At 57.5% G+C, this 56444-nt stretch carries 50 protein-coding genes, 1 tRNA gene, 1 other RNA gene and 1 pseudogene; 18 read left to right on the top strand and 35 right to left on the bottom strand.

Features of this window, described 5'->3' with window-relative positions:
* Window positions 1-62: 62 nt before the first annotated feature.
* Complete coding sequence (locus AACT07_RS15780; protein ID WP_083249989.1) at window positions 63-878, top strand: DUF2971 domain-containing protein; 816 nt, start codon at window positions 63-65, stop codon at window positions 876-878.
* Between the two features lie 7 nt (window positions 879-885).
* Here AACT07_RS15780 and AACT07_RS15785 read toward each other — a convergent pair whose 3' ends face one another.
* Window positions 886-1305: a Mor transcription activator family protein gene (locus AACT07_RS15785; RefSeq protein WP_069528790.1), complete on the bottom strand. Its 420-nt coding sequence runs from the start codon at window positions 1303-1305 to the stop codon at window positions 886-888.
* A 196-nt stretch (window positions 1306-1501) separates the two neighbouring features.
* Between AACT07_RS15785 and AACT07_RS15790 the strand changes: the two genes are divergently transcribed.
* Both AACT07_RS15790 and AACT07_RS15795 read left to right on the top strand, forming a co-directional pair.
* Window positions 1502-2035, top strand: coding sequence for a hypothetical protein (locus tag AACT07_RS15790; protein ID WP_069528791.1), 534 nt, complete (start codon window positions 1502-1504; stop codon window positions 2033-2035).
* A complete protein-coding gene (locus tag AACT07_RS15795) occupies window positions 2035-3399 on the top strand; it encodes a hypothetical protein (protein WP_069528792.1) in 1365 nt (454 codons plus the stop codon). Before AACT07_RS15790 ends, AACT07_RS15795 begins: the two co-directional genes overlap by 1 nt.
* A gap of 51 nt (window positions 3400-3450) precedes the next feature.
* On the opposite strand, the gene AACT07_RS15800 is transcribed toward AACT07_RS15795, so the two are convergent.
* The 12 genes from AACT07_RS15800 to AACT07_RS15855 form a co-directional block, all read right to left on the bottom strand.
* The gene (locus tag AACT07_RS15800) at window positions 3451-3900 is read right to left on the bottom strand and encodes a gp16 family protein (protein WP_069528793.1); all 450 of its coding nucleotides are present in this window, start codon (window positions 3898-3900) and stop codon (window positions 3451-3453) included.
* Window positions 3900-4166, bottom strand: coding sequence for a hypothetical protein (locus AACT07_RS15805; RefSeq protein ID WP_069528797.1), 267 nt, complete (start codon window positions 4164-4166; stop codon window positions 3900-3902). The genes AACT07_RS15800 and AACT07_RS15805 overlap by 1 nt, the downstream gene beginning before the upstream one ends.
* Window positions 4153-4410 carry a hypothetical protein gene (locus tag AACT07_RS15810; RefSeq protein WP_069528798.1) on the bottom strand — a complete coding sequence of 86 codons (258 nt, stop codon included), beginning with the start codon at window positions 4408-4410 and terminating at the stop codon, window positions 4153-4155. Before AACT07_RS15810 ends, AACT07_RS15805 begins: the two co-directional genes overlap by 14 nt.
* Before the next feature lie 45 nt (window positions 4411-4455).
* Window positions 4456-4525, bottom strand: an RNA gene (locus tag AACT07_RS15815) — hammerhead ribozyme type II.
* A 7-nt stretch (window positions 4526-4532) separates the two neighbouring features.
* Entirely contained in the window at window positions 4533-4727 is a 195-nt protein-coding gene (locus tag AACT07_RS15820) for a hypothetical protein (RefSeq protein ID WP_069528800.1), read from the bottom strand.
* Window positions 4728-4739: 12 nt separating this feature from the next.
* Window positions 4740-5360 carry a DUF3164 family protein gene (locus AACT07_RS15825; protein ID WP_041217407.1) on the bottom strand — a complete coding sequence of 207 codons (621 nt, stop codon included), beginning with the start codon at window positions 5358-5360 and terminating at the stop codon, window positions 4740-4742.
* A 10-nt stretch (window positions 5361-5370) separates the two neighbouring features.
* Complete coding sequence (locus AACT07_RS15830; protein WP_029300298.1) at window positions 5371-5550, bottom strand: hypothetical protein; 180 nt, start codon at window positions 5548-5550, stop codon at window positions 5371-5373.
* A gap of 19 nt (window positions 5551-5569) precedes the next feature.
* A complete protein-coding gene (locus tag AACT07_RS15835; protein WP_069528802.1) occupies window positions 5570-5818 on the bottom strand; it encodes a hypothetical protein in 249 nt (82 codons plus the stop codon).
* 56 nt (window positions 5819-5874) lie between these two features.
* Window positions 5875-6426 (bottom strand): transcriptional regulator, encoded by a 552-nt coding sequence (locus tag AACT07_RS15840; RefSeq protein WP_005345956.1) that lies wholly within the window; start codon window positions 6424-6426, stop codon window positions 5875-5877.
* Window positions 6410-6988 carry a hypothetical protein gene (locus AACT07_RS15845; protein WP_049790200.1) on the bottom strand — a complete coding sequence of 193 codons (579 nt, stop codon included), beginning with the start codon at window positions 6986-6988 and terminating at the stop codon, window positions 6410-6412. Before AACT07_RS15845 ends, AACT07_RS15840 begins: the two co-directional genes overlap by 17 nt.
* A 69-nt stretch (window positions 6989-7057) precedes the next feature.
* Window positions 7058-7780 (bottom strand): AAA family ATPase, encoded by a 723-nt coding sequence (locus AACT07_RS15850; protein ID WP_029300291.1) that lies wholly within the window; start codon window positions 7778-7780, stop codon window positions 7058-7060.
* Between the two features lie 42 nt (window positions 7781-7822).
* On the bottom strand, window positions 7823-10036 hold the full coding sequence (locus AACT07_RS15855; protein ID WP_069528807.1) for a DNA-binding protein: 2214 nt from the start codon (window positions 10034-10036) through the stop codon (window positions 7823-7825).
* A gap of 408 nt (window positions 10037-10444) precedes the next feature.
* On the opposite strand from AACT07_RS15855, the gene AACT07_RS15860 reads away from it, so the two are divergent.
* Window positions 10445-11191, top strand: coding sequence for a LexA family transcriptional regulator (locus AACT07_RS15860; RefSeq protein WP_083249990.1), 747 nt, complete (start codon window positions 10445-10447; stop codon window positions 11189-11191).
* A gap of 256 nt (window positions 11192-11447) precedes the next feature.
* Here AACT07_RS15860 and AACT07_RS15865 read toward each other — a convergent pair.
* From AACT07_RS15865 to fadR, 4 genes and pseudogenes are all read right to left on the bottom strand, one after another.
* Window positions 11448-12131: pseudogene (locus AACT07_RS15865) on the bottom strand (AEC family transporter); the annotation flags it as partial.
* Window positions 12132-12143: 12 nt separating this feature from the next.
* On the bottom strand, window positions 12144-12701 hold the full coding sequence (locus AACT07_RS15870) for a YaeQ family protein (protein WP_005336887.1): 558 nt from the start codon (window positions 12699-12701) through the stop codon (window positions 12144-12146).
* A gap of 188 nt (window positions 12702-12889) precedes the next feature.
* On the bottom strand, window positions 12890-13030 hold the full coding sequence (locus tag AACT07_RS15875) for a TIGR02808 family protein (RefSeq protein WP_005345965.1): 141 nt from the start codon (window positions 13028-13030) through the stop codon (window positions 12890-12892).
* Between the two features lie 264 nt (window positions 13031-13294).
* Window positions 13295-14008: a fatty acid metabolism transcriptional regulator FadR gene (fadR, locus tag AACT07_RS15880; RefSeq protein ID WP_026034983.1), complete on the bottom strand. Its 714-nt coding sequence runs from the start codon at window positions 14006-14008 to the stop codon at window positions 13295-13297.
* Between the two features lie 333 nt (window positions 14009-14341).
* Here fadR and nhaB point away from each other — a divergent pair, with 333 nt between their 5' ends.
* Together nhaB and dsbB are read left to right on the top strand one after the other, a co-directional pair.
* Window positions 14342-15922, top strand: coding sequence for a Na(+)/H(+) antiporter NhaB (nhaB, locus tag AACT07_RS15885; protein ID WP_069528811.1), 1581 nt, complete (start codon window positions 14342-14344; stop codon window positions 15920-15922).
* A 98-nt stretch (window positions 15923-16020) separates the two neighbouring features.
* Window positions 16021-16542, top strand: coding sequence for a disulfide bond formation protein DsbB (gene dsbB, locus AACT07_RS15890; protein ID WP_069528812.1), 522 nt, complete (start codon window positions 16021-16023; stop codon window positions 16540-16542).
* Between the two features lie 77 nt (window positions 16543-16619).
* Here the strand turns inward: dsbB and AACT07_RS15895 are convergent, their stop codons facing one another.
* The 3 genes from AACT07_RS15895 to uvrB form a co-directional block, all read right to left on the bottom strand.
* Window positions 16620-17267: a DedA family protein gene (locus AACT07_RS15895; RefSeq protein ID WP_041202713.1), complete on the bottom strand. Its 648-nt coding sequence runs from the start codon at window positions 17265-17267 to the stop codon at window positions 16620-16622.
* A 179-nt stretch (window positions 17268-17446) separates the two neighbouring features.
* A complete protein-coding gene (locus AACT07_RS15900) occupies window positions 17447-17704 on the bottom strand; it encodes a YkvA family protein (RefSeq protein WP_069528814.1) in 258 nt (85 codons plus the stop codon).
* Window positions 17701-19713 (bottom strand): excinuclease ABC subunit UvrB, encoded by a 2013-nt coding sequence (gene uvrB, locus AACT07_RS15905; RefSeq protein ID WP_005336898.1) that lies wholly within the window; start codon window positions 19711-19713, stop codon window positions 17701-17703. The genes AACT07_RS15900 and uvrB overlap by 4 nt, the downstream gene beginning before the upstream one ends.
* Window positions 19714-19846: 133 nt before the next feature.
* Here uvrB and AACT07_RS15910 point away from each other — a divergent pair.
* Window positions 19847-19922 (top strand) — tRNA-Asn (locus AACT07_RS15910).
* Window positions 19923-20393: 471 nt separating this feature from the next.
* Here the strand turns inward: AACT07_RS15910 and AACT07_RS15915 are convergent.
* Window positions 20394-20558: a hypothetical protein gene (locus AACT07_RS15915; protein ID WP_171902775.1), complete on the bottom strand. Its 165-nt coding sequence runs from the start codon at window positions 20556-20558 to the stop codon at window positions 20394-20396.
* A 137-nt stretch (window positions 20559-20695) separates the two neighbouring features.
* On the opposite strand from AACT07_RS15915, the gene AACT07_RS15920 reads away from it, so the two are divergent.
* Entirely contained in the window at window positions 20696-22381 is a 1686-nt protein-coding gene (locus AACT07_RS15920; RefSeq protein WP_005336899.1) for an aspartate:alanine antiporter, read from the top strand.
* A 265-nt stretch (window positions 22382-22646) separates the two neighbouring features.
* Here the strand turns inward: AACT07_RS15920 and fabB are convergent, their stop codons facing one another.
* Complete coding sequence (fabB, locus tag AACT07_RS15925; protein ID WP_069528818.1) at window positions 22647-23858, bottom strand: beta-ketoacyl-ACP synthase I; 1212 nt, start codon at window positions 23856-23858, stop codon at window positions 22647-22649.
* Window positions 23859-23948: 90 nt separating this feature from the next.
* On the opposite strand from fabB, the gene mnmC reads away from it, so the two are divergent.
* A complete protein-coding gene (gene mnmC / locus AACT07_RS15930; protein WP_171902776.1) occupies window positions 23949-25967 on the top strand; it encodes a bifunctional tRNA (5-methylaminomethyl-2-thiouridine)(34)-methyltransferase MnmD/FAD-dependent 5-carboxymethylaminomethyl-2-thiouridine(34) oxidoreductase MnmC in 2019 nt (672 codons plus the stop codon).
* Between the two features lie 95 nt (window positions 25968-26062).
* Here mnmC and AACT07_RS15935 read toward each other — a convergent pair whose 3' ends face one another.
* Together AACT07_RS15935 and AACT07_RS15940 are read right to left on the bottom strand one after the other, a co-directional pair.
* On the bottom strand, window positions 26063-26659 hold the full coding sequence (locus AACT07_RS15935) for a DUF922 domain-containing protein (protein ID WP_064338058.1): 597 nt from the start codon (window positions 26657-26659) through the stop codon (window positions 26063-26065).
* Window positions 26660-26842: 183 nt separating this feature from the next.
* Window positions 26843-27307 carry a hypothetical protein gene (locus tag AACT07_RS15940; RefSeq protein WP_064338059.1) on the bottom strand — a complete coding sequence of 155 codons (465 nt, stop codon included), beginning with the start codon at window positions 27305-27307 and terminating at the stop codon, window positions 26843-26845.
* A gap of 195 nt (window positions 27308-27502) precedes the next feature.
* On the opposite strand from AACT07_RS15940, the gene dcuC reads away from it, so the two are divergent.
* From dcuC to AACT07_RS15965, 5 genes are all read left to right on the top strand, one after another.
* Window positions 27503-28855, top strand: coding sequence for an anaerobic C4-dicarboxylate transporter DcuC (gene dcuC / locus AACT07_RS15945; protein WP_005336914.1), 1353 nt, complete (start codon window positions 27503-27505; stop codon window positions 28853-28855).
* 91 nt (window positions 28856-28946) lie between these two features.
* A complete protein-coding gene (locus AACT07_RS15950; protein ID WP_069528821.1) occupies window positions 28947-30593 on the top strand; it encodes a bifunctional metallophosphatase/5'-nucleotidase in 1647 nt (548 codons plus the stop codon).
* A 187-nt stretch (window positions 30594-30780) separates the two neighbouring features.
* Complete coding sequence (locus tag AACT07_RS15955; protein WP_069528822.1) at window positions 30781-32424, top strand: hypothetical protein; 1644 nt, start codon at window positions 30781-30783, stop codon at window positions 32422-32424.
* 144 nt (window positions 32425-32568) lie between these two features.
* Window positions 32569-33072 carry a M48 family metallopeptidase gene (locus AACT07_RS15960; RefSeq protein WP_005333421.1) on the top strand — a complete coding sequence of 168 codons (504 nt, stop codon included), beginning with the start codon at window positions 32569-32571 and terminating at the stop codon, window positions 33070-33072.
* A 26-nt stretch (window positions 33073-33098) separates the two neighbouring features.
* Window positions 33099-33962 carry a DUF2927 domain-containing protein gene (locus AACT07_RS15965; RefSeq protein ID WP_069528823.1) on the top strand — a complete coding sequence of 288 codons (864 nt, stop codon included), beginning with the start codon at window positions 33099-33101 and terminating at the stop codon, window positions 33960-33962.
* Between the two features lie 172 nt (window positions 33963-34134).
* Here the strand turns inward: AACT07_RS15965 and AACT07_RS15970 are convergent, their stop codons facing one another.
* Together AACT07_RS15970 and AACT07_RS15975 are read right to left on the bottom strand one after the other, a co-directional pair.
* Entirely contained in the window at window positions 34135-34386 is a 252-nt protein-coding gene (locus tag AACT07_RS15970; RefSeq protein ID WP_005352362.1) for a DinI family protein, read from the bottom strand.
* Between the two features lie 74 nt (window positions 34387-34460).
* Window positions 34461-36887 (bottom strand): DNA polymerase II, encoded by a 2427-nt coding sequence (locus AACT07_RS15975; RefSeq protein ID WP_069528824.1) that lies wholly within the window; start codon window positions 36885-36887, stop codon window positions 34461-34463.
* Window positions 36888-37053: 166 nt separating this feature from the next.
* On the opposite strand from AACT07_RS15975, the gene AACT07_RS15980 reads away from it, so the two are divergent.
* Window positions 37054-37548 carry a prolyl-tRNA synthetase associated domain-containing protein gene (locus AACT07_RS15980; protein ID WP_069528826.1) on the top strand — a complete coding sequence of 165 codons (495 nt, stop codon included), beginning with the start codon at window positions 37054-37056 and terminating at the stop codon, window positions 37546-37548.
* Between the two features lie 109 nt (window positions 37549-37657).
* Here AACT07_RS15980 and AACT07_RS15985 read toward each other — a convergent pair whose 3' ends face one another.
* The gene (locus AACT07_RS15985; RefSeq protein ID WP_258224281.1) at window positions 37658-37786 is read right to left on the bottom strand and encodes a hypothetical protein; all 129 of its coding nucleotides are present in this window, start codon (window positions 37784-37786) and stop codon (window positions 37658-37660) included.
* 25 nt (window positions 37787-37811) lie between these two features.
* On the opposite strand from AACT07_RS15985, the gene AACT07_RS15990 reads away from it, so the two are divergent.
* Complete coding sequence (locus AACT07_RS15990) at window positions 37812-39050, top strand: GGDEF domain-containing protein (RefSeq protein WP_069528828.1); 1239 nt, start codon at window positions 37812-37814, stop codon at window positions 39048-39050.
* Window positions 39047-39571, top strand: coding sequence for a GNAT family N-acetyltransferase (locus tag AACT07_RS15995; protein ID WP_069528830.1), 525 nt, complete (start codon window positions 39047-39049; stop codon window positions 39569-39571). The genes AACT07_RS15990 and AACT07_RS15995 overlap by 4 nt, the downstream gene beginning before the upstream one ends.
* Before the next feature lie 60 nt (window positions 39572-39631).
* Here the strand turns inward: AACT07_RS15995 and AACT07_RS16000 are convergent, their stop codons facing one another.
* The 4 genes from AACT07_RS16000 to AACT07_RS16015 form a co-directional block, all read right to left on the bottom strand.
* Window positions 39632-40492: a PA4780 family RIO1-like protein kinase gene (locus AACT07_RS16000; protein ID WP_005352386.1), complete on the bottom strand. Its 861-nt coding sequence runs from the start codon at window positions 40490-40492 to the stop codon at window positions 39632-39634.
* Window positions 40493-40686: 194 nt separating this feature from the next.
* Window positions 40687-41682, bottom strand: coding sequence for an LpxL/LpxP family acyltransferase (locus tag AACT07_RS16005; protein WP_005360998.1), 996 nt, complete (start codon window positions 41680-41682; stop codon window positions 40687-40689).
* Between the two features lie 150 nt (window positions 41683-41832).
* A complete protein-coding gene (lpxM, locus tag AACT07_RS16010; RefSeq protein WP_069528870.1) occupies window positions 41833-42822 on the bottom strand; it encodes a lauroyl-Kdo(2)-lipid IV(A) myristoyltransferase in 990 nt (329 codons plus the stop codon).
* A 258-nt stretch (window positions 42823-43080) separates the two neighbouring features.
* Window positions 43081-44073: a TDT family transporter gene (locus AACT07_RS16015; protein ID WP_069528832.1), complete on the bottom strand. Its 993-nt coding sequence runs from the start codon at window positions 44071-44073 to the stop codon at window positions 43081-43083.
* Between the two features lie 102 nt (window positions 44074-44175).
* Between AACT07_RS16015 and AACT07_RS16020 the strand changes: the two genes are divergently transcribed.
* Complete coding sequence (locus AACT07_RS16020; protein ID WP_040068074.1) at window positions 44176-45081, top strand: LysR substrate-binding domain-containing protein; 906 nt, start codon at window positions 44176-44178, stop codon at window positions 45079-45081.
* 93 nt (window positions 45082-45174) lie between these two features.
* Here AACT07_RS16020 and nfo read toward each other — a convergent pair whose 3' ends face one another.
* The 4 genes from nfo to AACT07_RS16040 all read right to left on the bottom strand — a co-directional run bounded on the left by nfo (window position 45175) and on the right by AACT07_RS16040 (window position 56240).
* Window positions 45175-46017 (bottom strand): deoxyribonuclease IV, encoded by an 843-nt coding sequence (gene nfo / locus AACT07_RS16025; RefSeq protein ID WP_064338070.1) that lies wholly within the window; start codon window positions 46015-46017, stop codon window positions 45175-45177.
* An 830-nt stretch (window positions 46018-46847) separates the two neighbouring features.
* Window positions 46848-47054 (bottom strand): hypothetical protein, encoded by a 207-nt coding sequence (locus tag AACT07_RS16030; RefSeq protein ID WP_069528836.1) that lies wholly within the window; start codon window positions 47052-47054, stop codon window positions 46848-46850.
* Window positions 47055-47115: 61 nt separating this feature from the next.
* On the bottom strand, window positions 47116-55554 hold the full coding sequence (locus AACT07_RS16035; RefSeq protein WP_069528838.1) for an LPD38 domain-containing protein: 8439 nt from the start codon (window positions 55552-55554) through the stop codon (window positions 47116-47118).
* A 215-nt stretch (window positions 55555-55769) separates the two neighbouring features.
* Complete coding sequence (locus AACT07_RS16040; RefSeq protein ID WP_069528848.1) at window positions 55770-56240, bottom strand: hypothetical protein; 471 nt, start codon at window positions 56238-56240, stop codon at window positions 55770-55772.
* Window positions 56241-56444 lie beyond the last annotated feature (204 nt).

A 56444-nucleotide genomic window follows, 5' to 3' on the forward strand; every position in this document is an offset into this window, starting at 1 on the left:
GTATGTTACTGTAAAAGACTGCTTTATAGCTTTTTCTGAGATAATCGCGGGATATGAAATAAATGAGTAAAGATATTGTTTATCACTACACTAGCGCAGATGGTCTAAGAGGTATTCTGAACAGCAAAAGTGTTTGTTTAAGAATGACAGACTCTAGATTTTTAAACGATAAAGAAGAGATAACTCACGGTAGTCAGTTAGTAAAAAAACTTATCAATGAATACGATAACAACCCAGAGGCAACCTTACCAGGGATCCCATCTCATACGGAATTCATGAGTATGCTTCTCGGTTCTATTGCCGATAGAAGCTTCTACAGCACATCATTTTCATCCGAAACTGAACAGCTATCCCAGTGGCTATCATATTGCCCACAACAAGGTGGGTACGCTATAGGCTTTGATAAACAGCAACTTATAAATTACCTTCGAGGTGAAGGAAATGATATTCATTTCTCATCGGTGAATTATGTAAATGATCTAGATGACCTAATCAAACAAATAAATCAAATAAAGTACAGCTACACAATAAACATACATAATCGAATAACAAGAGATCTGTCGATGTACAATTTAGTACCTCAAATACAGCATGTTTTAGCCACATCGAAGCAATCATATTTTAAATCGGAGAATGAAGTCAGAGCATACCTTGTAAAATCCCCTGGGGATAAAAATGATAACTTAGAATTTTTCACTAAGGGCAGTGTATTAGTCCCATACAACCCACTAAATATCCCGAAAGAAATTGTCACACAAATCATTGTTGGCCCCATGCAACATCAAGAATTGGCAATGATCGCATTAAATGAATTTAAACGCGTTAATAATTATGATTTTTCAATTCTGAAATCAAATATTCCATTTAGATGTTTTTAGCTCTTTTTTAAAACAAGTTTCGCTGTAAACGGTTGACTAGCAATTTTCGTTGCTCTGCCACCACTGCATAGGTCTGCGGCACAGACAGTCCATGCTTACGGGCCAGTTGATCGATATTTCGCCCATTGAACTCATCCCAGATGGCCCTATCCCGCAGCGCGGCCTTGAGATGATCCCCTGTGGGGATGTAGTAGGCACGGCCACCCATATAGTGGGCCTGTACCAGCACCAACTTGCGGGCCTGAGCCTTGGCCTGTTCTTGTGCCATCCCCCCTCTGATCAACTCGCAGGCCAGCACATCGACCAACTCGCTCAGGGCTTTGGGCCATTTGGCCGTCAGCTCGGATGCAGGGATCTGATCGAGGCGATCGACCAGTTGCCCCAGCGAGACGTGATCATCGGCAAAGAGATCCTGATTCTGTTCCATGACTCCCCCGGCAAAACAGAAAAAGCGGTGTGCCGATTAGAACACAGGCCATTTTATGCGCACATTTATCGCTTTAAAGCCTCTCTCGGGTCTGACACTGTGACGGAATGAGCAATGTTTTCAATTTGTCATTGCACAAGGATGAGTTGGGTATACATTACGCTCCCATGTAATTTTGTGTCATATGGAAACCCCGATGAGTAAAGAAGCTATCTACAAAAACTTGGAATCTTTGGCACCTGTTGAAAAAGTATTAGGTGAGGTGGACAAAGCTTTAAACGACAAAGATCGAACTGATACTGACAGTGATGATATTAAAGAAGTTCTGGCTGCCGCTGGCGGTGTCGGCGCAGGGGCTGGCATTGGATTTGCGGGTCTTTACTTCGGTGGAGTAACTGGTCTCTCTGCTGCTGGCATTACCTCTGGTCTGGCTGCAGCAGGCGGGCTCGTGGGTGGCGGTATGGCTGCAGGTGTAGCTGTTCTGGCTGCACCTGCAGTGCTGCTGGGTGTTGGCGCTTACGCTTTCGTTTCACAACGTAACAAACGCAAACTGAAAGAAAAGAAAGAGATGTTGCTGCAAGAAGCGATGAAAAAGCAGAATGCCATCATCTCTGAACTGCGCAAATCCTCAGACGACAACAAAGCAAGAGCAGACTATCTGACCAAACTCAACACACTCCTGCAATCAATCATCATTGACCTTGAGGGTGATTTGAAGGTGGCAGCCTGATGAGCAATGACAAGGGTGATTACCTCACTGATGGATTGAGGGTTGCAGTTCATCACAAGCAAATGCTCGATCAACTGGGTTCCGAACATGATGAACAGCGTCATAGCCTTGATGCTGCGATCAACTCCAGTGAGGCCTTGCTCCGACGCTTGGGTAAGGCATTACCGGTAAAGGACTCCAGCACGTCAAACACTTTGCAGGTAATTACCCCTGTCAGGACAAAATCATGGGAAGAAATTCTTGCAGAGGCTAAACAAGCAATTCCTGGTGAGGTCGATTTTAATGATGTACTGACGCCAGCAGAAATTGATGCTGTATTGGCAAAACATCAGAAACTCGGTGAGCATCTAGGTTGGCTCGGCAGCCTTGATCGATACGATGTTGCACTGGCTGTTTCTGCGGGCATCCTCTCCGGGCTTATCGATATCTTTCTTGTCCAGGTACCCGCACATAAGGGATTTTTGGGTAGCCCTCCGTCGGAAGGGGGATGGTTATCCAACAAGGTCAAGGAGCTTTTTGGCGAAGTTCTGCCACCAGAAAAGATCAAAGAGCTTGAGGGGTTGTACAAAGTCTCTTTCGATCCCTCAACTAGCAAAGGTCTGGAAGAAGCGGTTGCTGGATTGGGCCCTCGCACCCATCGTTACCAATCATTGGGACATGACCCCATCCTAGGTTTCATTTTTGGGGTCAAAGATGTGTTGTGCGGTGAATTTACTGCCATTGATAAGTTTGGCAACGTGATTGTCCAACAAACTGCTGCGCCATTACTGGAGGGTGAGCATTTTATTATCAGGCTCCTGGAGGCCATCAGAAAAGTTGGCGGTCATCTGGCATCAGATGTAGCAACATCAGCAGGCCTGCCCGCCCCCCTGATGCCCCTTCTCTCTTTCTTTCAATTCGGAACGATAGGAAAGCAAGGCTACACCATCGCAGAAGTTGCAAGACAGATGTATCGCAGTGGATATGACCTGCGTCATTTCATTGCGGCATCAGTGCCATTGGCGATCAGTGAATTGATTGTTCGGCTTGGCTTTATGGTGAGAAAGCTCAATGCGGGAGCGACACTGGCCGAGGCATTTCCCAATGCAGCGCATCCACAACTTCGTCGCCAGCTGCTGATTGCACATGGGGTGGCCGGTGTGATCAATGCAGGCAAAGTGACAGTGACCAGCAACCCCTTATCTATTAGCTGGCCACTCGTTTTAACGCTGCTGCGCTATGGTATGCCAGAAATGATGTATTTGATTTATGGCCAAGAAAAAGAGAGAGCAAAGCTGGTTGAGACCGAGATAATGGCTGACTACAGAGCCATTCATCAGGAGCTGGATACACAGCTTAAGATGCTCCCTCACATCGTGATATAGGCTTGGTAAAATGCAGCCCCGCATCGCGGGGCTTTCTTCAAGGTAAATATATTATCTTGCAGACCACTTTTTCAGTGCCTCTAGCACTTTGACGGCCAGAGGCGCATCCAGCCAGCCCACCTCGGCCACCCCTACCCCACCGTTTAAACGGGCCGTCATCCGTTGAACCCAGCGGTTTAATGCGGTTTCCGAACCATCCCTGACGATGCCAAGGCGGGCCATCTCGCACCAGATGGCCCTGATCTTGGCAATTTCATTGACCCTGATGTGGCTACCGGCCGCAGGACTCAACCGTTTGTTGGCTGCATGGCGAGCAGGTTTGGGAATAAAGCCCGCCGCCTTGAAGGCAGTCAGCACCTGTTCCAGCTCCTGCTCGCTTAACAGGGCAGCGCTGCGCTTGCCGGTGTGGCTGGCCAACAGGTCGCGGTAACACTCGTCATCGAGCGCCAACGCACGGCGCCCCACCTGTACCAGCCGGATCAATCTGCTGCGCTTGTCCATCACCTATCCACTCCCGGTTCCGCCTTACTGTCATGATGCTGCCCGGCCACCCTCAGCTGTTGGTAGTGTTCATTGAGGCACCCCCGACACCAGCTGGAGAGCCGGGTGGCATCGCTCGCCACACCGAAAAACTCGGTATCCCATGGCCAGAACTCGCCACAACGGGGGCAGCGCTGCTCCAGCCCCAGTTCGGTGATGCAGGCCCGACCGCTTTGCAGGCGACGGGCCAGAATATGGGGGGCCAGCAGAGGGCTATAGATGGCCATGGCGATCCCCGGTTTCGTGTACCCCACCACAATCTCTGGCCGATTTGGCCTGCTGCAGTTCGGCCACCAGTTGCCAGCGCATCTGGCAGGCTTCTCCGGCCAGTGCGTGAAAGCCACGGGCGCGCGCCTCTTTATCAAACTGCTTGAGCTGTTTGCACACAGCCCGTTTGTCAGCCGCTACCAGTGCAATGGCTGCGCTGCTGAATATCTTGGTAAGTCGAATATCCATCTCTGTTTTGGTCATCGCCGTGCTCCTTGTATTAAGACGGTCAAGACCTGGGCCCAGATCATTTGGTTGCTCATCAGTACCCGGCCACCACACCGGGCAGACAGAGCGGCATCGCCGCCCTGTTTCGCATCGGGCCATTACTCGAACTGCAGTGGCATCACCCCTTGATACTCCTCTGCATTGAGGGGCGCGGGCCCCAGCCCCAACGCCCAGAGCAGGACGGCCTTGATGCCATCCTCATAGGTGTCGTCGGGGTAGCAGGTACCCTCGGTTTCGGTGATCTGCTCACAGAGCAGCAGTTGCTCTTCGGCTTTTTCCACGTTGATTTCCATCACGCCTCCTCCCTATACCTTGGCCAGATCCAGGCTCATCTGGATGTAACGCCCGTGAGCGTCACGCTCGTAGAGCCGCAGATATTGGCTGGTGCCAGTCACCTGGATGGCATCGACAGCGGCTTGCATGGCCAGCAGCCAATCCGGGTCATCGATATTGAGCTGACGAAGGGAGAGCACCTGGTTCACGTCGATATGACCGCTCTTGGATACCCGAAAGGCATGGTCTACCAGGGCACGGATCTCGCTGCTGGCGCCATCGCTCCAGCGTTCGATACACTGGTCGATCAACGCTTTGGCAGCCTGGATCCGTTCATCAAATTTGCGGTGCTCCCCCACTGCCCGAATGAGCTTGTAACGGCCATCAAAACTGAGCAGGGTCACGTTGCCCTTGGTGCCGCCCCACGCCACGCCGTACTGCTCGGCGGAGAGATCCACAAAGTCGGCGATCTGCTGCATGGCGCCAATCTTGAAGGCAGCCAGCTGTGCGCGTTGCTCGCGAGCTGCCGCGATAATGGCCAGCACCACTTCGTCGCGCAGCTTGTCTGCCGGGGCGATCAGGTTTTCCGGTACCCAGTGTCCCTGGGCGTTCTGGCGCATCGGGGTGGTACTGCTGGTTTGTGCTTCTTGCATGGGCTTCTCCTTAATGGATCTTGTTGCTGCCGGGCACCGGAGGGCACATCACGGCGCTGTACTGCTCTGCTGTCGCGCTCGCCAGCTCCTCCTGGTGGGTCGCGCTGCAGAATTCGAGAAACTTAGGTAACTGGCGCAGCACCACCCGCGCCAGCGCCTCGTCTTCTATCTCAAGCTGGATCTTGCTCATCTCATCCCCCTTGCCGGTTTCAGGATTCTTGACGCCAGTGGAGCAGGCACCCGCCAAAGCGCACCAAAGCGACTTCACGCACCACGCCCGCCAGACATTCACGGCTTAACACGGCGCGGGCCTGCATCTCTTTGGGCAATGGCCCGGTAACCGCCAGCAGCGGGGTATGGCAAACCCGACTGGTGCGAACGTCATATCCCTTGGCCGTCAGCCAGTAGCTGAGTTGCTCGGCGGTCTTTTGCAAATTGTTGTGCAGATACTTTTTCATCCCGTTCTCCTTGTGATCTCGTCACCGGGCCCACCGCGAAAGAGCCCCGCCAACCCTTATTTGCCTTCTTGCTTGTCGAGCAGCCGGTTGTATTTGATGGCCATGATTTTCAGCTCTTCGGCCAGCAATTCACTTAGAATGCGCAGGCTGCTGCTGGCATTGTCGCCATCGCTTTTGGCCTGTCGGCGCAATCTGGAGAGGGTTGCCTCGGCGTCATAGCGAGCCATTTTCTGCGACCCTTTGCCCTGCTCTACCGATAACCGCATCGGCCGACGCAGTTGCTGCGCCTCGGTCAGCTGGCTATGGGGGCAACCGCTACGGCATGCCTTCCAGAGCTTGATATCCATCGGACTGCTGCCCACTTCGCTGGGGCCACGGCGTTGGTGAGCGAGACACTGATGCGCCGGGATATCCCCCAGGATGGGGCACCTCACTTTGTTGCCCATCAAGGCCCCTTCCACCAGGGTCTGTACCCTTGCCATATCGCCGGGATACTTTTCGTTGCAGACCTGGCTGATGGTGGTGCGAGAGAGCCCGAGCTTCTCGGCCACCTGGGCCAGCGAACTGGCCGCCACTTCGGCCTGCAACACCTCAAGCCACGTTTCCATGTGTCTCCTCCTCCCGTTGGAACGGGTATAACTGCTGCTGGTTTTGATCCCAGCAACCATGGTCACGACACAGCGGGGCATAACGGCCTGTATCCCTGACCAGCTGATAGCGTCCTGTCAGGCCGTGTCTGGCGGGTACAGGTAGCAAACTGTCAACTTTGAACAGCACTTTGACGTAACCAGCTTTCACCAACCTATCGGTGTAAAACCAGGCTTGTTTCTGACCCGTCTCTGCCGTCAGCATCAGGTCTGTCAGGGTGAAGAAGCGGCTGATCTTCATGGTGTTCCACATTTTCTGTTGATTGGTTTTGCGCTTGTTCCGGCATTTTGGCCGCTTCTGGCCACTGCTTTTGCCAATCGGTGGCACGTATTGGGCGCTAACCACTTTGAAATAGGCCGGGCGGGATACCACGCCGTCCGGGTGTTTAATGAGGTGGCCAGCGGCCAACCAGTCACGCACGACCTTGTAGATATGTGCCTCCGACATTCCCGTCACGGCGATCACGTCCTTGATCAGAAAAGTCTCTTGCTGGCACATCCATTCCCAGGCTTGCAACGTCATTAGCGTTGCTTTTGTATCAACCACTGGAATCCCTCCCGTGCTTTGTTTTTATTGGCTGTAGCCTGACGGCTAGCGGCTGCGACGCACGTCATGGAGCAGCTCGCTGGCGTCAACGTCCTCCAGCCGGATAATCCGGGCATCGGAGGCCATAGCCATTTTTTCAATCTTGTCGAGGGCCGAGACGATGGTGCGCACCACGCCGTTGGAACGCTTGCGGATCAAATCCAGCAGTGCATCGTCGATCTCCACGTCCACCTCCAGCATTTCACTGGCAATCAGGGACACATCATCGAGATCGGCCGGTTTGAATTCGATCCACTGGGAGATGCGGTTAAACAGCTGCTTGCGCTGGCTGATCCGGCGGGCAATCTCTTCCATCCCGACCAGGATCAGGGGTTGTTCGGTGGCATCGTAGATATCGCGCAGGGTCTCCATGATGCGGGCATTGCCGACCACGTAATCGGCCTCGTCCACAAAGATGGCCAGCTCTTCGGCGCGCACGGATTCGATGATGCTATCGACCTGAGCACGCAGGTTGTGGCGCTGGGGAATGCCGATCTCTTTGGCAATCTGCTCCAGCAGGCTGGTCACTGTGTCGGCCTTGTAGCAGCGGACATAGATGCCGTTCACTTCGTCCTGGTTGAACAGCCACTCCACGGCGGTGGTCTTGCCAAAGCCGGAGGGGCCATGGATCAGGCCAATGCCCGGCACGATGCTGGAGCGGTTGAGCAAGTTGTCGAGCAGTTGCTCGGTCTTGATCATGTTTTTGACTTCAACGATCTTGTGTTTCATAGTGGGTTTGTCCTTTGTTTTTGGGCCTTTTCGGGCTACTCGCTAACCTTTTGCCTGGGTGCGGCGGGTAGCCCGAACTTCATCCAGATGGCGGTTAATGCGTTTTGCCATCAGCTTGTGGCTGTAGAGGTATCGGGTCAGCCACTCCTTCTCCCGCTCTGTCAGCGGGGTATCCAGCTCCCGCTCTGCCAGATAGATGGCTTGCTCATACTCGGTCTTGAGTGCTCTCGATTCCTGCCCTGCGGTGGCTTGCGCCCGCTGTGCTTTCGCTTCTCGTCTGGCTTCTATGGCGGCCAGTTCTGCCGCATTGAAACGGGCGGGTTCAGCGGGCGTTGAGACCCCGGTGAGCGCGGCCAATGCCGGGTTATCGAGGGTGAGATCGCGCCGACTGAACGCTTCAATACCCTTGGCCTGATCGACGAAGTGGCGCACCACATCCTGATGGAGCTGGTCGATGCCAAAGGTCTTGGCAAGGTTGCGCATCTCGCGGCGAAAGCTGGCCAACGCCTTGGCATCGGCTTTTTTGGCCGCCCGGAAGGCATCGGGGCTGATGCCATTGCCCAGCAGGTCGATGTTGATGGCCTCGATCCGCTCGTTCCAATCGCCGGTGCGGTACAAAATGGCGCGCCCCACATCGCACGGATCGAGAAAGACGCTGACCCGCTGGCTCTTCCAGTTGTGCTCCAGCAGTTCGGGGGCGCTGTATTTGAGGCCACCAGCCTTGATAAAGCCTTTGGAGACGGTCGCCTCACCGATATGGTTAAGCAGCAGATCCAGCGCAGCTTCATCGGGAATGGCGCGGCGCTGATAACGGGCCAGCTGGTACTTTTCATTGGGGCTGACCCCGAGGGCACTGTGCTTGCGGTTGTGGTAACGGGCATCGAGCCAGTTATCGAGCAGGGTTTGCAGCTCTGCGGCCGTCATGGCCAGCTCGTAGATCTCTTTTTGCGCATCCGGTTTGCGCTTCTCCTCCAGCCGCTGGGCAAAGCTCTTGCGCGCCTCGATCACCTGACGGTCTGCCACGCAGTGGCCGATATAGGAGGGCAACAGCTCGATCAGGCCATGGCTCAAGGTGCGGAAAAAGCGCTCGATATGGGGTTTTTCCCACCCCGAGTAGGCGTTGGAGCGGCTGACGTTCATACCAAGCAGAGTGCAGATGGACATGACCCGCTGGCTCACGTAATCAGAGCCGTTATCAGTGCGCATCACGCCGTTATCGTTGAGGGTGCCCCAGGCCAGCAGGGTCTTGCGCAGCAGCAGGCAGATCCCCTCGCTCGATGAGCTCTTGGCCACCAGCAGACGAACGCGACGGGTATACACGTCGATCACCGCGATGATGCTGTGACGGCCATCCACCAGCATCGCATCGACCGGGGTGCTATCGAACTCCCAGACGTCGTTGGGCTGGGCCATCCAGGGGTACATCTCCTCGATCGCGCTGCGGTATTTATTGTTGTAGGCATCCGGGTTGGTGGTGTAGGTAAACGCCACCTTGTTCTCTGCCAACCATTTCACCATCCAGCGACGCAAGGAGGATTGGCTGGGGATCTGCCATCCCAGCTGATTCATTTCGCTGTATTGGCTGGCCAGTTCGTGCAGCGCCCCCCACTTGTTGGCCAGATGGGGCTTGGTGGTGACCAGGGCGGTGAGAAACTGGGCCAGATCCGGGCTCTGCTCGACGGTTGATGGCCGCTCCCGCTGATAGTTGCCAGCCAGGGCTGCGGGGCCTTCATCTGCCAGCGCACTCTGCCAACGACGCAGGGTGATCAGACTGAATGGTTTTTGCCTTTCATAAACGCTGACAGGCAGGGCGAGAGTGCGACCACGGTATGCCTCGATAAAGGCACGGCGACCCACCTCCCCTTGCTGGCAGGCGTGATAGGGGGCCAGGAAGATATCGGCAGCCTGCAGGATGAGCAGTCTGGCATCGACCTTCTGGCGAGGCCCCTCCCCCAATGTCAGCAATTTGCGGCCTGCCTCCGGTTTGACCGGCACCTCACGCGCCAGCAACTTGGCCATGGCCTTGCCACCCGCTGCATGGTCGGTCACTGCATGGCCTTGTGCGGCCACCGCTTGTTCAGCCAGGTAACGACGGGTTTCAATCGGCAGTGAGCCAATGTGGTATTCGGCCCCTTTGCCTTTCTCGCGCTTGCGGCTTTGCCACTCTTCACGTTCGGCCTTTTTGCGCACACCATCGGGGTAAGCGGGCATGCCAACCAATCCGGCCAGTGCCTGGGCGGTGTACCAGGTGCTCATTGGTCACCTCCCAGCAGATCGATCCCCAACGATTCGGACAGCAGGGCCATGATGGCGCGGCTTTCCCGACGCTTGGGGCTAATCCCTCTGGCCGGAGCATAGTGTTTGATGCAACGCTGTACGGCTCGGGGGTGCAACCCTTTAGCACGGGCCCAAGCAGCTTGGGAATATCCGCATTTTATGAGCTCAGCCCTGATCCACTCTGGTGTTTTCCCTGACATACTCACCCCGTTTCGGTATCATCAAGTGTCGCAGTGCGTATCTTTGTCATTCATAAAAGAATGATTTTATGTCGCAACGCGTCACATATGAATGATTGATCACCCCAAAAAGATTGACAAGTCTTTTTGTGCGGAATTTTTTGTCTATCGACTCACCAGCATTAGCTACTAGCCGAGAATTCCTTGTATGTCAGAGCGTTATGAAGAAAAACCACAAGCAGCACAAAAAGACGGTGAGGTATCTTTTCTGACGGCGGGAATGGATACTTTGAGTGACCGTCTGGATGAGCTGCGCGGGAGCTTGAGCTACAAGGCATTTGCCGAACTGGTGGGGATGAGTGAGTCGGGGATGCGCAAATACTTCCCCCCGTTTAATTCACTGCCCACCATCGACAAGGCGCTGCGCATCGCGCGGACGTTCAATGTGAATCTCGAGTGGCTGGCCACCGGTCAGGGCCCAAAACACCCGGATGGAACGGCCGAGCAGATGGTGCAACGTGAGGTGTTTGATGAGGAGTACGCGCTGATCGATGGCTACCATGTCACCGTCAGTACCGGCCATGGTGCGTTTAATGATGATCATGAGGTTAAACGCAAGCTGGCCTTTCGCCGTAAGTGGCTCACGTTTCGCAAGTTAAACCCGGATAACCTGGTGGTGGTCTTCGCCAAAGGCGACAGCATGGAGCCCACCATCCACTCTGGTGACTCTATCCTGGTCGATATCAGCAAGAATCAGATCGAAGATGGATCCATCTTCGTGTTGCGCCTGGGGGAAGAGCTCTACGCCAAGCGCCTGCAGAAAAACTTCGATGGCGGGATCACCATCATCAGCGACAACCGCGATGATTACCCCCTGCAGGTCGTTCCAGCCAACCAGCTGGAGAACCTGGCCGTGATCGGCAAGGTAGTCTGGGCCGGGCACGATTTTTTTTAACTGGTGGTGCTACAGACAGTCGCTTAAACCCGGATTTAAACCACTCGCTGTCACACAAAAGAAAAAACAGGCGGCCAGCCTGTTTTTCATTTTCAGCGCATCCCAATCGGCTGAGCGAACCAACTTTTCATTTTGCGGTTAAACGGCTTGGTTTAACCGCATCACGCCACAAGCCCCGCCATTCCTGAGTTTGTCCCGCCATCTCCCACTTGTTTCCACCAGCTCCCGCTTTTTCATTCTTGGTGGTGGGTTACAAGATCGCCAGCAGCAGCGACAACCCCCCCGCCAGCAGATAGAGCAGGTTGCACTTGAGCGCGAGGCCAAGGTGATCAAGTTCTCCCTCCATCAGGCGAATACCCAGCGCAAAGAGCATCAGGGGCACCGAGATCTGGCCGAGCAGCGAGGCCGTGGTCACCACATATTCCGGCAACGTGATATGCAGGTTGGCCACCAGCAAACCGGCCAGCGCGGCCCACAGCACAGGGCTTCGCAGCCACAGCCAGCGGGAGGTATTGGCCGAGAGGATAAACATACCGACCGAGAAGTGCAGCAGATTGGAGAGCACAAAGAGGATCACGATGGCCCCCAGTTGCTGCTCGCCAAACGCCAGCACCATCAAGGGGATACCGAGATTGCCGGTATTTCGGAACATGGCGGGCAAGATCAGGGCTGCCCGCTCAATCTCTTTGAGTTTGAGCAGTGCGAGCAGCAGACCGGGCAACAGAATAACCAGCGCCCCCGCCGCAATCAGCGGCATATGCTCCGCCAGCGCCAGCGGGTACTTGACCAGCGCGGAGAAGACCAGCGCCGGGGTAAACAGCTCGATATTGGCCCGATTGACGTAACCGAGCGCGGCCCCCGGTCGCAATCGCCCGTAGAGGGCGCCGAGCCCGACCACACCGAACACCGGGATGACGATATTGAGCAAGGCGCTGAACATGGGCGGCGTCCGTTACAGTTCGCGGGCCGGTTTGCCCATCAGCACCACCGGATCCAGCGTCACTTCCAGCGCGCCGTTACTGACCCAGAGCTGACCATCGGAGATAGTGCAGGTGAGCTGCATGGTGCGCTCGACCATGGCGGTGAGCGGCAGAGTCTGGCTGTCGGAGAGTTCGATGATGCTGAGGTTGTCATGCTGGCTCAGCTTGCCCTGGTTCTGCTTCCACCAGACGCTGGTGCCACGACCGCCGTAGAGGTAGAGCACCACCTGACGGGCGCGGTTACAGGCCTTTTTCAGCCGTTTTTCATCGGGTTGGCCCAGCTCGATCCAGAGCTCTATTTCGTCCGAGTAGTTCTTGCACCAGAGCTCGGGTTCATCATCGGCGCTCAATCCCTTGGTGAATTCCAGTCGCTCGGCCGCGTGCCAGGCAAAGGCCGCCAGCCGGATCATCATCCGCTCATCGGTTTCGGAGGGGTGGCGCGCCAGCGTGAGGGAGAAGTCCTGATACAGATTGCGATCCATATCAGACAAACTGATCTGGGCCTTGAATACGGTTGCCTTGAGAGCCATAGAAAACCTTGAACCCCTGATAAGAGAAGGGTGAGTGGGAAATACGGGCGCCAGTGTAATCAAAATCGGCGGCAGGTTCGACCATCCTGACCAAAGATTTCCCCTTCCCTGCCGGGATAAGTGCTTTAAAAGACACAAAAAACAAATGCCAGTCCGAAGACTGGCATTTGGCGGCATGGAGAAGCGACTCACTTCTCGGCGGACTGTACCCCGAACGCATTCAGCAGCATGCAACAGGTCACTGCCACCGCCACGAATCCGCTCAGAAAGATAAAGGGCATGGCCCCGTATCCCAGTACTGTCCAGATGGTGTGTTCAAGAAGACTCATTGTTGTGTCCTTCATCCGGTGAAAGGTGTGTTCCTTCTGGCGGATATTGTCTCCGCTCTTGATGCCTCCATTTGACCTCAATCAGCGGTTGGGTCCTATGCCACCAAAGTGATAAATGCAGGGTTCATTTGCGCTGGATCAAGCTTTTGGCCAAATATCCATGCAGTTCAAGCAATTATCATCACCAATCTAGGATAGACACAAACACGGCAGAATAAAAAAACGCGCCGGATGGCGCGTTTCTTGGAAAGCACAGGCAAGGGATCAGTTGTCGCACAGATCGCTTGGCATGTCCTGACGCAGGCGGGTCCACAGCTTGCCGGACTCGATACCGTACTGACGCACCGTCATGAATACGGCTTCGTGGTTCTTGGTCTCCGCCAGATTGAGCAGGGTCTTGTAGTAGGCATCTGCGGTCTCGCGGGCCTGCTTGTCGGAGAAGTAGTAGCTGCCAACCCGGCTGTACAACCCTTTGAAACCGTTCAGAATCAAAGCGTAGATCGGATTGCCGGAAGCAAACGCCAGCTGGTGGTGCAGGCGATAATCGAACTCGGCATAAGCCTGTGCGTTGTTCTCGACCCCATCGGCGCCACGCAGGATCTCGGCGGCCTGTTCCGGATTGTGACGGATCGCCCCGCGGATAAAGATGGTGCAGATATGGGTACGGGCGGAGAGCAGCTGAGCTATCAGATCAGGTACCTTGTCCTGATCCAGACGGGCCAACGTCTCCAGAATATTGAGGCCGGAGGTTTCCCAGAAATTGTTCACCTTGGTCGGCTTGCCATGCTGTATGGTCAACCAGCCATCACGGGCCAGTCGCTGCAGCACTTCGCGCAAGGTAGTCCGCGTCACCCCGATCAACTCGGATAATTCACGCTCGGCGGGCAGAATAGATCCGGGAGGAAAGCGATTGTTCCAGATGGACTCGATGATGTATTCCTCGGCAAACCCAGCTGGGCTCTGCGCTTTTATAACCATGAATTGACTCTGTTGTAATGCGTAAAAAGGCTGACGAATGATATCAAAGCGATGATGGCTGGCAAGCATAAGGTCAGTCCTCTGCTCACATATGGCAAATATAGTGTTGGGAATATGTATCTAATCGCCACGAGGGAGCCAGCCAACCCCGACAAGGTGGTTATAAAACAGACAGATGGGCAGAGATCCATCGGCTATCATTTATAATCGTCACGCTTTTTGATTAAAATCACGAGGAATCAGACAGATAAAGGCCAACATCCGGAGGCACAGGTCGAATCATCCTTGACTGCATAGAAGCAGATCCTAACAACAAAGTTGAGACCCATTATCATGCCAATAAGCCTAGGGCAGGCATTCGCCAAGAACTTCTTGGGCAATGCACCACAGTGGTATAAAAGCGCCATCTTGCTATTTCTGGTGATCAATCCGATTGCCTTCCACCTTGATCCTTTCATTGCGGGCTGGTTACTGGTCGTTGAGTTTATCTTCACCCTGGCCATGGCCCTCAAGTGCTACCCCCTGCAACCGGGTGGTCTGCTCGCGATCGAAGCCGTGTTGATCGGCATGACCTCCGCCGATCAGGTCAAACACGAGCTGGTCGCCAATATCGAGGTGCTGCTGTTGCTGGTGTTCATGGTGGCAGGCATCTATTTCATGAAGCAGCTGCTGCTCTATGTCTTCACCAAGCTGCTGATCGGTGTACGCTCCAAGATCCTGCTCTCCCTCTCCTTCTGTCTGGTGTCCGCCTTCCTGTCAGCTTTTCTCGATGCCCTGACCGTGATTGCCGTTGTGATCAGCGTCGCCACCGGCTTTTACGCCATCTACCACAAGGTCTCGTCCGGCAAGGAGTTTGGTCACAGCCATGACCATACCAATGATAAGGAAGTCGCCGAGCTCAATCGCCAGGATCTCGACGATTTTCGCGCCTTCCTCCGCAGCCTGATGATGCATGCCGCCATCGGTACCGCGCTGGGTGGTGTCTGCACCCTGGTGGGCGAGCCGCAAAACCTCATCATCGGCGAGCAAGCCAGCTGGAACTTCGCCGAATTTGCCATTCGCATGTCACCCGTCACCGTCCCCGTCTTTATCTGCGGTCTGCTTACCTGTGTGCTGGTCGAGAAGATGGGATGGTTCGGTTATGGTGCCAAATTGCCGGAGTCGGTGCGCGCCATCATGGAGGAGTACAACCTGCATGAGAATGCCAAACGCACCCAGCAGGACAAGGCCAAGCTGATGGTACAGGCTCTGATCGCCATCTGGTTGATCGTCGGCCTGGCTCTGCATCTTGCAGCGGTAGGATTGATTGGCCTCTCGGTCATCGTGCTGGCAACCTCATTTACCGGTATTACCGAAGAGCATGCTCTGGGCAAGGCCTTTGAAGAGGCGCTGCCCTTTACCGCCCTGCTGGCTGTGTTTTTCAGCGTGGTCGCCGTCATCATCGATCAGCAGTTGTTCAAGCCGGTGATCCAGTGGGTTCTTTCGGCGGAACAAGAGCAACAATTAGCTCTTTTCTATGTAGCCAACGGTCTACTCTCCATGGTCAGTGACAACGTCTTTGTCGGGACCGTCTACATCAACGAAGTCAAGACTGCCCTGCTCAATGGCGCCATTGACCGCGCCCAGTTCGATCTGCTGGCGGTAGCCATCAACACAGGCACCAACCTGCCATCGGTCGCCACCCCCAATGGTCAGGCCGCCTTCCTGTTTATGCTCACCTCGGCATTGGCGCCGTTGCTGCGCCTCTCCTATGGCCGCATGGTCTGGATGGCGCTGCCCTACACGCTGGTGCTGGGGCTGATCGGCTTTTTCTCTGTCGAATTGCTGCTTGGTCCTGCCACCGAGTGGTTCTATCAGCACGGATGGCTGGTGATGGAGAGTGCGCTGCCAGCGGTACAGCCGGCGCTGCATTAATCCATTGAGATGGTTTCCGAGGGCCCTTTCAGGGCCCTTTTCTTTTCGGTTCCGCTCTGCTCTAATTCAGCCACTGTTTTTTCTGAGAGATCAATGAGATGATCGAGTTTCTCCGCAGTATTGCCGCCCATCGGCTGGCTTGGGGCTTGTTGGCAGCATCAGCCCTGTTCCTCGAGTTGTGTGCCCTCTTCTTCCAGCATGTGCTGGGCCTCTCCCCGTGCGTGATGTGTGTTTACGAACGGTTAGCGACCCTGGGGGTGCTGGCCGCTGGTCTGCTCGGCATGGTGGCGCCGGATAAGTGGTATGTTCGCTGGAGTGCCATGTTGCTGTGGGGCTACAGTGCCTTCCGTGGCTTCCAGCTGGCCCTCAAGCATGTGGACTATCAGGTTAACCCCTCCCCGTTCAACGTATGCAGCCCGTTTGCCGACTTCCCGAGCTGGGCTCCGCTCGATCAGTGGCTCCCCTGGCTCTTTATGCCGGAAGGGGATTGTGCCCAGATCACCTGGCAGTTCTTCGGTTACTCCATGCCCCAGTGGCTGGTTGTCATCTTCGCCGCTTACCTGTTGGTCTTCACCGTAGTGGCCATCGGCAATCTGGTGAAAGGGCGTTGCTGCAACTGAGTGTCATGCCCGCGTGGAGATAAAAAGGGGGAGCCATTGTGGCTCCCTCTTTCTCGTTCTGGCTGACCGTATTCTGGTTACGCCTTGGCTGTACTCATCTTGGCCTTGACCGCGCCAATTACCATGGGCAACAGGGAGATACCGATGATGCCGAAGATCAGCAGGGTAAAGTTATGACGCACCACCGGCAGATTGCCAAAGAAGTGGCCGGCATAGACGAAGGAGAGTACCCACAGCAGGCCGCCAACCAGGTTGAACGCCAGGAAGCGCGGATAGGTCATGGCCCCCATCCCTGCCACGAACGGCGCAAAGGTACGCACGATAGGCAGGAAGCGGGTGATGATGATGGTCTTGCCACCATGCTTGGCATAGAAGGCGTGGGTCTTCTCCAGATAATCCCGGCGGAAGATTTTGGAGTCCGGGTTGCGGAACAGCTGCTCGCCGAAGAAGTGACCAATGGTGTAGTTGACCACGTTGCCCAGCACGGCAGCGATGATCAGCACGGCCGCCAGGGTATGGACGTCCAGCACGCTGCCCACGGTGAGCGCACCGGCGGCAAACAGCAGGGAGTCACCCGGCAGGAACGGCGTCACTACCAACCCTGTTTCACAGAAGATGATCAGAAACAGGATGGCGTAAACCCAGACGCCATAGTTCTCAAACAGCTCTTTCAAATGCACGTCAACGTGCAGGATAAAGTCGATTGCAAAGAGGATCAGATCCATTTTTCCATACCCATAAAGTGAACGGCGTGGAGTCTACGCCAATGCCATCCGGGCGACAATCACCGGGCCTGCCTCTTTTTTCATCCCGCAGCGCCCACCTTCAAATGAAACCGTTTTTCCGATTCCTTCGAGGGTGGGAGCACAAAGAGTGATGTCGAGCGTGGTGTTGAAAAGGTGAACTAGGAGGCCTGTTCCAGATCGCTGCGCACTGCGGGGGGAAGACAAGGCTCCCAGCCCCATAGCAACACCAGCAGCAGGGTCACATCATCGAACCAACCCAGCAAGGGCACCACGTCAGGGATAAGATCCACCGGACTGATGCCATAGAGCAGGATAAGGATCACCAGTCCCCTCGCCCACCAGGGGGTACCGGGATGGCGAAAGCCCTGATAGAGACGACGAAGTCGTTGCCAAATCAGCCAGCGTTTACGGCTCATGATTCGATCAACTCGCTGCGCAACTGCTGGATCTGATCCCGTAGTGCCGCCGCCTGTTCGAACTCCAGATCCCGGGCATGTTGGAACATCTGCTCCTCCATCCGCTTGATCTCTTTGGCAATCTCGCTGGCAGAGCGGACATGGTATTCCCCTTGCGGCTCGGCCGCCTTGCGCATCCCCTTGCCAGGTTTGCCTGCCGTGCGGCTGCCTCCCATGTCCATCACATCGCCAATGGACTTGTTGAGCCCTTTGGGGGTGATGCCATGCTTGAGGTTATGGGCATGCTGCAAGGCGCGGCGCCGCTCGGTCTCCTCAATGGCGACCTTCATCGAGTTGGTGATGGTATCGCCGTAGAGAATGACCTTGCCGTTGAGGTTACGCGCCGCCCGGCCGATGGTCTGGATCAGCGAGCGAGTGGAGCGCAGGAAGCCCTCTTTATCTGCATCGAGAATTGCCACCAGCGACACTTCCGGCATGTCGAGACCTTCCCGCAGCAGGTTGATGCCCACCAGCACATCGAACTTGCCAAGGCGCAGATCGCGGATGATCTCCACCCGTTCGACCGTATCAATATCGGAGTGGAGGTAGCGCACCTTGACGTCGTGCTCCGCCAGATACTCGGTCAAGTCTTCCGCCATCCGCTTGGTCAGGGTCGTGACCAGCACCCGCTCCTCGACGGCGACCCGCTTGCGGATCTCGGAGAGGAGATCGTCCACCTGCGTGGTCACCGGACGTACCTCGATCTCCGGATCGAGCAGGCCGGTTGGGCGCACCACCTGCTGCACCACATCGCCGCCGGACTTCTCCAGCTCGTAGGGGCCGGGAGTCGCCGAAACAAACACCGTCTGCGGCATCAGCGCTTCAAATTCGTCGAACTTGAGCGGCCGGTTGTCCAGCGCCGAGGGGAGCCGGAAGCCGTACTCCACCAGGGTCTCCTTGCGGGAGCGGTCCCCTTTGAACATGGCGCCGATCTGCGGCACCGTAACGTGGGACTCATCGATGATGAGCAGGCCATCCCCCGGCAGGTAGTCAAACAGGGTGGGCGGCGGCTCCCCCGGCGCACGGCCGGAGAGGTAGCGGCTGTAGTTCTCGATTCCGGAGCAGTAACCCAGCTCCTGCATCATCTCCATGTCGAACTGGGTGCGCTGGCTGATGCGCTGCTCCTCCACCAACTTGTTGAGAGACAACAGCTGCTCGCGGCGACTGCGCAGCTCCTCCTTGATATGCTCGATAGCCCCCAGAATGGTCTCGCGCGGGGTGGCGTAGTGGGTCTTGGGGTAGATGGTGTAACGCACCACCGTCTGCTCGATGGCGCCGGTCAGCGGGTCGAACTGGGAGAGGCGCTCCACCTCCTCGTCAAACAGCTCCACCCGCAGGGCCAGCTTGTCCGATTCGGCAGGATAAATATCGATCACTTCACCGCGCACCCGGAAGGTGCCGCGTTGAAACGCCATGTCGTTACGGGTGTACTGCAGCTCGGCGAGGCGACGCAGGATATCCCGCTGGTTGATCACATCCCCCACTTTGAGATGCAGCATCATGCTCAGATAAGCTTGGGGATCCCCCAAACCATAGATGGCTGACACCGAAGCAACGATCACCACGTCGCGCCGCTCCAGCAGCGCCTTGGTGGCCGACAATCGCATCTGCTCAATGTGATCGTTGATCGAGGCATCCTTCTCTATAAAGGTGTCGGTGGTCGGCACATAGGCTTCGGGCTGGTAGTAGTCGTAGTAGGAGACGAAATACTCCACCGCGTTGTCGGGGAAGAACTCCTTCATCTCGCCATAGAGCTGGGCGGCCAGGGTCTTGTTGGGAGCCAGGATCATGGTCGGGCGGTTCAGGGTGGCGATAACGTTGGCCATGGTGAAGGTCTTGCCCGAACCGGTCACCCCGAGTAGGGTCTGATGGGCCAGCCCTGACTCGATGCCATCCAGCAGTTGGGCAATCGCCGTGGGCTGATCCCCGGCGGGTTGAAACTGGCTGGCTAACTTGAACAATTTGCTCATGAACACTCCCGACACAAAACAGCAGAGGAGCAGTGTAACCGAGGGTTTGGCAGCGGTACACCCGTGCCATCATACCGCGAATGGCTTGACCACCCAGGACACCTTCTGTATGATGCTCCTCCTTGCCTGATGTTCCCCCGTAGTTCAGTCGGTAGAACGGCGGACTGTTAATCCGTATGTCACTGGTTCAAGTCCAGTCGGGGGAGCCAATTCCTCACCATCTCGGTGCAAGTTATCCACTTTAGTGCCCTCTCCTGCCAATTTTAATGCACAAGACCCTTCTTGCTGCTGACGCTCCCTTTTGTTACCCGTTACGGCTCGACAGAGTTTTCTTCTGTCGCATCTAACTATTTGATTTTTATACAAACATTTTTCTTCCGGTATTTTTTGAACAGCCCTTGCATCCCAGTACTGGCGCGGCTTTCAGGGCGATGAACAAGTTTCATAAACAGGGTTATCCACAGATTCTGTGGGTAAGTGCAGCAAGCCCTGTCAGGACGCGGGATTGCCCTTGATGGCCCCCGGCAAAGAGTCATTTTGCTGGCCAACCTGATTTTATGCTGTTTTTTTGCTCCCTCCGGAACAGCGGGGTGACAGGCTCTATTGGCACTTTTCAGAGGCAGCTTTTTGCCAACCCATGCCCCGTGGGCAAATGGGCAAATATCAAGCTGATTTGCCCCTCAGCCAAGCATGGCGGCCATCGGTTGAATCTGCTGAAACTGATCCCTGCCAAGCAGCCGGACAGCAGAATCTAAAATATCGGCCTGCGCCAGAGCACTTCGGTCGCGGGCAGCAGATTTCACTAATTGACAACGACGGTTGCAGCAAAAATTGCCAGATTTCATCCGCTTGTCTCCCTATCACGCCGCCGGTTCCACAAATAGCGTCCGATAACGTCCGATTAATCGATCCCTTGCGCTTCTTTATTGGGGATAGATCCGGCACAATATCGACCCCACTTTTTTCCTCGGTTTTTCCGGGCATGACCATAGATTTCGTGACACTGCTACATCAAAGCGACTCCCTGCTGCTGTTCGTGGTATTGGCCTTCGGCCTGCTGCTTGGCAAGGTTCGAATTGGCAACTTTCAGATTGGCAACACCATAGGTGTGCTGTTTACCGCCCTGCTGTTCGGCCAGATGGGCTTCGAATTTGCAGCCACTACTGAAAACGTCGGCTTTATGCTGTTCATCTTCTGTGTGGGGATCGAGGCGGGCCCTCACTTCTTCAGCGTCTTCCTGCGCGACGGCATCCACTACATCACTCTCACCCTGGTGATCTTGCTGACCGCCCTGCTGCTGACGGTGGGGCTGGCAAAGTTCTTCAATCTGGGGCCGGGTATGGCGGCGGGGATCCTGGCGGGTTCCCTCACCTCGACCCCGGCGCTGGTAGGTGCCCAGGATGCCTTGCGCAGCGGTCTGCTCAACCTGCCCCATCAGACCGATATGCAGGCGGTGCTCGACAACATGGGCATCGGCTACGCCCTGACCTATCTGGTGGGTCTGGTGGGCCTGATGCTGGTGGTGCGCTATCTCCCCTCGCTGGCACGCCTCGACCTCAATACCGAGGCGCAAAAAATCGCCCGTGAGCGGGGTCTCTCCGACAGCGAGAGTCGCAAGACCTATCTGCCCATCATCCGCGCCTATCGGGTGGGCCCCGAACTGGCAGCCTGGATCGGTGGCCGTACCCTGCGGGAGACCGGCATCTATCCCCATACCGGCTGCTATGTAGAGCGGATCCGCCGCAACGGCATTCTGGCCAGTCCCGATGGCGATGCCGTTATTCAGGAAGGGGATGAGATCGCTCTGGTGGGCTATCCCGAGAGCCACGAGAAGCTGGACGTCAACTACCGCAACGGTAAAGAGGTGTTCGACCGCAACCTGCTCGACCTGCAGATCGTCACCGAAGAGATAGTGGTAAAGAATGACTCGGTGGTCGGCCGCCATCTGGTGGAGCTCAACCTCACCGAGAAAGGGTGCTTCCTCAACCGGGTGGTACGCTCCCAAATCGAGATGCCGTTCGATCGCAACATCATGTTGCAAAAGGGCGACGTGCTGCAGATCAGTGGCGAGAAACAGCGGGTCAAACTGCTGGCCAACAAGATCGGCTTTATCAGCATCCACAGCCAGACCACGGATCTGGTGGCCTTCACCACCTTCTTCGTACTCGGCCTGCTGATCGGCTCCGTTTCGCTGGTGTTCGGTCAGATCGAATTCGGTCTCGGCAACGCCGTCGGCCTGCTGCTGGCAGGCATTCTGATGGGTTACCTGCGGGCCAACCACCCGACGGTCGGCTATGTGCCGCCCGGCGCGCTCAGATTGGCCAAGGATCTCGGTCTGGCGGTCTTTATGGTGAGTACGGGTCTGAAAGCCGGTGGCGGCATCCTCGACCACCTCAGCGAGGTGGGTACGGTAGTGCTCTTCTCCGGCATGCTGGTGACCACCTTGCCGGTGCTGGTAGGCTATCTGTTCGGGGTCTGGGTGCTCAAGATGAACCCGGCGCTGCTGCTCGGTGCCATCACAGGTGCCCGTACCTGTGCCCCGGCGATGGATGTGGTCAACGAGGCAGCCAACAGCTCCATTCCGGCACTCGGCTATGCCGGTACCTATGCGGTGGCCAACGTGATGCTGACCCTTGCGGGCTCCTTTATCATCGGCTTCTGGTTCTAGCCAGCAGCTATCACATTACCGCTAACAAAGAAGGGAGCCTCAGGCTCCCTTCTTGCTATCTGCCTTTCTCCCAAGTGCGGAGCAGGCTCATTGGTGTGGCCCCCCCATCTGCGCTGAAATCTGCCACCAACCCACTCCCCCTATTCCACAGTGGTCGATGCTCTGCTCTGCTCTGCTCTGCTCTGCTCTGCTCTGCAATGAGTGATGGCAGATCCCGAAGACAAAAAAAGCGCCCTGAGGCGCTTTTTTCATATCAACCGGATGATCAAGCTTTGAACTTGCTGAACACCAGAGAGGCGTTGGTACCGCCAAAGCCGAAGCTGTTGGACATGACAGTGTTGAGTTCGGCCGCTTCGTACTCACGCACGATAGGCAGACCTTCGGCCTTCTCGTCCAGGGTCGCGATGTTGATGCTGGGGGCGATAAAGCCGTGTTCCATCATCAGCAGGGAGTAGACAGCCTCGTGCACGCCCGCAGCGCCCAGCGCATGACCGGTCATCGCCTTGGTGGCAGAGATCTTGGGACCGTTGGCGCCAAACAGCGTCTGGATAGCTTCCAGCTCTTTGGTATCACCGACCGGAGTGGAGGTGCCGTGGGTGTTGATGTAGTCAACCTTGCCTACACCCTGCATCGCCATCTTCATGCAACGCACCGCGCCTTCACCGCTCGGGGCGACCATGTCGTAGCCATCGGAGGTAGCACCGTAACCGGTCAGCTCGGCATAGATGTGAGCACCACGGGCCAGCGCATGTTCCAGCTCTTCGATCACCAGAATGCCGCCGCCACCGGAGATAACGAAACCGTCGCGGTTCGCATCATAGGTACGGGACGCTTTTTCCGGCGTGTCGTTGTACTTGGTGGAGAGGGCGCCCATGGCATCAAACTGGATGGTAGAGGACCAGTCCAGCTCTTCACCGCCACCGGCGAAGACCACATCCTGTTTGCCAAGCTGGATCAGCTCAAGCGCGTGACCGATGCAATGAGCAGAGGTGGCACAAGCTGAGCTGATGGAGTAGTTGACACCCTTGATCTGGAACGGGGTCGCGAGGCAAGCGGAAGTGGTGGAGGACATGGTGCGCGGCACCATGTAAGGGCCCACACGCTTGACCCCTTTCTCACGGGCGATGTCCACAGATTCCGAGGTGTTCTTGCCGGAGGCACCACCTGAACCGACCACCAGGCCGGTACGCTCGTTGGAGACCTGATCTTCCGCCAGACCGGCATCTTCAATGGCCTGCTGCATGGAGAGGTAGGCGTAGGCCGCAGCGTCGCCCATGAAACGCATGACTTTACGGTCGATCAGTTCAGACGGATCGAGTTTGATGTTACCCCAGACACGGCTGCGCAGGTTGTGCTGCTCGAACTGCTCGGAATAGGTGATGCCGGATTTACCTGCTTTCAGGGAGGCCAGCACTTCTTCCTTGTTGTTGCCGATACTGGAGATGACGCCGATACCGGTGATCACTGCTCTTCTCATTAATTCATCTCGTCTGGAAAAACTGGCGCCAAGTCTACCCGCTTTCGGCTGCCAAACTGGTCTGCTTTCACGTAGAATGCCCGCGATTTTGTGACGCGAGCCGAGGAAAACGTGAGTCAAACATCCTTACATCATGCCCGATTGGACTGGAATGAAGCGGGAACTCCTGTCTCCAGTGACTTCGGGGATGTGTACTTTTCCAATGATAACGGTCTAAGTGAAACCCGCTACGTCTTTTTGCAGCAAAACCGGCTACCTGCGCGATTTTCGCACCACGATAGTGACAGTTTCGTGATAGGTGAAACAGGTTTCGGCACAGGCCTTAACTTTCTGGCGACAATGCAAGCCTTCCTGGAACAGGCGCCCCAATCCGGTAACGGCTCCCGTCTGCACTTCATCAGTTTCGAGAAATACCCCCTGACCCAAGACGATCTGCGCAAGGCGCTGGCCGCCTGGCCTGAACTTGGCCACTTGAGTCAGGATCTTGTCGCCCAATGGCCGCTGCCGGTTTCCGGTTGCCACCGCCTGCATTTTGCGGGTGGCCGCATTCACCTCGATCTCTGGTTTGGCGACATCAAGGATATGCTGCCGCAGGTGCCTCACCGGGCAGAAGGTCTGGTGGACGCCTGGTATCTGGATGGTTTCTCCCCGGCCAAGAACCCGGAGATGTGGACACAGGATCTGTTTGATGGTCTCGCTCGCCTCGCCCGTCCCGATTGCTCCATTGCCACCTTTACCTGTGCCGGTTTTGTCCGTCGCGGCCTGATTGCCGCCGGTTTTGCCATGAAGAAGGTGAAGGGCCACGGTAGCAAGCGGGAGATGCTGGTGGGGGATCGCACCGACAAGCAACCGCAGCAGACCATCGCCCCCTGGTATGCCCGTCCTGCCGGACGCGCTGGCGAGGTAGTGATCATCGGCGGCGGCATCGCCTCGGCCATGACGGCGCTTTCTCTGGTGGAGCGGGGTCGCAAGGTGACGTTGCTGTGTGCAGATGGCGAACCGGCCACCGGTGCCTCCGGCAACCGCCAGGGCGCGCTCTATCCCCTGCTCAACGGCGAGCACGATGCCCTGTCACGCTTCTATTCGCTCGCCTTTGGCTATGCCCGCCAACGGCTGCTGGCGTTGGCCGAACGCCATCCTATCGCTTTCGAATTATGTGGAGTGACCCAGCTCGGCTATGACGACAAATCGGCAGCCAAGCTGGCGAAAATGAGCCAGGGCCCCTTCCCACCCGAGCTGATGCATCCCCTCTCTACAGCAGAGGTAGAGCAGGTGGTTGGCCTGCCCTGCGGCCACAGCGGCGTCAGTTACACGCTGGGGGGCTGGCTCTGCCCTGCGGATCTCACCCGAACCGCCCTGAAAGAGGCGCAAGCCAGCGGCCTGCTTGAGGTGGTGTTCAACACCGAGGTGGTTGCCATTGCCGAGCAGACAGATGCTTGGCACATAGAGAGCCAGGACGGCCGCCACTGGCAGGCCCCCAATCTGGTGGTCGCTGCCGGTCACCAGTTGCCAGCACTGCTCCCCTTCGCCGAGCTGCCGCTCTATCCGGTGCGCGGTCAGGTGAGCCATGTGCAGACCACGGCCAGCTTGAGTCAGCTCAACACAGTGCTCTGCTACGATGGCTACCTCACGCCCATGCACAACGATCAACATTGTATTGGTGCCAGTTATGGCCGCAACCAGAGCAGCCTTGAGTTTCGTGCCGAGGAGCAAACCCAGAATCAGGTGAGGTTGCAAGCCTGCCTGCCGGAACAAACCTGGCCCGCCGAGGTGGATGTGAGCGGCAACGAGGCGCGCGTGGGGGTGCGTTGCGCCAGTCGGGATCACCTGCCGGTGGTAGGGCCAGTGGCCAGATTGCAAGGTCTGGCGGATCACTATGCGCAGCTGCAGCATGATCAACACAACGCCCAGCCGCTCCCCCTTCACCCCGGCCTCTATATGCTGGGGGCGCTCGGTTCGCGGGGCCTCTGCTCGGCGCCGCTCTGTGGCGAGCTGCTCGCCAGCGAGATCTGCGGCGATCCCCTACCGCTGGCCGCCGATCTGCTGGAAGCGCTCCACCCAGCCCGTTACTGGGTGCGCAAACTGCTCAAAGGCAAGGCGCTGGTCTGAACCGGACTCTGCAAGCAAATAGAATGGCCGCCCATCGGGCGGCCATTCTATTTATCAAATCGTGCGATGCTGGATATTGCGTCTTGAGATAGCGCTCACTTGGGCCAGTGCACCCCGAGCTGTTCGCCGTAACCTGTCTGACGCTGGAATCCGTCGAGCCGTCCCTTGACCTTGCTCAGCTCGCCACTACCTGCTGCCCACGCGGCATAGCGCAGTGCCTGACAATCTGCATGACCGGGTAATCCCGCAATCGCACCGCCCACCTGATTGGCCCCTTGCAGCACCATCTCCTTGAAGCGGGATTCGTAGTCAAACATGCTGGATAGCAGCCGCCCCCAGCGCTGGCGGGCAGGCTCGTTACTGTTCGCACTCTGACGCCAGCGGGGCAGCAACACGGTGGCGTTGGTGGTTACCGTCACCCGGTTGAGCTGGCAGCGCCCCGGCAACTGCTCGGTATCCAGCTGCCAGTCCACCTGATAACTCGCCTTGCCGAGTACGGGCTTGCCATTCACCTTGGGGGCACTTTGGGCAATCGCCCGGGCAAGCTGCTCCGGACTGGTTGCATTGACCTCATAAAAACGGACATTGATGCGGGACTCTGGCACCACTTGCGGCCGGCTCGGCTGAGCCTGACTCATCAGGGGCAACAGCAACAACCCGACCCCCACTACTCCATAAACCTTGCTGACCATGCCAGACTACCTTCCTTGATTGCACGGGCGGAGTACCAACCTTGGTGAACCCCACCGCCACACAGATGACGGGTATAGCCTATGTGTGACGACGAGGCGGCGCAACACAATGATGCGCCCAGAAATCAGAGCACGCTCACAGGTTGCGTGAGCAGAGTATGGCACAAGGCCAAAACTGTATTTTTATTGAGCATGACGGCTGATGCGCTGCCAGTCGAGGTGATAGTTTTTCACATTGATGTCATGACCATCTATCTGAATAAAATGATCATTTTTAAGGCGGTTGGCAAAAAAGTCCTGATCTGCCCCCTCATTGAGCCACAGCTCGCAAAGTCCCCGTTTTCCCTCTTTGGCATAGAATCTCGGGGTGACCAGCAGCGCGACCCCATCTACCCGGATGGCATGACGGGCCAGGCAGTTTGCTTCGGTGGTTTTGGATGCCAGCGCGGCAAAACGGGGTCTGTTCCCCTCGGCAACCACCAGTACCCCATAAGAGTGAGGAGCCATGAGACGCCGCATGGCGACCGCCTGATGAGGACCGGTTTGATGAAAACCGTCATTGGTTACCGCAAACACGCAAGTAGGTGAAAATAGCATCGCAAGCAGGAAAATAGAGCGTTTAATGCCTGAAAAATCACCAATCGCCATATAAAAGCCTCAAAAGACAACCAAGGCTGGCAAGGGTAGGTAGCCAAACCCGCTGGGTAAAGTACCTTTACCTTTCTTTAATTCTGTTCATGGGGTTAAACGTTGATTTAGCTCACACAACATCCTGTTTCCAGTCGCCACTCTACCCCTATCGGAATAGACTCCCTCCACTCTCATCCAATCAGAAGGCAACATATGCTGGAACTCATCGTTGGCACCCTGGTCACCCTGGTGGTGGGCCGTGCCATTTTCAAAGGATACTCCGCGACCGGGGTGCTGCTGAGCGGCGGCTTGCTGCTGCTGGTCATCACCGCCATGATGGGCAAACCGGTACTACCGAGCAAGGTGGTCAGCACCGGTTATATCGCAACCGATATCTTCGAATACGTCCGCTTCCTGCTCAATGACCGTGGCGGTGGACTGGGGATGCTGATCATGGTGCTGTGCGGCTTCGCCGGCTATATGAGCCATATCGGTGCCAACACCATTCTGGTCAAGCTGGCCAGCAAACCGCTCGGCATCATCAAGTCCCCCTATATCCTGCTGGTGGCTGCCTATCTGGTGGCCTGCGCCATGTCGCTGGCGGTCAGCTCCGCTACCGGCCTCGGCGTGTTGTTGATGGCCACCCTGTTCCCACTGATGGTCAACATGGGGATCTCCCGTGGCGCGGCTGCGGCCGTGTGCGCCTCGCCAGCCGCTATCATTCTGGCACCGACCTCCGGTGACGTGGTGATGGCCGCTCAGGCCGCCAACATGCCGCTGCTGGATTTTGCCTTCAAGCTGACCCTGCCCATCTCGCTGGTGGCGATCGCCTGCATGGCGGTGACCCACTTCTTCTGGCAGCGCTACCTTGACCAGAAATCCGGTGAACACAACGAGCCGGTCGCACCGGGTGATCTGGTGACTACCGCCCCCGCTTTCTACGCCATCCTGCCCTTTACCCCCATCATCGGGGTGCTGGTGTTTGACGGTAAATGGGGTCCGCAGCTGGATATCGTCACCATCATCGTCATGTGCATGGTGTTGGCCAGCCTGCTGGAGCTCGTGCGGATCCGCAATGGCAAGGAGCTGCTGGATGGTCTGCAGGTCTGCTGGCGCAACATGGCTGACGCCTTTGCCGGTGTGGTCATGCTGCTGGTCGGTGCCGGTGTCTTCGCCCAGGGTCTGATGACCATCGGCTTTATCGACACCCTGCTGGCTCACGCGCAGGATCTCGGTTCCGGCGGCCTGATCATGATGCTGTCACTGGTGGTGATCACCACCCTGGCCGCCTTCACCACCGGTTCGGGTAATGCCCCCTTCTACGCCTTCGTGGAGCTGATCCCCAACCTGGCCAGCAGCCTTGGCATCAATCCGGCCTATCTGGTGATCCCGATGCTGCAAGCCTCCAACCTGGGTCGCACCATTTCTCCGGTATCCGGGGTGGTGGTCGCCTGTGCCGGGATGGGCAAACTCTCGCCGTTCGAGGTGGTCAAGCGCACCAGTATGCCGGTCGCCGTCGGCCTGCTGGTGGTGATTGTCGCCACCCAGATCATGGTACCCGCCTGATCGTTGACCAGCCCGGCACCCTGCCGGGCTGGTATCCTCCCCCCCCTTTGCAGTAGACTCGGTGCTCATTTTCCCCCTAAGGAGGACCGAGATGAGTATTACGGTTCAACTTGCCCATTTCAGTGATTGCCACTCCCACTTCGATGGCGCGCCCATGAGCTTCTCCCCTGTCGGTGAAGGCCAGTGGCGCACCCAGTGCGGCGGTTATGCCCGGATCCTGACCCGATTGACCCAACTGCGTGCCAAAGCCGCAGCAGCCGGCCAGCGTTTTCTGTTTCTGCACGGTGGCGACTCCTTTCAGGGCTCTCTCTATTTCAACCGTTTCAAAGGGCGTGCCAACGCCGACCTGCTCGCCATGCTGGCCCCCGATGCCATGGTGCTCGGCAACCACGAGTTCGATCTGGGCAACGGCCCGCTGGTGGAGTTCTTGCGCCAGCTCGATTTTCCGGTGCTGGCCGCCAATCTGGACAACAGTCAGGAGCCTGCCGACACGCCACTCGGGCTATGGGATATTCCCCACCTCTACGACGCCCATCAGCCCTGGCATCGTCGGGTGATCGACGGGGTTCCCTTTGCGCTGCTCGGCATCACCCTCGCCCAAATGGCTGCCATCGCCAACCCGGATCCCCACACCCGTTTCCACGCGGTCGCCGAGACCCTCACTAAAGTGCTGCGGGAGATCAAGCGCGAAGGGATCCACCATATCGTGCTGCTGAGCCACCTCGGGCTGGATCAGGACAAGCTGCTGGCCGAGCGCTTCCCCGAGCTCAGCCTCATCATCGGCGGCCATACCCACAGCCTGCTCGGCGATCTCGCGCCGCTGGGTCTGCCAAGCGAAGGTACCTACCCGCTGATGAACAACGGGGTGGCTATCCTGCACGCTGGCCACAGCGCCCTCTGCCTCGGTGTCTGCGAACTCACCTTCGATAAGGCGGGCCGCGTCGTGCAGAGTCAGGGTCAGCTGGAGTGGCTCCCCTGGCAACCCTGGCCGTACGCCTCCACGCCACCTGCCGGGCTCACCTTCTGCGAGCCGGATGCACAGCTTGAACAACATCTGGCCAAACGCTACCGGCCGGAGATTGAAACCATGAGCCAGCGCATCGTCACCCGGCTGGCAGCACCACTGCCCCATCAGCGGCTGCCGGATGCCACCCAGCCCCACGGCAGCCAGCTCGCCCCGCTGGTGGCCCGCGCCATGCTGACCGCCGCCCGTGAACAGGTAGGCGAGGTGGACTTTGCCCTGCACAATGCTGGCGGCGTGCGCTGCTCGCTGGAGCCGGGCCCCCTGAGCGAAGCGGATATCGCCGGTCGCCTGCTGCCGTTTGCCATTCCTCTCACCCTCTATCGGGTGCACGGCCACGAGCTGGCGGAAGCGCTGGAGAATGCCATCGACAACGCCACCAACAACGGCGTGGTCGGCAATGGCAACGGCAGCTTCCCCTACACCGCAGGGGTGCGATTCACCTATCAGGCCGATCGGCCCAAGGGTCAGCGCATCACCCGACTGGAGTGGGAAGCCGCCCCCGGCCAGTGGCAAGCGGTCAATGCCGAACAGGTCTATCGCGGGGTGTCGAGCGCCTATACCGCCTCCGGCAAGGAGGGTTACACCGCACTGGCGAGGACCCTGACCCAGCACAATCAGGAGCTCGGCATCACCCTGGCCGACGCCTTTATCCGCTGGGCCCGTCACCTGCCGACACTGGAAGCGCAGCCGCCCCTGCTTGAGTACTTCAGTTGATATCGGGGGGATGCCTTTGCCACATCCCCCTGACGGCCAATATTGCCGCAGCCAGCGCCCGGTTCCCTGCAAGAACCGGGCTTTTTCGAGAATATTTGCCCCACACGGGCCTGCCCCATTGCATCGCACTCACTAGCTCGGCAAGATAGGCCCGCTTTCAAGACCAGCTGCAGGAACAGGCGACTTCATGAATCACTCCATCCGTTTCACTCCCCCTCGCGTCAACCCGGGTATCAAGCCAGCCATTGTGCTGCTGACCGCCTTGCTGGCGCTGCTCTTCTGTCTGCGCAACCCGCTCTTCCACGCCATGGCGCCGGGCTTTGATGCCTCGCTGTTCGCGGTGATGGGCAAGATGTGGAGCGAAGGGGGCGTGCTCTATCGCGACATGATCGACATCAAGGGGCCGATGATCTTCGCCCTCGACGCGCTGGGCTATCGAATGGGGGGTTTTGTCGGGATCTGGGCGCTGGAGTGGGTGCTCTGCTGGCTCGGACTGCTGGCCAGCTGGCAGGCCTTTGCCCAGCTCGGACTCTCGTTCAAGGCGCGGCTCGGCGCCATGCTGGCGGTGCAGGCTCTCTATGGCACCCGTTACTACTACGGCAACATGACTGAGGACTGGACCTTCCACCTCGCCCTCATCGCCCAGTGGGCCTTCATCACCCTGCTGCTGGACAAGGGATTTCGCTGGTGGCCCGCGCTGGTAGCGGCCCTCACCTTCGCCATCGTCGCCTGGATGCGCACCAACAACGGCGCCTTCTGGGGGGCCTGGTATCTGGTGCTGTTCTGCCACTGGTGTCTGCATGAGAAGTGGCGTGACGCCATTCTGCTGCTCATCTCCAGCCTGCTGGGGCTGGCGCTGATTGGCGGCCCGCTTTACGCCTACTTCCAGCAGCATGATCTGCTGGCGGCCTTCAAATACTACGCCTTCGACATCTTCTTCGAAGGGAGCTACGGCAATGGCTTCTCTCCCATGGTGGGCGCCGTTGGCCTGCTGCGCACCGGCCTTGTGATGCTGCTGCCCGCCTTCATCATTCTGATGCTGAGCCGCCGTCAGGAGTGGTATCTGCCCGCCTTGCTGGCGACCCTGTTTGGGGTGCTGTTCACCCTGATCGCCAACTCGGTCTCCGGCCATGTGTTCGATCACTACGACGTGCTCTATCTGCAACTGGCGGTGCTGCCGCTGGCAGTATTGCTGGATCGCAGCGAACAGCAGGCAGATGCCATCGGCCTGCTCTGCATCTCGCTGGTGGTGCTCACCGCCAGCTGGCTGCTGGCCCAGCAACTCGCCTTTGGCTGGAGCACCAAGGAGTGGTCCCTCGAGCGGGTCAACGAGGTGCTCGGCACCAGCCTGCTGTGGGCGCTGCCGGTGCTGATCCTCATCCCCCTCTGGCGCGCCTGGGATGTGCGCAGTGCCACCCCCTGGCTGGCGACGCTGGCCATGCTGCTGCTGATGATCAACAACGCCTGGGAAGGCACCCTCAAGGGTCGCCCCTTCAATCCGGCGGCGCAGGTAAGGGTCGATCGCATCAAGGCCGAGACCAGCCCGAGCGACAAGATCTGGGTCGATGGCATCCAGCCACAATATTATCTCTGGACCGATCGCCAACCGGCATCCGCCTATCTCTTCTTTGCCAACGTCAATCCACCCTATGACGTGCGCGAGCGGGTGCTGGCCGATATCCAGCGCCAGAATCCGAAGTTCATCATCGCCAAGCCGGATCGGGTGAGCGAGGAGCTGAAAAAACCGAGCTCGCCTTCCCATCTCGCCTTCTATCAATACCTGACTAGCCACTACGAAGAGGTGGATCCGGGTCTCTATCGCCGACGCTGATCGTCAATACGCCCCGCAGGGCGGCCATTGTTGCAATGGCCGCCCTTTTTCTTGCGCCAAAGCCCCTTGCAGCGACGGCCAGCAGTAGGCAAGCCCGCCCGAGATAACTACAATGACGCTCTTTTTGATGTAACGAGTGACACCATGGCGGAACTGACTTATCTGGGCGGCTATCCCGACCCCCTCAAGGCACAGGTACAGCAGCTGATTGCGGCGGGCAAGCTGGGGGAGATGCTGGCCAAACGCTATCCGGAGAGCCACCAGATCCAGAGCGACAAGGCGTTGCTCGCCTACACCATGGAGCTGAAGAACCGCTACCTCAAGAGCTCGGCGCCCCTGTCAAAGGTGGTGTTCGATGGCAAGATCAACGTGATCAAGGATGCCCTCGGCCTGCACACCTACGTCAGCCGGGTGCAGGGCAGCAAGCTCAAGGCCAAGAACGAGATCCGCATCGCCGCCCTGTTCAAGGAGGCACCGCCCCCGTTTCTGAAAATGATCGTGGTGCACGAGCTGGCCCATATCAAAGAGAAGGATCACAACAAGAGCTTCTACCAGCTCTGCCAGCACATGGAGCCCGACTATCATCAACTGGAGTTTGATCTCAGGCTCTGGCTCACCTGGCGCGATATCGACAAGGCCAACCGCTAGGCTGACAACCGTTTCAGGGAGGAAACATGTCATTTGCCGCCACCCCCTTTAGTGCCACGCGCTTTATTGCCACTTTGGTATTGGCTAACGTGAACCGTACTGCTCGTCCCCGCTTCACGTCACGCAGGTTGCTGGCCCTGCTGCTTCTGCTCGCAGGCCACAGCGCCCGGGCCGATGAGCGCTGGCAGAGCGATAGCTATCTGGTCGAGAGCTTTATGGCCATCGCCATGGAGCGGGAGTATGGCGAAGCCAGGCAGACCCGTTTCGCCCGCTGGCAGCAGCCGATCCGGCTGCAGCTTATCAACGAGTCGGGTGACAAGCCGCTACAGGCCGACGTGGTGAAGGTTCAGGCGGCCCATCTGGCCCGCATCACCGGCCACTCCATCAGCATGGTGGCCGCAAAGCCCAACCTCACCCTGATCATGACCGACTACAGCAAGATGAAGAGCTGGGCCAACCGCACCATGGGGGGGGACCCATCGGTCAAGATGGCGCTCAAGGAGGGGCTCTGCCTTGCCAACTTCGCAACCAATGCGAAACACGAGATCAGCCGTGCCACCATCATCATTCCGGTAGACTACAGCCGGGCCAAGGGGCGTTTTCTCGACTGCGTGGTGGAGGAGTTCACCCAGGTGATGGGGCTGCCCAACGACTCGGACAAGGTGTTTCCCTCCATCTTCAATGACAACAGCATCGACAGCTTTTTGACTGGGCTGGACTATGTGCTGCTCAAGATGGCCTATCACCCTGCCCTCAAAGCCGGAATGAGCAGTGACGAGATCCGCACCGCACTGCCCATTGCGCTGGCCGACCTGCGCGCCAAAGGGGAGATCCGCGAAGCCAACCGCCGGGTGCAACAGCAGAGCCTGAAAAGCTGGGCAGGGTTGTAACGGGCATGGCTCAACCCAGAGCCAGACAAGCCACCGCGAACTCATCACCAACAAAAACGCAGCCACTTGGCTGCGTTTTTGTTGTCCGGGGATCAGCGGATCATTCGCGGGCATGCCCGTTTATCAGCTACCCATTTATCCAACGCCCGAGTTATCCACTGACAGTGCGGGATCAGGAGGCGACGTTCTCTTCCGGCATCCAGCTGTCGGCGTTCTCCCACACCTCCTGCACCATGGCTTCGGCCAGCTCTTTGTCTTCCTTGCTGGCACGGCTAACGGTCAGGGCCATGGCACTGCCCGGCGCGACCCGCACATGGATGTCGGGGAATTTTTCGCCAAGCTGCTTGAGCAGCTCCTGACGCAGCGCCTCCATGGTCGAGGTCGGGATCTGATGTTTTCTGTCGATGATGATTTCAAGACGCATAGGAAACTTCTCCATGATTTATAACTGTATTTTTATCCAGTATTCATGGGAAGTAAAGTGCCAACTTGCACCAATCAGAAAAGATCCAGCTGCTGACCACAAATCCGGTCGAACGACTCGCCGATAAAGGGCAGGATGGCATCGGCAATGGGCCGCAACTGCTTGTCGATATAGTGTTCGTAATCGATGGCACTGCGCCGGTACTCCAGCGGCTCGGGGCCATTGAGGGTCATCAGATAGGCGATGGCGCCCCGATGCTGATAGCGCTGGGGCAGCCCGCGGCGCAGGTTCTCCTCATCGGCCAGCCGCGCCGCTCGCACATGGGGCGGTACATTCTTCTGATACTCCTCGAGCTTCTGGCGCAGCCGTTTGCGGTAGATAAGTAGATCGTCGTGACGACCGGCACGAGTCTCATCCACCATAGTGCGCACATAGCCGCTGGGATCTTCATCGTGAAACACCAGCTCATAGAGGCGGGTCTGGAACTGCTTGGCCAGCATGGTCCAGTCGGTGCGCACCGATTCGAGCCCCTTGAACACCAGCTGTTCACTCCCCTCACTGGCCTTGCCAACCAGCCCCGCATAGCGCTTCTTGCTGCCCTTCTCCAGCCCGCGGATGGTGGGCATCAGAAAGCGGCGATAGTGGGTCTCGTACTGGATCTCCAGATAACTCGGCAGATCGAACTCGCGCCTGATCAGTGCAGCCCAGTTATCGTTGATCATTTGAGCCAGTCGCTGGCCAATCTCGTCCGCCTCATCGGGGCTGGTCTCACGCCCCAGATGGACAAAGGTGGAGTCGGTGTCGCCATAGATCACCTCGAACCCCTTCGCCTCAATCCACTCGCGGGTCTGCTGCATGATGCTGTGACCACGCAAGGTAATGGACGAGGCAAGTCGCGGATCATAGAAACGGCAGCCCCCCGAGCCCAGCACGCCGTAGAAGGAGTTCATGATGATCTTGATGGCCTGGGAGAGTGCCTTGTTGCTGGCCGCCTTGGCTCTATCCCGCGCAGCCCAGAGAGTGGCGATGAGATCCGGCAAGAAGTGCCGCTCGCGGGAGAACATGGCGCCGCGAAAGCCGGGAATGGCGTGCTCGGGATGCTGCAGCCCCTCGATGAGCCCCATGGGATCGATGCAGAAGGTGCGGATGATGCTGGGATAGAGGCTCTTGAAATCGAGCACCAGCACATGGCGATAGAGACCGGGTTTGGAGTCCATCACATAGCCACCGGGACTCGCCAGCCCACCGTCGGCCGGCAGATTGGGGGCCACGTAGCCGCCACGATGGAGCCGCGGCAGGTAGAGGTTGGTAAAGGCCGCCACCGAGCCCCCTACCCGGTCCAGCTCAAGGCCGGTGAGGGAGGCACGCTCGATGGCAAAAGGGATAAGGTGGCAGTAGTCAAAGATCTCCCACACCAGCTTGCAATCTTCCAGGTTGTAGCGGGCGAGCGCCTCCTTGTCGGAGTGGAACAACTCGGTGATCTTCTCCCCCCGATTGGCCACATCCTCAATATCCTTGCCACGGCCAAGCAGTTCGCTCGCCACCGCATCCAAGCTGTAGCTGGCAAACTGCCAGGTGGCGCTTTTCAGGGTGTCGATACCATCGAGCACCATGCGCCCGGGGATGATGACGTTGCCGGTCTGGGGATCGCCCCGTGACGAGCGCCAAAAGCAGAGCTCACGACCCCGCCCGAGCCGCAGCCGCCGCTTGTTAAGTTCGGCGCGGCGCAGCAGCAGACGAAAGTCAAAATTAACCACGTTCCAGCCAATCACCAAGTCGGGGTCATGCAGACTGAACCAGCTCTCCAGCGCACTCAGCAGGGCGCTCTCGTCCTCTACCCACTGGACCTGGGTGCCCCAGCTCTCGGCATCCGCTTCCGGGGTGCCGATCATGATGACCCGCGCGTCCTGCTCGCTGTAAAGACCGACCGAGAACAGCGCCCCGTCCATGGCGCACTCCACATCCAGTGACACCCAGGAGAGGGTCGGTGTCACCACCTGCGGCGCGCAGCGTGCCTCGTTCACCTCCCAGTAGCCCTGCTTGCCCCCCTTTTTTACCGCCCGGCCATCGAAGCGTACGCCAGCGGTGATGAAACGCTCCATCAGGAAGCGCTCCGGCAGCCGGATATCCGCCTCGAAGTGCTCCAGGCCGCGAATAAGCAGCAGCTCGATGGCGCGGTGAAAGGCGCTCAGGGTAGCGAAATAGCAGCCCACCACAGGGCGACCGTCGAAGGTGTGCATCGGCAGGCGGCGAAACCGCCCGCTCACCCCGGCCCCCTTGAACAGCTCGGCGGCTTCTGCCATGTGGCTCTGTGGCAAAAAGAACACCGGCTCCTGCCCCGGCACCACCACCCGCACCGGCCCCTGCGCGCTCCAGAGCCACATCACGATTTCGGTGGTTGCAGGCAGCCCGTTGCGGCCGCGCACGTCCCGACCGTGGCGGGTCAGGATAAAACCATCGAGGGGCGGGGTGGCGGGTACGGTGGGCTGGGTTGCAGTCATGAAGCGTAAAGGGGCTGTCCGAGAATGGGACTATTGTACGTTCATACAGTACCTGCTCGCAATCGTCACGCTGGCTGCGAGGCGGGAGTCAAACTGGTAAGCTCGATCCGGTCGTTATTCCCGCCCATCCCGTTCTGACCACTCTTCGCCGACGAAAGGAGTCTTTGTGGCAATCTATTCCCTGCTGGATCAGCTGGCTATCCCCTACCAGCGCTTTGACCATCCCCCGGTGTTTACCTGTGAGGAGGCGAGCAAGCTGCTGCCCGACCTGCCCGCCGCCAAGACCAAGAACCTCTTTTTGCGCGATCCGAAAAGCGAGCAGCTGTTTCTGGTGGTAAGTCCGGAGGAGCACCGGGTCGATCTCAAGGCGCTGGCGGTCATGCTCGGAGTCAAACGGCTGAGCTTTGGCTCCCCGGAGCGGCTCGATGCGGTGCTCGGCCTCACCCCGGGATCGGTGACCCTGCTCGCCATGGTGCGCGACAGGGAAAAAGCGGTAGAGCTGGTGGTGGACGAGGCCATCTGGCAGGCCGAACAGGTGCAGTGCCATCCGCTGGTCAACACCGCTACTCTGATCATCCGCCTCGACGACGTGCGCCGCCTGCTAACCCATCTGGACAGGGAGGCCATAGTAATGCGCTTGCCTGCTGCAACCTGCGATTAGCACAACGTCTGGCGGTTGGGTTCATCCTGCCGCCAACACAACCACCTTTCACGCAGCGAAATTGACTGACAAGACAATAAAATACCCCCTTGTGCGCTGATAAATCGAGTCAGCAATTGCCATCGTGCAAGAAGTCGGAGGTGAGCATATTCAGCCATTTAACCAATTGATAATAGGTTGGATTCATGTTGTGATCGGCCACTGCCAGCGGGCGATACCCCATCGCCTGTTCGTTCACAGGTGACTTCCCAGAGAGCCCCTTGATGCCAAGTCTGTTTTCCTCAGCCCAGTTGTTGAGTCTGGTACTGTTCGTCACGCTGTCACATGTGGGGGTCGCCACCATTTTCGCCGCCATGTGGCACACCCATCGCCAGATCAGGGCATTGATCTACTGGTCAGCGGGGGAACTGGTTATCGCGGGGGCTTTTTGCTGCCTGCTGCTGCGCCCCCTTGAGGGAAATGCATCCCTTGCCAATATTCTCTGCACCAACCTGCTGTTGATGTCGACCACCCTGCTCTATGAACGGGGTATGCGCCACTTCTTTCGCCGTGAAGCCGACCAACTGGGCTGGCTGCTGCCCGCCGTTACCCTCGGCGGTTTCGTCCTGTTTGCCCTGACCGCCCTGCAGCAACCCCTCTTTGATGTGCATAGCCGGATCATCGTGCTCTCCGGCGTGCTCTCGCTGCAGATTGCGCTGCTTATCTGGCAGCTCTGGCGCTACCAGCGGCTGGCCCCCGTCTATCGGGTGCTGCGCTTTGCCATTCTGCTGCTCGGCCTGCAACTACTGTTGCAACTGCTGCGGATCGCCAAACACCTCTGGCAACCGGAGCTGGCGGCCAACTCCTTCACCGACCCGCTGCTCGGTCCTGTGATCCTGCTCAGCCTGCTCTTTACCATCGCCCGCAGTTATCTGCTGTTGAGCCTGGTCCACACCCGCCAGCAGCAAGCCCTGCTGGCCACCCAGCGCAAGCTGGAGCGGCGCGCCAATCAGGATGAGCTGACCGGCCTGTTCAGCCGCCACTATTTCGAACGCCAAGTGACCCTGCGAGCCCGCGAGGTGAGGAGCCCCAGCCAGCTGCTGCTGATCGATCTGGACAACTTCAAACAGATCAACGACCGCCACGGCCACCCCGCCGGTGATGCCATGCTGCGGGCCGTGGGTCGGGTGATCACCAATACCCTGCCTGCCGAGGGCATGGCCGGTCGGCTTGGCGGCGATGAGCTGGCCCTGCTGCTGATGGCGGACCCGCAGACCCTGCCCGACTACTGCCACAGCCTGCAACAGCAGATCGCCGAGGCGACCCGGGAGCTGGCCGGTGGCCCCATCAGCCTCAGCATCGGCCTCACCTCGCTGCACCCTGACGAGGGGTTTGAAGCGGCCTACCTGCGCGCGGATCGGGCCCTCTACGCCGCCAAACAGGCTGGAAGGCAACGGGCCTGCGTACAGGAGCTCCACCACAACGAGCCGCAACCGCTGCCGCCCTGCGCGCTCCTGTCATGAGCGCAGTGCTCGCTCTGCAGTGCCGACCGGCCAGGCTGGCAGATGCCCCGGCTTACCGGCGCTATGTCACCGAATGCGCCGAGGACGGACAGCCGCTCTATCAGGTGGCGCAATTTGACCCGGACGGCTGGCTACAGAGCCTGCTGGATCACGCCAAAGGGCGCAACTTGCCCAGTGGATACCTGCCGACCACCACCTATTTTGCCCTCGATGGCGAGGAGATCATCGCCACCCTGCGTCTTCGTCACGGTGACAATGAGGCAACCCGCCAGTGGCTGGGTCATATCGGTTACGAAACCCGCCCCTCTCGCCGTGGCGAAGGGGCCGCGACCGTGCTGCTGCGCTGGGTACAACAACAGGTGCTGGCAGCGCCGGTGCTGATCAGCTGCGGCGAAGACAATCTGGCTTCCCGCAAGGTGATTACAGCCGCCGGTGGCGTGTTGCTGGGACGGCGCTTCCATCCGGGGGATCGCAACTGGCTGGAGATGTATCAGCTAGCCCCCAGCCCCAGCCGACCATAGCCGCAGCAGTAATAAAAAGAGCGCCCCGAAGGCGCTCTTTTTGCGAACGTGGCAAGACCGTTAGTAGCTGTCTTCCTGCTCCGCCTTCATCCGGGCCTGACGGGCATAGGCCTCCTCCTCGGCGCTCTCAATCTCCTGCAGCACCGAATCGAGATCGATGGCGGCGCGGCTCTCTTCAAAGTGACCGGTCAGCTCGCTCTCGGGGGTGAGTTTGCCATCTTCAAACAGCGCCCACATCTCCTGGGCATAACGGGTCTTGAGCAGCTCGGGGGCATACATACCGTAGTAGTTGCGCATGTTGTTGACGTCCCGCTCCAGCATCGCCTTGGCCTGGTTGTTGGCGGCGGCATCCACCACCTGGGGCAGGTCGATAATGACGGGGCCCTGCTCATCCACCAGCACATTGAACTCGGAGAGATCGCCGTGGATAAGACCGGCACAGAGCATCCGCACCACATAGCGGATCACCTTGTGGTGATCGATGACCGCCTGCTCGGGGGTGAGTGCCACATCGTTGAGGCGCGGCGCGACATTGCCATCCTCATCGGTGATAAGTTCCATCAAGAGGACACCATCGAGGCAGACATAGGGCTGCGGCACCCGCACACCGGCCGCCGCCAGCTTGAACAGGGCGTCGACCTCGGTGTTCTGCCACACCTCTTCATGCTGCTTGCGGCCGTACTTGGAGCCCTTCTCCATGGCGCGAGCGCTGCGGCTGTTACGCACCTTGCGCCCCTCCTGATAGACCACGGCCTGCTTGAAGCTGCGCTTGGACGCCTCTTTGTAGACTTTGGCGCAGCGGATCTCGTCGCCGCAGCGCACCACATAGACGTCGGCCTCTTTGCCGCTCATCAACCGGCTGACGACCTCATCGACCAGGCCGTCATCAACCAAAGGTTGGATTCGATTTGGAATTTTCATGGCCGCCCTTTTACCCTATTTCCGCTCTCGAAGATAGCTCCGCGCACGCTCACCTGCCTCTCCCTTTCATAAGACACCCTGTTATCCCCTGTTTGCGCTGTTTTTGTCCACCCGTTCGCCTTAAATCCACCAGCAGCAGACCAAATACGAAAGGCGCCTGTGCCAACAAAAATGGCCCGCAAGCGGGCCAATTTTCAAGGTTCGGGCGGCAAGCCCTGACGAATACGCTGGATCCCCGCTTCATAGAGGCCGTCATCCCCCTCCTGATGCTCCAGGGTTTCGAAGATCTTGAGAAACCACATGTACTGCTCGGGATGGCGCGCCACCTGCATCTCTACCACCCGGTTCATGGCATTGACGTCTGCCAGCAGATCGGCGGTGGGATAAGGGTCAAACGGCGGCTCGATCTCCAGCAGATAGCGTCCCTCATCCTCGTCATAGCTGGCGAAGATGGGCACGGCTCTGGCACCAGTCAGCTTCACCAGCTTGGGCAGCGCGGGCAGGGTTGCCTTGGGGCGGCCAAAGAAGGGAACAAACACGCTCGCCTCGCGGCCGTGATCCTGATCTGGCAGGTAGAAGAAACTGGCACCAGCGCGGATCGACTTGATCGCAGGCTTGATCCCGGCGCTGCGCTCATAGACCTTGCCCCCTTTGGCCCGCTCGCGGTTGATGTACCAGTCGAACACCTGATCTTTCGGGCTCTTCATCATGGTGCACATCTCGATGCCCATCATGGAGAAGTAGCGGCCAATCATGTCGACCGCCCAGGTATGAGGCACCACCAGGATCACCGGGCGGCCCGCAGCCTGCTCCGCTTGCACATGCTCCCAGCCGGTGACCTTGATGCGGCGGGTCAGCCGCGCCTTGCTGCGCCAGCTGAGCTCGCCAAAGCCCATAAAGGTCTTGAGCCCGACCCGGATCGATTTGAGCAGCAGCGCCTGACGTGCGGCGGCATCCAGCTCGGGAAAGCAGATCTTGAGGTTGGTATCGGCGATATAGGCCTGCTTTTTCGAAAAACGCAGCAGGGTCGGTGAGACCAGATCGGCAAAGCGATCCCTCAATCTCGCAGGAGTAAATGCCAGCAGGGAGAGCAGGCCCAGCGCGCACCAGCTGCCCCACCATTTGGGATGCAGCAGGCGGCTATGAAATGAGGTATCAAATACCGGATCTAACGCAGACATGGCGACCATCAAGTCATCAAAAACAAACGGTTATTGTAGTTATCCTGACATTTTTTTCTACCCTGGGGAGGCTGGCCATCGACCTGCAAGGCACTGATCAGACTAGTTATCATAAAAAATGGCCCACCTGGGGCCATTTCAATCAATCCAAATTCTGGGTCAGCCGTGGGGCGACAATCCCTTGCGGATCCGCTGGATCCCCGCCTCGTAAAGGCCATCCAGCCCCTCCTGATCTTCACGGGTATCGAAGATCTTGAGGAACCACATGTATTGACCCGGATGGCGCATCAGCTGCTGTTGCACCATGTCGTTCATCCGACAGGTATCGGCCATCACATCCTCGGTGGGATAGTTGTCGAACGGTGCCTCAATCTCCAGCCGGTAGCAGTGGTTCGCTTCGTCATAGCAGGCGAGCAGCGGCACCGCCTTGGCGCCACTGACCTGCACCAGACGGGGCAAGGCAGGCAGGGTCGCTTTGGGATAGCCAAAGAAGGGGGCGAAGATGCTCTTCTCGCGGCCATGATCCTGATCCGGCAGATAGAAGAAGCTGCGACCGCTCTTGATGGTCCTGATCACCGCCTTGATCCCGGCGCTGCGCTCATAGACGCGGCAACCGTTCTTGGCTCGTGCACGGTTGAGGTGCCAGTCAAACACCGGATTGCGCGCCCGTTTCATCATGGTGCACATCGGCACCCCGCGCTGGGTGAAGCAGTAACCGGCGGCATCCACCGGCCAGGTATGGGGCACCACCAGGATCACCGGACGGCCGGCAGCCCGCTCCGCCTCGATATGCTCCCAACCGATCACCTGCATCCGGCTCATCAGATAACGCTGACTGCGCATGGTGAACTCGCCAAATCCCAACAGACTCTTGAGGCCGACCCGGATCGAGGTCAGTGCAATGGCATCCCGCTCTTCCGGGCTCTTGTCCGGGAAGCAGATCTCCAGATTGGTTCTGGCGATATAGATCTGTTTTTTCGAGATACGAAACACCAGCGGTGCCAAGGCTTCGGCCAAACGGTCGCGCAATCGCACCGGCACAAAGGCGAGCAGCATCAGCACACCGAGCGCCAGCCAGCTGAACCAGTAGCGGGGATGCAGAAAACGGGCTTCAAAGGAGGAGTCAAATACGGGATCTTGGGACGACATGTATTGGGGTCGAGCGAAAAAGTGGTGCTGCATTGTAGTCGTCCTGACAGGTAATACCAGTTAAATCCATGGCAAATAGCCCGCCATGGGCGCCACATCAAAAAACCATAAAAAAATGCCCCGCACTGCGGGGCATTTTGCTCGTTACACAACCAGGGTGGAGGATCTTTGTCCATCCATCGTATGACTGGTCGTTTATCCCGTCGCTCTCGGAGCGCACTGCTTATCCATTTCCCGATGTCACATCTTCTTCAAGATTTAACGGTGAGCACCCTGGCGGGCCATGCCGTTATTCATTTCGGTATTACGCTGCGGCAGAAAAAACATCAGGTAACGCAGTGCCACATACCCGACGATGACGGTAGCCACCCCCAACTCGAAGTGGGCCAGCAGTCTGATCTGCTCGACGTAGTGACTCCCTTGCGCCAACCCTTCAACCAAATGAGCCACTTTGAACAGGGCGGTGGCACCGATCACCAGCGGGAAGGTGAAGGCGGCATAACCCGGCGAAAAGGGCAGACGCAGCAGTTTGATGAAGGCCAGATAGATGATGCCGGTCATCAGGATGGCAATCCCCAACAGCACGGCCACCAGCAGCAGTGACGGCTCCTGGCTGACGGTCAGGTAACCGGCCAGAGAGAGGCTGGCAGGGGCCGCTAGAATGGCGATGGTCGGTTTGGCGGCATCCGGCACTTCATGGCTGAAGATCAGGCGATAGAGCATCAGCGGCAGCATCAGGCCATAGCAGATGATCCCGAACCAGAGCAGACCGTTGGCCAGCGGGGCAAACTGACCACCCGGGAAGGCGACGTCAGCCACGATGATCCCCACTGGCGGCACGAACCAGCTCGGCACCATGTGGTGGATTTCAAACTCTTTGGCGCGATGCCAGATAAAAGTGGCCAGGAACAGCAGGTGAACTGCAACAGCAAACAGCCAGAGGGCCTCGCCCGCTTGCGGCGCAATCATACCGAGCGCTTTGGAGACCACCATGGTGCCCATGGCATAGGTCGGTACCACACTGCCCACCACGGGGTGAGCGAGATCCTGCAACAGCAGGCGGGGATGAAGCAGAAACTTGAAGGTCAGGATCACCAGCAGCACAGCCGCAATGGCAGCACCCAGCAGTTGCATCCGGCCATCGAAGTGACCGGCATTTTCCCAACACCAACCAAGGCTGGCGATGCCCAGCGCCAGACCCGCCATGGGGGTTGGGGCGGCAGCCAGTGATTTACGGGTTCTTGCGATCATGATGACACCTTTCTATTGATGACTATGGCGATAGGATAATAGCCCCTTATCGTTTACGATATCTAAATGAATTAAATCAATCATTCAGGAAAACCAAACACGATGAAACTGACCCTGCAGCAGCTGAAAGTGTTCGCCACCATTGCCCGCTATGGAAACCTTGGCCTTGCCGCCAACGAGCTCTGTCTGAGCAAGGGGGCCGTCTCCCAGTCGCTGCAGGAGCTGGAGCGCCAGCTCTCCACCCCGTTGTTTGACCGCATTCACCCCAGATTGCAGCTCAACAACGAGGGGCGCCTGCTGCAACCGGCCGCCGAAGAGCTGCTGACCCGGATGCAGGATATCGAGAACCTGTTCAGCCCCGATGCCGAGCCGAGCGGCCAGCTGCGCCTTGGTGCCAGCCAGACCATCGGCAACTACCTGCTCCCCACCCTGCTCGCCAGCAGCAAACAGGAGCTGGGACTCCCCCCCAAGGTGACCATCAACAACACTCACCTGCTCTGCCATGCGCTGGCCAACTTCGAGCTGGATATGGCACTGATCGAGGGGGAGAACCACCACCCCGACCTGCTCGCCGAACCCTGGCTGCAGGACGAGATGCTGGTGGTGGCGCCACCCGGTCACCCGCTTGCCAACAAGAAGGAGCTCTCCCTCTCCCGACTGGGGGGCGAGACCTGGGTGCTGCGTGAAGCGCAATCGGGCAGCCGCGAGCAATTTATCCAGCAGATCCAGCCCGAGCTGCCCCGCTGGCAACCAGGGCTTGAACTCAACACCCTAGAGGCGGTGATGCTGGCGGTGGAGAAGGGGCTTGGCATCTCCTTTATCTCCCGGCTGGCAGCCTCGGATCGCCTGGCAGATGGGCGGCTGATCGCCCTGCCCCTCTCCCGGCGCTTCCCGCGCCAGCTCTCCCTTATCTGGCACAAGCAGAAGTACCACTCCACCTCCCTGCGCCACTTTATCCACTTCTGCCGGGCTCAGGTGAAGGATGCCGAGGTGAGCCGCGCAGAGTAACGCCCGCTCGGAGCGCCGCTCGCAGACCTGCACACCAATGGGAAAAAGCAGAGAGGGAGCCACGGCTCCCTCTCTTTGATTCGCTTCTGAGTATCACTTCGCCAGACTGCGCAACCAGCTGATCTCCTCGCCCCAAATAGACTCGTCTATGGTCTCGAGGATCAGCGGAATGCGATCGAAGCGATCATCATTCATGATGTGGTGGAATACTGCCTCTCCCAGATTGCCCTCCCGCAAGCTGTGGTGGCGATCGACCCGGCTACCGAAGGTGCACTTGGCGCCGTTGATATGCATCCCCTTGAGATAGTGAAAACCCACCGTACGGTCGAACTCGGCAAAGACGGCAGCGCAGCTCTCTGCGGTACGCAGATCGTAGCCAGCGGCAAAGGCGTGGCAAGTATCGAAACAGATCCCGACCCGGCTCTTGTCCTCCACCCCCTCGATGATGGTGGCGAGGTGCTCGAACGACCAGCCGAGGTTGGTCCCCTGCCCGGCGGTATTCTCGATCACCGCCGTCACCCCTTCACTGCGCTCCAACGCCCAGTTGATGGACTCGCTCACCAGCTTGAGGCTGGCCGCCTCTGGGATCTGCTTGAGATGGCTACCGGGGTGGAAGTTCAGATAACAAAGCCCCAGCAGCTCGCAGCGCTTCATCTCGTCGAGAAACGCATCGCGGGATTTGGCCAGACCATCGGGATCCGGGTGGCCCAGATTGATGAGATAGCTGTCGTGGGGCAGGATCTGCTCCGGCAGAAAACCGGCCTTGTCACAAGCCGCCTTGAAGGCACGGATGGTGGCATCCGACAAGGGGGCCGCCTGCCACTGACGTTGATTCTTGGTAAAGAGGGCAAACGCGTTGGCCCCGATGGCCTGGGCGCGGGCGATGGTATTCTCCACCCCACCGGCCGCACTGACGTGGGCTCCAATATATTTCATACAATCTCCTCAATACGGCAAGCCGCCATTATGCCGATCCCGCCCAGCCACGCCAAACCGGGATATCCGATAGCGGGTATCGACAAATAGCGCTGCCTTGGCAAAGCGGCTGCGTTTCATGGCGCAATCGGCCTGCTCTGTAGCAACCTCTCCCCAGAAGGGATAGTTAGAGCCCGTCCACGCCAGCATGGCGCCCATAAAAAACGCAGCGTATCGCCTGAGCAATAACGCTGCGTCTTTGGGTCTCTCGGCCGTCCCCCTTGCCGTGACCCGAATGGCCAGCGACAAGGGAGCAAGAATGCGCGGGGAGAGTCGCCTTAGAAGGGCATCTTGAAGCCAAACCCTTGAACGTAAAAACAGATCAAACAAGTAAGAATAAAATCTCTATTTATCAATAAGTAACAAAAACCGGCTGCAACACATCGAAACAGTTTGACCCATTTTATGACCCATATATGACCCACGGATGACCCACCGTTTTCTGGCCTCAATTAGCCCTCGATACAAAAACCCGCCGATGGCGGGTTGAGTTAAGGGTTATCACACTTCCTGTCTCATAGCCTCTTCACGAAGCCTTACCAGAAAAAGCGAGATTGTATGAGCTTCCTGAGGTGCCAGATCCAAACTCTCAAGATACCTCTCGAGCTCCTCCAGTATTGATTCCATGCAGTAGTCTCCCGCTTTTGCCCTCCGTCCTTACGGCCGTAGGAAACCGAACAAAGGCATAGCAAGAGGAAAATCTAACATCTTGAGGAAACACTGAGGACAGCACTCGAAGCTATCGAAAGGACAATGGAAATTGTTGCTTAACGCAGGTATGAGCCCACAGCCTAACGGAATATTGAAATCAACAAGGTGAGCCCAAACCCCAACAAACAGAGAAAGAACATCCACGCCATGAAGGTTTCCAGGCTTTCTCTGTTGGATTTGCTGAAGCACCAGCACCCGAGAGCGGCCGGTATCAGAGCAATCGTGAAACTGAAACTTGCCGCTTTCAGTGCGACAGCCATACAAATGATGGCCAGTAACAACCACATGGCGAACCCTCCTTTGGAATAGGTCAGCCTAATCCCGGCGTTTCCAATCTGAACAGAGCCGCTATTCCCATAAAGGCCGATTCTTATTGACAGCGTGGTATGCCAAGTCATTGCGACGAGCCAAGAGCTCATCAATCCGCCGGCGCTTCTGCTCAGCATCTAAGGTCTTGTCCCTCTGGATGAGCTCAATCTTGTTCCGGAGAACCCGGATCTTCTGCTGCGTCCGCCCCAGGCTCTGCCGTGATTTCAGCAATTCCCCACTCGATGCCAAGAGCGTGTTTGCTGCTTCAATCCGCCCTTCTCTACGGTATTGGTCAATTGTTCGCTTGAGCTGATTGACCTCGTTCAGCATCTGGTAGAACTCTTCTAAATGCTGCGTGGATTTTGCCGGCCCAGTCCCTCGATAGATTGCTTTCAGTAAAGGGATTTCGTCTGCCCGCCAAGCAGCTGACTCACCAGGCTGGGTTGTTCGGATTAAACCATCTGCTGCAGCCATGACGTAGCTGCCCATCGTGCCGGTGTAACCAATAACCAGATGCTCAAGCTGCTTGGGCGATAAGCCAGACAGCTCGCCAAGCTCGCGCATCAGCAAACTGGTTTGCTCGTTGTAGCGTGCCTCTGCAATCAGGTTTAGATCTTGTGGCCCGTCGATAGACCCACCCCGGAAGGTGTCATAGTTGAATGCGGCCTCTACAAGAGGCTTCACAATTTGAGGGGTTGGGTTGAGCGCGAAGGTATCCCCGATGGCCCGGGCAACCGCTTTGCCAAATTGGGCTCCGGTGTCCTTGTCGCCCATGGCACGCACCATGCGCTCCGGGATGGTCCCGAACAACACGCCGATCTCAAAGGGCTTGGGAATACGCCAATGCTGATCACCGATAAAGAAGTGCCAGTTCGCATCTTTGTCCCAGTCAGGTACCTCCTCATAACGTTCGTCATCCCAGTTGATGGCCAGTAAACCCAGCGACATGGCCGTGATCATGCCTGCTCGTTTAACCAGATCACGAGGGTTGCCATGCATCTCCCGGGTCAACTTTCCCAGCCCCTGCAGGCGTGCGTTAAAGAACGGCAAGACCATTGAGGCCGCCTGGATAAACCGAGCGCTCCCCATCATGGAGAAGTCCATCAGGTCTTTTGATTCAAAGGCTGCTTGTGCGTGCCCCTTGCCGGCTTTGATTGCGGCCTCATAGACCGCCTCACGGTTTGCGTTCTCCAGGGCCTCGCCAATACGGCTGTACTTATCCCAGGCGTCAGCAATGATCCCTTTCGCCTGAGCTGCGTTGCGGATGATGGATTTTTCGTAGCGGGTGATCTGTTCTGGGGTCATGCCCTTACGGCGCAGCGACTTGCGCACAGCATCGGCCATGGCAGAAGGCGCGTTGCCATTGACGTAGCCCCCAAGGAAACTGGCGCCGCTGAACATCACATCGATTGTGCTGCCATCAACTGCCAGGGTTTTTCTCACCCCTCTGATCGAGTCAATCACCGGCTTGAAGCCATCCTTGCTGATCACCCAGCCGGAGAGAGAGTCCCGCAGGAAGTTGCGCAGCATGAACTCCGGCGAGGCCGTCACCCCGGCCGTCAACAAGCGCTTGGCCTTAGAAGCCATATTGACCATCGACCCGAAGGGCTGGCGGTCGAAGAATGTCATGGCGCGATAGAGGTCAGGGTCCTCCACACGGATCATGTAATCCTCCCCTTCCAGCTTCACGGTAATGAGATTCTTACCGTTCTTGAGGGCCCGCCAGTCCATCAAGTTTGGCTTGGCGACTACCTCAATAATGCCCGTATCAGCCAAGTTCCAAATGGTCTTCTGAGCCGCCATGTTCTTCATCGAGGCGTCAATCAACTTGGAGGTGGAGGCAAAGATGTTCTCGAGCAGATCGTTCGTATTGGCTTCACCGCCTTTGAGTTTCTTAATCCCGGCATTCTGGTTGGCAATCCCCTTCTGTTTGAATGGTGCCAACACATCGCCCTCCTCGGTTTCACGGAAAAACGGGATGTACCATTCGCTCTCGAACTCTGCACGAGCCTCCTTGGAGAAGAGCCCGGCCTCCTGCGCCAAATCCAAGGTGGCTGCGTTGAGACGGTTCCAGCGAGCTTTGGCATCCTGGAATTTGGCCTCTTTCCCGTTACCCAGGGCCTTGAGCGCAGCAATGTCGTTGGCATCAAGCAGGTTTTCTCGCCCTTGTGCCATAAGGATTTCTGCCCGGTGGCCAGCCATCCAGCCCAACCAGTTGTGAAGATCTTTTCCAAGGTCAGAAAAAATGCCCAACAGGGCATCTTTTTCACCAGTACCAGCCTTTCGCTGGATCACCCCATCCTTCCACTCTGGCAGACCATAGAGCATGGTGGCCTGCATGGTTGAGGCTGCCCCGGTTGCCATTCTGGCCGCTACATAGCCGGAATCAGCGGCATCCGTTATGCCGGCGGAATCTTCTGCGTACTTGATAGGGGCCAGCGCATCGAGTAATTCGGTGTTGGCCTTCTTGATAAAGCGATCTAGCCATGACTCGACAAGGCCCCGATCAACCTTGCGCAGCTTGTCCAGATTGGCCTTGGTCTTATCGATGATGTCGGGCCTGGGGCCCAGATTGAGCTTTTCCATCGCCTTGTCCGCGGCGGAATGAGTTTGGCTGAATTTCAGGCCCGGTTTGACAATATCGTCCTCGCTCAGTACATTCGGGATTGAACCATCCATGCTTGAACCTAAGGGCAATTGCAGCCCGGTGAGTAAAGAGCTAGGGTGGTTTTTCTTTATGTACTTTGTCACGCCATCCGCTACCCATCGGCCAACCTGTTCGTCAGGGCGTCCATGAATACTGGCAATTCTGTTTACTTCAAGATACTTACCTGCACTAACGCCTAATTGAATGGCGGTTACTACTGAGCGGCCAGATTGGTCTTTTGCATCCAGCAACACTACGAGTGATTCGCCTGGATGGGTTTTCGAATCAAATATTGCCAGTGGGTCACTTAATAATTCAGGTAGGGCTTCTACCGTCGCTGTATCTACGTCGTGCTTCACCCCGTTTATCGCCTTGCGCACCGTATCCCGACTCACCCTCATTGTTAGGTTTGGGGCTCCGACAGCCATGAGAACTGCGGGTGTTGAACCAACCTCAATCGCAATATCACCTGATCGAAGTGAGCTCATTGCTTTTGCCAACTGCTGCCGATAGTTATCAGCCTCTGTTTTGTCAGGAGTAAATCTCCCATTACCAGAGCTCGTCTCTTGGCTGAATTTCTTTCCGTCCTGACCAATGTCCTGCCGACCAGGACGTTTCATCTTGCTGGCCAGCGCCTCAATCAGAGTCCGAATTTCAGCTGGGGTGATCCCGTCGGGTATAAAGCCCACCGCACGCAACGCTCTGGTTACCCATGCCACTACCGCATCCCAGCCCCTACGCCATGCGCTGGGCTCAAGCTCAGCAAGGTGAGCGATGACTTCTTCTGCCTGAGTACCAAGATCTTCATCGGCATAATGTGTCTCTACCCAGTCCCACACCGCCTTCATACTGGGCTCTTGCTTGGATTTGAGCAGCCGACTGATCAGCTTTGTGTAATCGCCAGAACCAAGCACCTTGGCCAGGCCATAATGTGCCAACACCTCGTGGCGCAGGATCTCTCTCATCCGTTTAGGGCTGGCAATGGTGTCTGCGGCCACATGCAGGGTTTCTGAGTCATCATCAAACGCGGCACGGCGTATCAGGCCATCTTTGGGCTGCAGACCCAACGCTTTCTCCAGCTCAGCCTGGGTGGCGTGGATCTGCACATCGATTACGCTGGCCCCCTTGTACTGCTTGAACCACGCCTGTGTAACCAGCTCGGCTTCTTTACGGGTCAGGTGCTTGGCAGGCTTATCCCCATCAGCAATGGCATGCTTGGAGAAGAGAACCCGCTTATCACCTTCCTCACGCTCCTCAATGGTGTCAAAAAACTGATCAAATCCCGCCCTGATTGCCGGGATCTCTCCTGCAGTGGGGTACGGATAGCTACCCTCAAGTTGGATACCCAGCGCAGCCTCAGCATCCCAGGCCGATTCACTGACGATGTTGGCCAGATAGTCGTTACTGGCGCCCTGGTCTTGCAGCTTGGCAATCAAGTACGACTCGAAGGCCCTGGCACTGAGTTCTGGGTCTGTGGTCCAGTACGCTTTACTGCGTTTGTTATCGAGCTTCTTCGAGCGTTCCTTCAGTGCCGTTTGCTTGATTGCGCGATTGACCGCCCCGAATGCCTCGATCATTTCCTTTCGAACAGAGCCACGATGGATGTACGGGCTTCCCCTGGCGGCGAGATCGACCACCCGGGCCTCCGTCATCATCACGGTCCCTATCTCTCCCCCGGCTCTGGCGAAGTAACCATCAAGAGCATGCCACCACTCGTGGCCAAGCGACCCGGCGCCATTCATCTTGGTCAGGTTGATCACCACCTTAGCCGGTTCATAGTGAGCCGCTGCCGGGTTAACCCCCCCTGAGCCCCTCGCACCAAACGCCAGTCCCAGCTCACCATTTAGCGATAGCGACTTAGGTGAAATGCCAAGCACAGCAGCCATATCCATCAGCGCATCGTAGGCATTGTTCAAGTCACGCTGTCGCCGATCTTGCTCGACCCAGTTTCCAAACTCGACGCCACGAAAGCCAAACGCCTTCCCAAACAGTTCGGGGGTAACATCTTCCCCTCCCCGCATGTCCTCACCCACTCTTGGCAGGTTAATGTCACGGCGCTCACGAGGGATCTCTTTGGCTCTCTCCAGCTTGCTGACCAGCTCATCGTAATGATCAACTCGGTATTTGCGTGCGTCGCTGACGTTGTCGAACGACTCGGTGAGGTCAAGGTGATTACGGCCGACTTTCTTGCCAATTATCCAGCCCTGCCCATTGCCGCGGCTGTAAATGTCGAACGAGATAGCCTTAGGCTTACTCACCTCTTGGGTCAATTCGTCGTATCGACGCTTGAACTTTGCAAGCACCTCCGCCTTGCTCGAACCAGATGCGATCGTGCGTGGCCAATGACCAAAGTTAGTAGATTTGCTCTGTCTGCTGATGGTCCAGATGCCGATGGGGGGATCATGCTTAACCCCCTCAAACAGGCTGTAACTACCAAGGCTAAGCTCCAGATCGGCCAGGCTTCGTTGATGGCCGACAGCCAGATAGAGTTCAGCCCGGTTGTGAATGGTATGGGCACTGCGCAAGCCCGCATTAGACATCAACCGTTTAGCCGCATTGGCATCAATAGAACCGTCCATCAGGCCCATGGATAAGTCACGCAGGGATTTCACGGCTTGAGCCCAATGGCTTACTTTGTAGCTGACTCGAGGCTTAGCGGGGATCGCGTCGCGGGCAGCCCGGGCAAGTGCAACTGCGTGGGGATCTACTCCTGATGCCACCAACTTGTCATAATCTGGCGCCGGCCAGGCTTTGGATAAGGGCAACGCCTTTATCTGTTCGGCGCTTTCGCCTTCCAAGGTGTCGCGGTACGCCGCCCAGGTATCTTTACGGGCGCCCCCGATCTTCTCACCAAAGTCATGGATCTTGTCTCGGGTGTGTCCCTTCTCAACTACTGCCGGCTTTGTCGTATCACCCTTGCTCAGCCAGTCTTTAAACTCCTCAACCGGCATAGCCTTGATCGCCCCAAGCCCTTGCCACCCCGGTTCATAGTTAGCCAGATAGCCTTCCCGAGCGGACTGCTCATCGGCAAACCCCAGCATGGCTTTATGCTCATCAAACTTGCCTGTTTTGGGGTCTACTTGATCGACGACATAGACCATGTCACTAGCATGCTGATCACCAATAAACACATCGACGTGATCACCATCTGCACCTTCGGTGCGTTTGATGTAGCCATAGTCATGCGCCATGGTGGTCTGCCAAGCTTTACCATCCTTATCAGCACCGCTTCGGATTGAACCCTTGGGGTTTTCCAGAGTGATGTTCAGGCCGTGCAACCTGAGGTGGCCTTTCTTGTAGTTACCAGCCTCCTTCTGTGCCGGCGTCGGATCTGTATCGACATCAGCACGTGCGGCTTCTACTTCTGTGGCAGGCTCAGAAACAACAACCCCGGCATCTTTGGCCGGGGTCGTCAGTGTTTGGTCATCGCTCGGCTGTCGAGCTGGTGTAGGTATAGGAGCAGCGAGACCTTCTGGATCTCCGGCTCCAGTTCTGCTGATGAGTTCGGCAGAGGATGGGTCAGAACTCGCTGTATCTGGCGCGCTTGCTCCAGGCTGATCACCTTGTCGGTCACTGCTAAGCGTAAGTATCTCGGCAGGCTGGTCATGATTCACCTCGTGATTGTGCTTATCTGCAGGGAGTGCTCCGCTGTTACCGGTATCGTCCTGATTGGTGGCGGAAGATTCAACCACTCTGCGCTGAACTTGCTCGACCTCTGCCAGTTCAGCAACACCAAATCCACCACCTTTGAGCTTCACCGGAACCTCTTTACCCTTACGGCTGGCCATAGTCGCCTCTTTCTCAGTGGTAAATGGCTTGCCTTTGCGGGTAATTCGGAGGGTCTGGAGCGGGCCAATTTCCGATTCAGTTGTAGTGTCGCGCATCGGTTTGGCATCAGGCTGTCGCTGATCCGCCCCATAGACCACATTGCGGTGTGGCAACTCGGTGCCGACCTCGCGAGCCTCACCCTCAATCACTGCGCCCGGCAGCTCGCCAGCAGGCTTGGTGGAAGATGTCTCTGACGGCAACACATCCCCCTCCTGCCCGCTTTGCCAGCGAGTGCGCTCTGCGCCACGGAATTGTGGGCCAGTGCCGGCCTGCTTGTCATCAAAGTGGCCTTCCTTGGTCACCCCCCGAGCGGCATTGGCGTCACCAGCAAAGATCACATCTTTGAGTGGCAGGGCTTGGCGCTGGTTCTCCATGGCCACCTGCTGGGTGCTCTTGTTGCCAGCGAACGGGTCAAGTCCGAGCTCGTCGGCCTGGGCACGCTCATAAAGGGTCTTGCCCTGAGTGCCGGCCTGCATCTGTGAAGCAACCAACTCCTGCACTGACTGGCCAAACTCACCGGCCAGGGCTCGCTGAACCTCGCTATCGGCAGCCATACCCTTGTAGCGTTGAGCGGTATCGTCCTGACGCAGGTAAGCGGGCACATCGCGCAGTTCATCGAACTTGCTGGAACTAGCGCCTAACGGCGACTTATCTGCGTCAAACTCGGGCTCAGCCATAATATCCACACTCTCCTGTGTAGCTGCCGCAGGTGCAACATCCGCTGGCGTCTCAGGCGAGATGGGGGAGCCATCGACAACAGAGCCTGGCTCTGCCGATCGGGCATCGGTTGAAATGGGCTTGCCACCTCTGGCGCCACCGACAGAGCCAACGACTCCACCAGCCCCCATGCCAATGAGACCGCCCTCCAGAGCACTGGAAAGCACCCCTTGCATTGGCTCAATGTTCGCCCCGGCAATCTCGTTCAGAGACTCGTTCACTGCATACTGCTGCACACCCTCCTCAATGGTTTCGCTGATCCCCTCACCTGCTGCCCCCTTCGCCGCCCCTTTCAGCACGCCGCCAGCAGCCATCTTTCCGGCCAGCATCTTGAACAGCATGGCATCACCAATCATGGAGCCGACAGCCGCCGCGCCCCATGTCTTGGCATCACTCATGGCGGCACGGCTGGCAACGTTGGCAGTCTCTTGCCTGGCCAGCGCCAGCTTGTCCTCGTCCGAGAGGTGCTGGGTCTGCTGGTCTTCGTCAATACGAGCAAACGCCTCCCGGAACGTGGTACTGGCCGCCAGCTCATCGAAGCTCATATTGAGCACGGTCTCCCGGGTATTAACCCCTGCGCTACCAACCGAGCCTGTTGCCCCCGTCGTTACCGCGGCCCCAGTCGCCAGCCGGGATACAGTCTTAGCGGCGACAGCCTCAGCAACCTGCTTGGTGGCCCCTCGTTTGAGCATGGATGTAGTGACAGCACGCCCGATACTGGCCTTAGCCGCTACCCCGGTCACGCCGCCCGCCAGAAGGGTCGGTACCAAAGAGCCAATGCCCTGTGCCATCTTCATGGCCCATACATCGATGTCCCCAGCACCATCGCCAAGGGTCAAGCGCCCCTCAGACGTCTCATCGACCAGCCTACGGCCCAACGCCTCCTTTGCATCACTGCTCATTCCCTTGGTCAGGGACTCAGCACCTGACTGCGCCAACTCTCCTACACCAGCGACCACGTCCAGTACCGGGCTCAGCTTGCTGGCCATATTGGCCCGGGCCTGCTCTAGGTAATCGCCACCCTGCTTGCCGGCGTTCTCCCTGCCGAAGTCACTTGCCTGGTGCGCTAACTCTCCAATGCCGCCAATCAGATCCAGTGCCCCAGCCCCCACCCCGCGAGCCACATCCCCTAACCCAACCTCGAGATTTCGGGCAGGTTTGGTGGCAGATGATGCTGAAGAGGCGGTTTCGGATAGGTTGCTATCGAGGTTGTTCCAAAAGGGGTCGGTGCGGGTATCGGATATTTGCGCCTGTGGCAAAGCCTCACGCAGTCCAAGCTTATGCATGTCGTCCTCGGGGTTTTGTAAAAAAGAAAAGCCCCGAACAGCGAACTGCTCAGGGCTTTCAGATGCGGGCGACCAAAAAACAAACTGGTCGATTATGGGGAGATGCTAACGTTGGAATAATTAAAATTCAAGCAACCTCAGCGTCCCACATGCTCACTGAGCTTATAAACAAAATGAGAGGTATCCTCACATTTCAAATGCTATATAACCACCGACTACACTAGAGCGTGCTGAAGCTCGTCTTTATGCTCATTCTTAGTTTTGGATGTAGCATCCAGAATTTCAACAGTGCAGTGATTACCATCAATTGGGGAGTTCGCATACAGCGCCGTTGATAGTGGGTCTGCTTTACTACGACTAATTGCTTTGGTTGTGTCTGTCCCAGAATAAATAACATGCAGCTCATTGCCAACCAGCTCCCAGGCACAAATTGTGGAGCTTTCTACGCTAAACCAGGGCTTCGTGACTTTTACCACAGAAGAAGTTGGGCTGAAATCCAAATAGCTATCTTTTGTGCCTGCCACTTTGAAATAAAACTGAGTTTTACTATCTTTGTATTTCTCCAACTGGAATTCAACGGCTTCTGCCTCTGAACCATTCCCATAAAAGGTGTCACTGCCTTTAGTCAATTTCACATAACCAAAGTTTTCGCCCTGAAATTTCAGCTTGAGGATTTTATTTCCCATATCTATAACACCCTATATTAATGTTGATGATTCATGAAAAATAACAAAATTTAAACTAGCAGCGCTAGCAACTAGATGAGTATGGAACTCAACGTAATTACTACGCTTAATCAAGCTAAGCGAATTCACACAAAACAGAAACTGACAAAAGCATCAATTGCATGATACCGAATGCTCATCTACACAGTAAAAATGATTTAAAAT

Source organism: Aeromonas sp. ANP5 (genome assembly GCF_963870295.1).
Classification (GTDB): Bacteria; Pseudomonadota; Gammaproteobacteria; order Enterobacterales; family Aeromonadaceae; genus Aeromonas; species Aeromonas veronii.

What these genes read in the sequence shown, in the direction of transcription:
- AACT07_RS15780 (WP_083249989.1), top strand. Translation starts at nt 63, where the DNA reads ATGAGTAAAGATATTGTTTATCACTACACTAGCGCAGATGGTCTAAGA.
- AACT07_RS15785 (WP_069528790.1), bottom strand. Translation starts at nt 1,305, where the DNA reads ATGGAACAGAATCAGGATCTCTTTGCCGATGATCACGTCTCGCTGGGG.
- AACT07_RS15790 (WP_069528791.1), top strand. Translation starts at nt 1,502, where the DNA reads ATGAGTAAAGAAGCTATCTACAAAAACTTGGAATCTTTGGCACCTGTT.
- AACT07_RS15795 (WP_069528792.1), top strand. Translation starts at nt 2,035, where the DNA reads ATGAGCAATGACAAGGGTGATTACCTCACTGATGGATTGAGGGTTGCA.
- AACT07_RS15800 (WP_069528793.1), bottom strand. Translation starts at nt 3,900, where the DNA reads ATGGACAAGCGCAGCAGATTGATCCGGCTGGTACAGGTGGGGCGCCGT.
- AACT07_RS15805 (WP_069528797.1), bottom strand. Translation starts at nt 4,166, where the DNA reads ATGGCCATCTATAGCCCTCTGCTGGCCCCCCATATTCTGGCCCGTCGC.
- AACT07_RS15810 (WP_069528798.1), bottom strand. Translation starts at nt 4,410, where the DNA reads ATGACCAAAACAGAGATGGATATTCGACTTACCAAGATATTCAGCAGC.
- AACT07_RS15820 (WP_069528800.1), bottom strand. Translation starts at nt 4,727, where the DNA reads ATGGAAATCAACGTGGAAAAAGCCGAAGAGCAACTGCTGCTCTGTGAG.
- AACT07_RS15825 (WP_041217407.1), bottom strand. Translation starts at nt 5,360, where the DNA reads ATGCAAGAAGCACAAACCAGCAGTACCACCCCGATGCGCCAGAACGCC.
- AACT07_RS15830 (WP_029300298.1), bottom strand. Translation starts at nt 5,550, where the DNA reads ATGAGCAAGATCCAGCTTGAGATAGAAGACGAGGCGCTGGCGCGGGTG.
- AACT07_RS15835 (WP_069528802.1), bottom strand. Translation starts at nt 5,818, where the DNA reads ATGAAAAAGTATCTGCACAACAATTTGCAAAAGACCGCCGAGCAACTC.
- AACT07_RS15840 (WP_005345956.1), bottom strand. Translation starts at nt 6,426, where the DNA reads ATGGAAACGTGGCTTGAGGTGTTGCAGGCCGAAGTGGCGGCCAGTTCG.
- AACT07_RS15845 (WP_049790200.1), bottom strand. Translation starts at nt 6,988, where the DNA reads ATGACGTTGCAAGCCTGGGAATGGATGTGCCAGCAAGAGACTTTTCTG.
- AACT07_RS15850 (WP_029300291.1), bottom strand. Translation starts at nt 7,780, where the DNA reads ATGAAACACAAGATCGTTGAAGTCAAAAACATGATCAAGACCGAGCAA.
- AACT07_RS15855 (WP_069528807.1), bottom strand. Translation starts at nt 10,036, where the DNA reads ATGAGCACCTGGTACACCGCCCAGGCACTGGCCGGATTGGTTGGCATG.
- AACT07_RS15860 (WP_083249990.1), top strand. Translation starts at nt 10,445, where the DNA reads ATGTCAGAGCGTTATGAAGAAAAACCACAAGCAGCACAAAAAGACGGT.
- AACT07_RS15870 (WP_005336887.1), bottom strand. Translation starts at nt 12,701, where the DNA reads ATGGCTCTCAAGGCAACCGTATTCAAGGCCCAGATCAGTTTGTCTGAT.
- AACT07_RS15875 (WP_005345965.1), bottom strand. Translation starts at nt 13,030, where the DNA reads ATGAGTCTTCTTGAACACACCATCTGGACAGTACTGGGATACGGGGCC.
- fadR (WP_026034983.1), bottom strand. Translation starts at nt 14,008, where the DNA reads ATGGTTATAAAAGCGCAGAGCCCAGCTGGGTTTGCCGAGGAATACATC.
- nhaB (WP_069528811.1), top strand. Translation starts at nt 14,342, where the DNA reads ATGCCAATAAGCCTAGGGCAGGCATTCGCCAAGAACTTCTTGGGCAAT.
- dsbB (WP_069528812.1), top strand. Translation starts at nt 16,021, where the DNA reads ATGATCGAGTTTCTCCGCAGTATTGCCGCCCATCGGCTGGCTTGGGGC.
- AACT07_RS15895 (WP_041202713.1), bottom strand. Translation starts at nt 17,267, where the DNA reads ATGGATCTGATCCTCTTTGCAATCGACTTTATCCTGCACGTTGACGTG.
- AACT07_RS15900 (WP_069528814.1), bottom strand. Translation starts at nt 17,704, where the DNA reads ATGAGCCGTAAACGCTGGCTGATTTGGCAACGACTTCGTCGTCTCTAT.
- uvrB (WP_005336898.1), bottom strand. Translation starts at nt 19,713, where the DNA reads ATGAGCAAATTGTTCAAGTTAGCCAGCCAGTTTCAACCCGCCGGGGAT.
- AACT07_RS15915 (WP_171902775.1), bottom strand. Translation starts at nt 20,558, where the DNA reads ATGAAATCTGGCAATTTTTGCTGCAACCGTCGTTGTCAATTAGTGAAA.
- AACT07_RS15920 (WP_005336899.1), top strand. Translation starts at nt 20,696, where the DNA reads ATGACCATAGATTTCGTGACACTGCTACATCAAAGCGACTCCCTGCTG.
- fabB (WP_069528818.1), bottom strand. Translation starts at nt 23,858, where the DNA reads ATGAGAAGAGCAGTGATCACCGGTATCGGCGTCATCTCCAGTATCGGC.
- AACT07_RS15935 (WP_064338058.1), bottom strand. Translation starts at nt 26,659, where the DNA reads ATGGTCAGCAAGGTTTATGGAGTAGTGGGGGTCGGGTTGTTGCTGTTG.
- AACT07_RS15940 (WP_064338059.1), bottom strand. Translation starts at nt 27,307, where the DNA reads ATGGCGATTGGTGATTTTTCAGGCATTAAACGCTCTATTTTCCTGCTT.
- dcuC (WP_005336914.1), top strand. Translation starts at nt 27,503, where the DNA reads ATGCTGGAACTCATCGTTGGCACCCTGGTCACCCTGGTGGTGGGCCGT.
- AACT07_RS15950 (WP_069528821.1), top strand. Translation starts at nt 28,947, where the DNA reads ATGAGTATTACGGTTCAACTTGCCCATTTCAGTGATTGCCACTCCCAC.
- AACT07_RS15955 (WP_069528822.1), top strand. Translation starts at nt 30,781, where the DNA reads ATGAATCACTCCATCCGTTTCACTCCCCCTCGCGTCAACCCGGGTATC.
- AACT07_RS15960 (WP_005333421.1), top strand. Translation starts at nt 32,569, where the DNA reads ATGGCGGAACTGACTTATCTGGGCGGCTATCCCGACCCCCTCAAGGCA.
- AACT07_RS15965 (WP_069528823.1), top strand. Translation starts at nt 33,099, where the DNA reads ATGTCATTTGCCGCCACCCCCTTTAGTGCCACGCGCTTTATTGCCACT.
- AACT07_RS15970 (WP_005352362.1), bottom strand. Translation starts at nt 34,386, where the DNA reads ATGCGTCTTGAAATCATCATCGACAGAAAACATCAGATCCCGACCTCG.
- AACT07_RS15975 (WP_069528824.1), bottom strand. Translation starts at nt 36,887, where the DNA reads ATGACTGCAACCCAGCCCACCGTACCCGCCACCCCGCCCCTCGATGGT.
- AACT07_RS15990 (WP_069528828.1), top strand. Translation starts at nt 37,812, where the DNA reads ATGCCAAGTCTGTTTTCCTCAGCCCAGTTGTTGAGTCTGGTACTGTTC.
- AACT07_RS15995 (WP_069528830.1), top strand. Translation starts at nt 39,047, where the DNA reads ATGAGCGCAGTGCTCGCTCTGCAGTGCCGACCGGCCAGGCTGGCAGAT.
- AACT07_RS16000 (WP_005352386.1), bottom strand. Translation starts at nt 40,492, where the DNA reads ATGAAAATTCCAAATCGAATCCAACCTTTGGTTGATGACGGCCTGGTC.
- AACT07_RS16005 (WP_005360998.1), bottom strand. Translation starts at nt 41,682, where the DNA reads ATGGTCGCCATGTCTGCGTTAGATCCGGTATTTGATACCTCATTTCAT.
- lpxM (WP_069528870.1), bottom strand. Translation starts at nt 42,822, where the DNA reads ATGTCGTCCCAAGATCCCGTATTTGACTCCTCCTTTGAAGCCCGTTTT.
- AACT07_RS16015 (WP_069528832.1), bottom strand. Translation starts at nt 44,073, where the DNA reads ATGATCGCAAGAACCCGTAAATCACTGGCTGCCGCCCCAACCCCCATG.
- AACT07_RS16020 (WP_040068074.1), top strand. Translation starts at nt 44,176, where the DNA reads ATGAAACTGACCCTGCAGCAGCTGAAAGTGTTCGCCACCATTGCCCGC.
- nfo (WP_064338070.1), bottom strand. Translation starts at nt 46,017, where the DNA reads ATGAAATATATTGGAGCCCACGTCAGTGCGGCCGGTGGGGTGGAGAAT.
- AACT07_RS16030 (WP_069528836.1), bottom strand. Translation starts at nt 47,054, where the DNA reads ATGTGGTTGTTACTGGCCATCATTTGTATGGCTGTCGCACTGAAAGCG.
- AACT07_RS16035 (WP_069528838.1), bottom strand. Translation starts at nt 55,554, where the DNA reads ATGCATAAGCTTGGACTGCGTGAGGCTTTGCCACAGGCGCAAATATCC.
- AACT07_RS16040 (WP_069528848.1), bottom strand. Translation starts at nt 56,240, where the DNA reads ATGGGAAATAAAATCCTCAAGCTGAAATTTCAGGGCGAAAACTTTGGT.